The organism is Arthrobacter sp. R4-81 (assembly GCF_054792365.1).
The window spans coordinates 1,087,679-1,144,468 of record NZ_CP096445.1; the positions used below are offsets into that span (position 1 = coordinate 1,087,679).

52 protein-coding genes and 1 pseudogene (2 of these 53 only partly in view) are annotated in these 56,790 nt (G+C 62.1%); 32 read left to right on the forward strand and 21 right to left on the reverse strand.

What is annotated here, in order from left to right:
• Positions 1-95 carry the beginning of a LacI family DNA-binding transcriptional regulator gene (locus tag M1E05_RS05100; RefSeq protein ID WP_458111853.1) on the reverse strand. 919 nt of this gene lie to the left of the window's left edge, so 95 of the gene's 1,014 nt are visible here — the first part of the coding sequence; its start codon is at positions 93-95; the stop codon falls past the left edge of the window.
• A gap of 178 nt (positions 96-273) precedes the next feature.
• Between M1E05_RS05100 and M1E05_RS05105 the strand changes: the two genes are divergently transcribed.
• The 5 genes from M1E05_RS05105 to M1E05_RS05125 all read left to right on the forward strand — a co-directional run bounded on the left by M1E05_RS05105 (position 274) and on the right by M1E05_RS05125 (position 6,373).
• Positions 274-1,713: a Gfo/Idh/MocA family protein gene (locus tag M1E05_RS05105; protein ID WP_461164647.1), complete on the forward strand. Its 1,440-nt coding sequence runs from the start codon at positions 274-276 to the stop codon at positions 1,711-1,713.
• Positions 1,710-2,741, forward strand: a complete 1,032-nt coding sequence (locus M1E05_RS05110; protein ID WP_461164648.1) for an NAD-dependent epimerase/dehydratase family protein — start codon at positions 1,710-1,712, stop codon at positions 2,739-2,741. Before M1E05_RS05105 ends, M1E05_RS05110 begins: the two co-directional genes overlap by 4 nt.
• Positions 2,738-3,643 carry a 5-dehydro-4-deoxyglucarate dehydratase gene (locus M1E05_RS05115; RefSeq protein ID WP_458111850.1) on the forward strand — a complete coding sequence of 302 codons (906 nt, stop codon included), beginning with the start codon at positions 2,738-2,740 and terminating at the stop codon, positions 3,641-3,643. Before M1E05_RS05110 ends, M1E05_RS05115 begins: the two co-directional genes overlap by 4 nt.
• A 32-nt stretch (positions 3,644-3,675) precedes the next feature.
• On the forward strand, positions 3,676-4,854 hold the full coding sequence (locus M1E05_RS05120; RefSeq protein WP_461165190.1) for a mandelate racemase/muconate lactonizing enzyme family protein: 1,179 nt from the start codon (positions 3,676-3,678) through the stop codon (positions 4,852-4,854).
• A 67-nt stretch (positions 4,855-4,921) separates the two neighbouring features.
• Positions 4,922-6,373, forward strand: a complete 1,452-nt coding sequence (locus M1E05_RS05125; protein WP_461164649.1) for an aldehyde dehydrogenase (NADP(+)) — start codon at positions 4,922-4,924, stop codon at positions 6,371-6,373.
• Between the two features lie 72 nt (positions 6,374-6,445).
• Here M1E05_RS05125 and M1E05_RS05130 read toward each other — a convergent pair whose 3' ends face one another.
• Positions 6,446-6,637 carry a hypothetical protein gene (locus M1E05_RS05130; RefSeq protein WP_461164650.1) on the reverse strand — a complete coding sequence of 64 codons (192 nt, stop codon included), beginning with the start codon at positions 6,635-6,637 and terminating at the stop codon, positions 6,446-6,448.
• Between the two features lie 415 nt (positions 6,638-7,052).
• Between M1E05_RS05130 and M1E05_RS05135 the strand changes: the two genes are divergently transcribed.
• The gene (locus tag M1E05_RS05135) at positions 7,053-7,346 is read left to right on the forward strand and encodes a hypothetical protein (RefSeq protein ID WP_458111847.1); all 294 of its coding nucleotides are present in this window, start codon (positions 7,053-7,055) and stop codon (positions 7,344-7,346) included.
• 51 nt (positions 7,347-7,397) lie between these two features.
• Here M1E05_RS05135 and M1E05_RS05140 read toward each other — a convergent pair whose 3' ends face one another.
• From M1E05_RS05140 to M1E05_RS05155, 4 genes are all read right to left on the reverse strand, one after another.
• On the reverse strand, positions 7,398-8,405 hold the full coding sequence (locus M1E05_RS05140) for a M24 family metallopeptidase (protein WP_461165191.1): 1,008 nt from the start codon (positions 8,403-8,405) through the stop codon (positions 7,398-7,400).
• A gap of 155 nt (positions 8,406-8,560) precedes the next feature.
• Positions 8,561-10,606, reverse strand: a complete 2,046-nt coding sequence (locus M1E05_RS05145) for a DUF6807 family protein (RefSeq protein WP_461164651.1) — start codon at positions 10,604-10,606, stop codon at positions 8,561-8,563.
• Positions 10,607-10,726: 120 nt separating this feature from the next.
• On the reverse strand, positions 10,727-11,899 hold the full coding sequence (locus tag M1E05_RS05150) for a dienelactone hydrolase family protein (RefSeq protein ID WP_461164652.1): 1,173 nt from the start codon (positions 11,897-11,899) through the stop codon (positions 10,727-10,729).
• A 51-nt stretch (positions 11,900-11,950) separates the two neighbouring features.
• Positions 11,951-13,246 carry an ABC transporter substrate-binding protein gene (locus M1E05_RS05155; RefSeq protein WP_461164653.1) on the reverse strand — a complete coding sequence of 432 codons (1,296 nt, stop codon included), beginning with the start codon at positions 13,244-13,246 and terminating at the stop codon, positions 11,951-11,953.
• A 285-nt stretch (positions 13,247-13,531) separates the two neighbouring features.
• On the opposite strand from M1E05_RS05155, the gene M1E05_RS05160 reads away from it, so the two are divergent.
• From M1E05_RS05160 to M1E05_RS05170, 3 genes are all read left to right on the forward strand, one after another.
• Positions 13,532-14,476, forward strand: a complete 945-nt coding sequence (locus tag M1E05_RS05160) for a carbohydrate ABC transporter permease (protein ID WP_458111843.1) — start codon at positions 13,532-13,534, stop codon at positions 14,474-14,476.
• Positions 14,469-15,410, forward strand: coding sequence for a carbohydrate ABC transporter permease (locus tag M1E05_RS05165; RefSeq protein ID WP_461164654.1), 942 nt, complete (start codon positions 14,469-14,471; stop codon positions 15,408-15,410). The genes M1E05_RS05160 and M1E05_RS05165 overlap by 8 nt, the downstream gene beginning before the upstream one ends.
• Before the next feature lie 146 nt (positions 15,411-15,556).
• On the forward strand, positions 15,557-16,909 hold the full coding sequence (locus M1E05_RS05170; protein WP_458111841.1) for an ABC transporter substrate-binding protein: 1,353 nt from the start codon (positions 15,557-15,559) through the stop codon (positions 16,907-16,909).
• 199 nt (positions 16,910-17,108) lie between these two features.
• Here the strand turns inward: M1E05_RS05170 and M1E05_RS05175 are convergent, their stop codons facing one another.
• From M1E05_RS05175 to M1E05_RS05185, 3 genes are all read right to left on the reverse strand, one after another.
• Positions 17,109-17,792, reverse strand: coding sequence for an HNH endonuclease signature motif containing protein (locus M1E05_RS05175; RefSeq protein ID WP_461164655.1), 684 nt, complete (start codon positions 17,790-17,792; stop codon positions 17,109-17,111).
• Entirely contained in the window at positions 17,765-19,024 is a 1,260-nt protein-coding gene (locus M1E05_RS05180; RefSeq protein WP_461164656.1) for a DUF222 domain-containing protein, read from the reverse strand. The genes M1E05_RS05175 and M1E05_RS05180 overlap by 28 nt, the downstream gene beginning before the upstream one ends.
• A gap of 139 nt (positions 19,025-19,163) precedes the next feature.
• Positions 19,164-21,287, reverse strand: a complete 2,124-nt coding sequence (locus M1E05_RS05185) for a beta-galactosidase (RefSeq protein ID WP_461164657.1) — start codon at positions 21,285-21,287, stop codon at positions 19,164-19,166.
• Positions 21,288-21,469: 182 nt separating this feature from the next.
• Between M1E05_RS05185 and M1E05_RS05190 the strand changes: the two genes are divergently transcribed.
• The 5 genes from M1E05_RS05190 to M1E05_RS05210 all read left to right on the forward strand — a co-directional run bounded on the left by M1E05_RS05190 (position 21,470) and on the right by M1E05_RS05210 (position 26,635).
• Positions 21,470-22,753, forward strand: coding sequence for an ABC transporter substrate-binding protein (locus tag M1E05_RS05190; protein WP_461164658.1), 1,284 nt, complete (start codon positions 21,470-21,472; stop codon positions 22,751-22,753).
• Positions 22,754-22,800: 47 nt separating this feature from the next.
• Positions 22,801-23,754 (forward strand): carbohydrate ABC transporter permease, encoded by a 954-nt coding sequence (locus M1E05_RS05195; RefSeq protein ID WP_461164659.1) that lies wholly within the window; start codon positions 22,801-22,803, stop codon positions 23,752-23,754.
• On the forward strand, positions 23,751-24,668 hold the full coding sequence (locus M1E05_RS05200; RefSeq protein ID WP_461164660.1) for a carbohydrate ABC transporter permease: 918 nt from the start codon (positions 23,751-23,753) through the stop codon (positions 24,666-24,668). The genes M1E05_RS05195 and M1E05_RS05200 overlap by 4 nt, the downstream gene beginning before the upstream one ends.
• A 27-nt stretch (positions 24,669-24,695) precedes the next feature.
• Positions 24,696-25,316, forward strand: a complete 621-nt coding sequence (locus tag M1E05_RS05205) for a Poxvirus protein I5 (protein WP_461164661.1) — start codon at positions 24,696-24,698, stop codon at positions 25,314-25,316.
• Positions 25,317-25,384: 68 nt separating this feature from the next.
• A complete protein-coding gene (locus tag M1E05_RS05210; protein ID WP_461164662.1) occupies positions 25,385-26,635 on the forward strand; it encodes an MFS transporter in 1,251 nt (416 codons plus the stop codon).
• Positions 26,636-26,756: 121 nt separating this feature from the next.
• On the opposite strand, the gene M1E05_RS05215 is transcribed toward M1E05_RS05210, so the two are convergent.
• Positions 26,757-28,832, reverse strand: a complete 2,076-nt coding sequence (locus M1E05_RS05215) for a DUF6807 family protein (protein ID WP_461164663.1) — start codon at positions 28,830-28,832, stop codon at positions 26,757-26,759.
• Between the two features lie 373 nt (positions 28,833-29,205).
• Between M1E05_RS05215 and M1E05_RS05220 the strand changes: the two genes are divergently transcribed.
• Positions 29,206-29,907: a rhamnogalacturonan acetylesterase gene (locus M1E05_RS05220; RefSeq protein ID WP_461164664.1), complete on the forward strand. Its 702-nt coding sequence runs from the start codon at positions 29,206-29,208 to the stop codon at positions 29,905-29,907.
• Between the two features lie 187 nt (positions 29,908-30,094).
• Complete coding sequence (locus M1E05_RS05225; protein WP_461164665.1) at positions 30,095-30,982, forward strand: glycosyltransferase family 2 protein; 888 nt, start codon at positions 30,095-30,097, stop codon at positions 30,980-30,982.
• Here M1E05_RS05225 and M1E05_RS05230 read toward each other — a convergent pair.
• Positions 30,977-32,014 carry a LacI family DNA-binding transcriptional regulator gene (locus M1E05_RS05230; protein WP_461164666.1) on the reverse strand — a complete coding sequence of 346 codons (1,038 nt, stop codon included), beginning with the start codon at positions 32,012-32,014 and terminating at the stop codon, positions 30,977-30,979. The genes M1E05_RS05225 and M1E05_RS05230 overlap by 6 nt on opposite strands.
• Positions 32,015-32,289: 275 nt before the next feature.
• Here M1E05_RS05230 and M1E05_RS05235 point away from each other — a divergent pair, with 275 nt between their 5' ends.
• From M1E05_RS05235 to M1E05_RS05270, 8 genes are all read left to right on the forward strand, one after another.
• The gene (locus M1E05_RS05235; protein ID WP_461164667.1) at positions 32,290-32,631 is read left to right on the forward strand and encodes an L-rhamnose mutarotase; all 342 of its coding nucleotides are present in this window, start codon (positions 32,290-32,292) and stop codon (positions 32,629-32,631) included.
• A gap of 28 nt (positions 32,632-32,659) precedes the next feature.
• Positions 32,660-33,826 (forward strand): L-rhamnose isomerase, encoded by a 1,167-nt coding sequence (gene rhaI / locus M1E05_RS05240; RefSeq protein WP_461164668.1) that lies wholly within the window; start codon positions 32,660-32,662, stop codon positions 33,824-33,826.
• An 8-nt stretch (positions 33,827-33,834) separates the two neighbouring features.
• Positions 33,835-35,892 (forward strand): bifunctional aldolase/short-chain dehydrogenase, encoded by a 2,058-nt coding sequence (locus M1E05_RS05245; protein ID WP_461165192.1) that lies wholly within the window; start codon positions 33,835-33,837, stop codon positions 35,890-35,892.
• Complete coding sequence (locus M1E05_RS05250; RefSeq protein WP_461164669.1) at positions 35,889-37,397, forward strand: rhamnulokinase; 1,509 nt, start codon at positions 35,889-35,891, stop codon at positions 37,395-37,397. Before M1E05_RS05245 ends, M1E05_RS05250 begins: the two co-directional genes overlap by 4 nt.
• Positions 37,398-37,491: 94 nt before the next feature.
• On the forward strand, positions 37,492-40,044 hold the full coding sequence (locus M1E05_RS05255; protein WP_461164670.1) for a glycoside hydrolase family 95 protein: 2,553 nt from the start codon (positions 37,492-37,494) through the stop codon (positions 40,042-40,044).
• Between the two features lie 270 nt (positions 40,045-40,314).
• The gene (locus M1E05_RS05260) at positions 40,315-41,433 is read left to right on the forward strand and encodes a 3-deoxy-7-phosphoheptulonate synthase (protein ID WP_461164671.1); all 1,119 of its coding nucleotides are present in this window, start codon (positions 40,315-40,317) and stop codon (positions 41,431-41,433) included.
• A gap of 163 nt (positions 41,434-41,596) precedes the next feature.
• Entirely contained in the window at positions 41,597-41,809 is a 213-nt protein-coding gene (locus M1E05_RS05265; RefSeq protein ID WP_247042322.1) for a helix-turn-helix domain-containing protein, read from the forward strand.
• Positions 41,810-41,960: 151 nt separating this feature from the next.
• Complete coding sequence (locus tag M1E05_RS05270) at positions 41,961-42,059, forward strand: 30S ribosomal protein bS22 (protein WP_003792170.1); 99 nt, start codon at positions 41,961-41,963, stop codon at positions 42,057-42,059.
• A gap of 93 nt (positions 42,060-42,152) precedes the next feature.
• Here the strand turns inward: M1E05_RS05270 and M1E05_RS05275 are convergent, their stop codons facing one another.
• Complete coding sequence (locus M1E05_RS05275; RefSeq protein ID WP_458111824.1) at positions 42,153-42,971, reverse strand: HAD family hydrolase; 819 nt, start codon at positions 42,969-42,971, stop codon at positions 42,153-42,155.
• A 127-nt stretch (positions 42,972-43,098) separates the two neighbouring features.
• Between M1E05_RS05275 and M1E05_RS05280 the strand changes: the two genes are divergently transcribed.
• Positions 43,099-43,353, forward strand: a complete 255-nt coding sequence (locus M1E05_RS05280; protein ID WP_461165193.1) for a glutaredoxin family protein — start codon at positions 43,099-43,101, stop codon at positions 43,351-43,353.
• Between the two features lie 95 nt (positions 43,354-43,448).
• Positions 43,449-44,144 carry a redox-sensing transcriptional repressor Rex gene (locus tag M1E05_RS05285; RefSeq protein WP_247042317.1) on the forward strand — a complete coding sequence of 232 codons (696 nt, stop codon included), beginning with the start codon at positions 43,449-43,451 and terminating at the stop codon, positions 44,142-44,144.
• A gap of 90 nt (positions 44,145-44,234) precedes the next feature.
• Here M1E05_RS05285 and M1E05_RS05290 read toward each other — a convergent pair whose 3' ends face one another.
• The 4 genes and pseudogenes from M1E05_RS05290 to M1E05_RS05305 form a co-directional block, all read right to left on the reverse strand.
• Entirely contained in the window at positions 44,235-45,098 is an 864-nt protein-coding gene (locus tag M1E05_RS05290; protein WP_458111822.1) for an MFS transporter, read from the reverse strand.
• A gap of 229 nt (positions 45,099-45,327) precedes the next feature.
• Positions 45,328-45,984, reverse strand: a complete 657-nt coding sequence (locus M1E05_RS05295) for a hypothetical protein (protein ID WP_461164672.1) — start codon at positions 45,982-45,984, stop codon at positions 45,328-45,330.
• A 182-nt stretch (positions 45,985-46,166) separates the two neighbouring features.
• A pseudogene (locus M1E05_RS05300) lies at positions 46,167-47,136 on the reverse strand (IS481 family transposase).
• A gap of 203 nt (positions 47,137-47,339) precedes the next feature.
• A complete protein-coding gene (locus M1E05_RS05305; RefSeq protein ID WP_461164673.1) occupies positions 47,340-47,888 on the reverse strand; it encodes a YceI family protein in 549 nt (182 codons plus the stop codon).
• A 213-nt stretch (positions 47,889-48,101) separates the two neighbouring features.
• On the opposite strand from M1E05_RS05305, the gene M1E05_RS05310 reads away from it, so the two are divergent.
• From M1E05_RS05310 to ccsB, 5 genes are read left to right on the forward strand one after another with little or no spacing between them, the layout of a single operon-like run.
• Positions 48,102-48,767 carry a histidine phosphatase family protein gene (locus M1E05_RS05310; protein ID WP_461164674.1) on the forward strand — a complete coding sequence of 222 codons (666 nt, stop codon included), beginning with the start codon at positions 48,102-48,104 and terminating at the stop codon, positions 48,765-48,767.
• A gap of 2 nt (positions 48,768-48,769) precedes the next feature.
• Entirely contained in the window at positions 48,770-49,384 is a 615-nt protein-coding gene (locus M1E05_RS05315; protein ID WP_458111818.1) for a TlpA family protein disulfide reductase, read from the forward strand.
• Between the two features lie 13 nt (positions 49,385-49,397).
• Positions 49,398-50,153 (forward strand): cytochrome c biogenesis CcdA family protein, encoded by a 756-nt coding sequence (locus tag M1E05_RS05320; protein ID WP_458111817.1) that lies wholly within the window; start codon positions 49,398-49,400, stop codon positions 50,151-50,153.
• A complete protein-coding gene (resB, locus tag M1E05_RS05325) occupies positions 50,153-52,033 on the forward strand; it encodes a cytochrome c biogenesis protein ResB (RefSeq protein WP_461164675.1) in 1,881 nt (626 codons plus the stop codon). The genes M1E05_RS05320 and resB overlap by 1 nt, the downstream gene beginning before the upstream one ends.
• Positions 52,033-53,154, forward strand: coding sequence for a c-type cytochrome biogenesis protein CcsB (gene ccsB / locus M1E05_RS05330; protein WP_458111815.1), 1,122 nt, complete (start codon positions 52,033-52,035; stop codon positions 53,152-53,154). Before resB ends, ccsB begins: the two co-directional genes overlap by 1 nt.
• On the opposite strand, the gene M1E05_RS05335 is transcribed toward ccsB, so the two are convergent.
• On the reverse strand, positions 53,151-53,294 hold the full coding sequence (locus M1E05_RS05335) for a hypothetical protein (protein WP_461164676.1): 144 nt from the start codon (positions 53,292-53,294) through the stop codon (positions 53,151-53,153). The genes ccsB and M1E05_RS05335 overlap by 4 nt on opposite strands.
• Positions 53,295-53,492: 198 nt before the next feature.
• Entirely contained in the window at positions 53,493-53,885 is a 393-nt protein-coding gene (locus M1E05_RS05340; RefSeq protein ID WP_461164677.1) for a PLD nuclease N-terminal domain-containing protein, read from the reverse strand.
• Positions 53,886-53,993: 108 nt separating this feature from the next.
• On the opposite strand from M1E05_RS05340, the gene M1E05_RS05345 reads away from it, so the two are divergent.
• A complete protein-coding gene (locus M1E05_RS05345) occupies positions 53,994-54,302 on the forward strand; it encodes a DUF4229 domain-containing protein (RefSeq protein ID WP_458111812.1) in 309 nt (102 codons plus the stop codon).
• A 5-nt stretch (positions 54,303-54,307) separates the two neighbouring features.
• Here the strand turns inward: M1E05_RS05345 and M1E05_RS05350 are convergent, their stop codons facing one another.
• The 3 genes from M1E05_RS05350 to M1E05_RS05360 form a co-directional block, all read right to left on the reverse strand.
• Positions 54,308-55,189, reverse strand: a complete 882-nt coding sequence (locus tag M1E05_RS05350; RefSeq protein ID WP_458111811.1) for a 1,4-dihydroxy-2-naphthoate polyprenyltransferase — start codon at positions 55,187-55,189, stop codon at positions 54,308-54,310.
• A 59-nt stretch (positions 55,190-55,248) separates the two neighbouring features.
• Entirely contained in the window at positions 55,249-56,382 is a 1,134-nt protein-coding gene (locus M1E05_RS05355; RefSeq protein ID WP_461164678.1) for an AMP-binding protein, read from the reverse strand.
• 68 nt (positions 56,383-56,450) lie between these two features.
• Positions 56,451-56,790: the 3' portion of a 1,4-dihydroxy-2-naphthoyl-CoA synthase gene (locus tag M1E05_RS05360; RefSeq protein WP_458111809.1), read on the reverse strand. The gene runs 635 nt beyond the window's last position; the window shows 340 of its 975 coding nt (coding positions 636-975); its start codon lies off the right edge, out of view; its stop codon occupies positions 56,451-56,453.

The following is a 56,790-nucleotide window of genomic DNA, read 5'->3' on the forward strand; positions in this document are numbered from 1 at the left end:
CCGTTCATGACACGCGAAACTGTGGCATGTGAAACTCCAGCCAATAGTGCGACGTCGGCTATGCCGATTCGCCGTGTGGTGGATCTCCTGCCCATGGGGCCCCTTTCCGGGAATCTAAGATCCGGGCCGTTCTGGCTGATGGTTGACGTGACCACCGGAGTCTTGGTACAAAGTTTATAACGGACTGAGAAAACGCTTTCTCATAATTCTTCCCGCATCATCATCGGCCGTCAAGCGGCCAGGCTTCCTGCCTTTCGAAAGGGGCGCATCCCAATGGTCAACGTTGACACCGCCGATTTACCGCCGGCCTCACAGCCAGCCGGATCACCGGCGGCAGCCAAGGAGCACGGGCAGCTGAAAAGGGCCCGGATCGCCCTGATCGGCACCGGCGGGCGTTCGGAAATGTATATCCGGGCCATCCTCGGCACTCACTCCGATACAGCAGAACTCGTGGCACTATCCGACGTGAACCCGGGACGGGTGGACTACTACCAGAAGCTCATCGGCGAACTGGGAGGAACCGGCTCTGTCCGGTCCTTTGAGCCAGCACAGCTGACGGCGTTCATCAAGGAACACGGCATCGACCGTGTCATCGTCACCACCCCTGACTACACGCATGCCAACTACATCGTGGAGGCGCTCGAGGCGGGTGCCGACGTCGTCGTCGAAAAGCCCCTCACGATCGACGCCGATGGTTGCCGCCGTATCACCGCTGCGGTGGCTGCAACGGGACGGAATGTAGTGGTGACCTTCAATTACCGCTATTCCCCCCGCAACAGCGCCCTGAAGGAAATCATCCAGAGCGGCGTGATCGGAAAAGTGACGTCCGTCGACTTCAGCTGGGTGCTGGATACAGTCCATGGTGCTGACTACTTCCGCCGCTGGCACCGCGAGAAGAAGAACTCCGGCGGGCTGCTGATCCACAAGGCGTCGCACCACTTCGACCTCGTGAACTGGTGGATCGACGACGTCCCCGAGCGCGTATTCGCTTCGGGGGGGCTCAAATTCTACGGCGACAAGAACGCGGCCGAACGGGGGCTGGGCGCGCGACCGGAACGCGGCACGCTGGAGGCTTCGAATGCCGACGGCGGGACGAAGGATCCCTTTGTCCTGGATCTTCGCGACGACGACAAATTGCGCGAGCTGTACTACGAAAATGAGCACCACGACGGCTACCGCCGCGACCAGGACGTCTTTACGGCCGGGATCACCATCGAGGACAATCTCGCGCTGATCGTCGATTACCAGGGTGGCCCCACGCTCAGCTACTCCCTCAACGCGCACAGCCCCTGGGAGGGGTACCGCGTGGCGGTGAACGGTACCGAAGGCCGCGCGGAACTGGAAGTGGTGGAGCGTGCCGCCGTCGTCAGCAGCACCGACAAGAAGACCGTAGTCGATCCGAGCGCGACGCCGGTGGAGGAGGAGGACGCCGTTCGCCGCAACGGTGAGCGCCTGGTGGTCCAGCGCCACTGGGAAGCCGCCTACGAAGTTCCCATCGTCAACGGTGAGGGCGGCCATGGCGGGGGAGACATCCTGCTTCTGTCAGACCTGTTCAATGGACCGGGCGAAGATCCGCTGGGACGTCCGTCCGGTTACCTGGACGGCCTGCGTTCGGTCTCAGTGGGCATTGCGGGCAACCGGTCCCTTGAATCAACACTGCCGGTCCGCATTGAGGATCTGGACCTCGGCGTCGATCTGCGGCGTCAGCCATGAGGATACTTGTCACAGGTGGCTCGGGCAGGCTGGGCCGCAGCGTCGTCGCAGGCCTTGCCGCTGCCGGACACCGGATTATATCGGTGGACCGCGACGCCGTTCCCTCCGCCCAGCTGCCATCCGGCGTTGAGCAGGAAACTGCCGACCTCCTCGCTCCGGGGGAAGCGCGCCGGATCATCAGCGCAACCCTGCCCGACGCCGTCGTCCACCTTGCGGCTATTGCCGTACCGTTCAGCGCCCCTGAGGAGGTTATCTTCAGCACCAATACGCGGCTCGCTTTCGCCGTTGTAAGCGCCGCGACTGAGCTGGGCGTGGGCAAGATCGTCACAGCCAGCAGCCCCACGGTCCTAGGCTACGGCTCGCCGGCCGGCTGGGTGCCTGAGCGGTTCCCGATGGATGAGGAAACGGTGCCGCGGCCTTGGAATGCCTATGCATTGTCCAAGCTGATCGCTGAGCAGACCGTCCAGATGTTCGCCGCTGCACAGGGTGAAAACATCCGGTATGCGGCGTTCCGGCCCTGCTACGTCATTTCTCCGGAGGAATGGCAAGGAGCGCCAACACAGCAAGGCCACACGGTCCTTGAAAGGCTGGAGGATCCGGCCTTGTCCGCTCCCGCCTTGTTCAACTACGTGGATGCCCGGGACGTCGCCGACTTCCTCGATGCCCTCCTGCGCAAGATGGATTCCATCCCCAACGGCCAAACGTTCTTTGTGGGAGCCGCGGATGCGCTGGCCACGGAGTCCCTCGCCACACTGATGCCGGAGTTCCTGCCAGGGAGCGGCGAAGCAGCAAGCGCCCTGACGGGGACCAGCCCGGCGTTCTCCATTGCCAAGGCGCGCGAGATGCTCGGCTGGGAGCCTCGCCGCAGCTGGCGGACCGAGCTCAGCCCGGCGCTGGGAGACGGGCCGCCAGTTTCTGAACAAGTCAAGGCTGAACCACCCCGCAATCCTGAACCACCCGCTGCCACACAGACAGAAGGTACCGCCGACCTCATAACGGCAGGGACCGGATCCAAGGAGAACAAGTGAAATTCGACGGCGTTCTATTCTTCCCGGTCACACCCTTCACTCCCGAGGGTGATGTCGATGTGGCCATCCTCAAAGAGCACATCACCTCCCGGCTCCCGTTCGGACCGGGCGGTGTATTTCCTGCCTGCGGCACGGGGGAGTTCCATGCCCTCAGCATCGAAGAAGTCCGCACTGTAGTTACCGCCGCTGTGGAGGCGGTTGCCGGGCAGGTATCGGTAGTCGCCGGGACTGGGGGACCGCTGGGACATGCCCTGGCGGCTGCCCGCGCCGCGGAGGCAGCGGGAGCTGATGCCCTCCTGGTTCTTCCGCCATACCTCGTCACGGGCCCCAGCGCGGGATTGGTGGCCTACATCGAGGCTGTGGCCGACGCCAGCAGCCTGCCCGTCATCGTTTACCACCGGGGCAATGCGCAGTACACGGCGGCGTCCATGGCCCGCCTCGCAGCAAACCCCAAGGTGATCGGCTTCAAGGACGGGCTGGGGGATGTGGGGCTCGCCCAGGAGATCGTCTCCGCCATCAATGCCACCGGACGCAGCGATTTCGCTCTGTTCAACGGCCTGCTGACGGCCGAACTGAGCCAGGGCGCCTATCGTGGCCTCGGCATCCCGCTGTATTCCTCTGCAGCCTTTGCCATGGCTCCGGAGATCGCCAAGGCATACTACGACGCCTACATGTCCGGCGACGAGGTTAGGCGCAACGCCCTGCTGGAAGGTTTCTACGCACCGCTGGTCCGGCTTCGTGACCAGACGCCCGGCTTCGGCGTTTCGCTGATCAAGGCCGGGCTCCGCCTGGGCGGGCTGCCAGTGGGTTCCGTACGTCCACCGCTCGTGGACCCCAGCGAGGACCAGTTGCTGCAGCTGAAGTCCATCCTGGCCAAGGGCTACGAGCTGGCAGGGCAATGACCTCTGGACAGGCTCCGACCACTGGACATGCAATGGCCAGCGGCAGGGCGGGGACAAGCAGGATCACGGGGCTCTCCGCCCGGCTCCTGACTGTTCCGCTGCGGCGCAGCTGGGGTGCGGACGCCCCGGAAAACCATGTGATCGTTACGGAAATCAGGACGGACGACGGCGGTGTGGGGCACGGATTTTCGTGGACTCCCACCATCGGCCCCCAAGCGGTGAAGGCACTGCTTGAGTACGACATAGCACCGTTCGTCACCGGGCTCGAACCCAACCCGGAGCTGGTGTGGGACCAGCTCTGGAAGAGACTGCACGAAGCCGGCGGCGGAGGCCTGACCACCATCGCGATGGCTGGCGCGGACCTGGCCCTGTGGGACCTGCAGGCCAAACTGGCCGGATCTTCGGTGACAAGCCTGCTGGGCCAGCGCCAGGAATCAGTGGAGGTCTATGGCTCCGGAGTGAACCTGCACTACACGCTGGACGAGCTGGTGGACCAGGTCCAGCGCTGGGTGGCGGCAGGGCACAAGGCCGTCAAGATCAAGGTGGGGAAGCCGGACATCCAGGAGGATGCCGAGCGGGTGGCGGCGGTCCGGTCGGTGCTGGGGCCGGACAGGAAACTTATGATTGACGCCAATCAGCGATGGGATCTTCCCACAACCTTCCGGGCCCTTGATGTGCTGGCAGGCTACGGCCTGGAATGGCTGGAAGAGCCTATTCGGGCGGACGATCTGTGGGCCTACCGCCGGCTGCGGAAGCACTCACCCGTTCCCATCGCACTGGGGGAAAACCTCCACACGATCTACCGCTTCCGTGACTTCATCGAAGCGGAGGCCGTGGATATTATCCAGCCCAACATCGTCAGGGTTGGTGGCATCACGCCCTTCCGGCGGATCGTGGAACTGGCCAGAACCAACAGCATCAAGGTGATGCCGCACCTGCTTCCCGAATTGTCCGGGCAACTGGCGCTCACCATGACCGAGCCAACCCTCGTTGAGGACGTGGAGGACGCCTCCTTTGAACAGCTCGGAGTACTGGGCGGACCGTCACCCGTCCGCGTCAGCAACAGCCTCCTTACCGCCACGGACCAGCCCGGGCTCGGCCTCACCTTCACGGAACAGCCCAGCTTTACGGAACAGCCCAGCTTTACGGAACAGCCCAGCTTTACGGAACAGCCCAGCTTTACGGAACAGCCCAGCTTCGTTTCACGGTAAACCGGGCACATCGTTTTGCCTCTTATTTGCCGGCACCGTACTACCAACCGCAGAACAGGATCAAACAGTGACAACAGCAACTCTTGACCTAACGGAACTGACGGCGGCGGCCACGCGGGCCGCCAAAGAGTCCGCGAGAGCGAGTGATGCCGAGCGCGCGTCCTGGCTTGCCGCCGTCGCCGATGCCCTTGATGAAAATGCGGCTGAACTGGTTTCCATTGCGAACGAGGAGACAAACCTCGGCGAAACAAGGCTTACGGGAGAGGTCGCGCGTACCTCGGGCCAGCTGCGGCTCTTCGCCAAGGTGATCACGGAGGGCTCCTACCTTGAAGCCGTAATCGACCACGCCGATCCCACTGCGACTCCGCCCCGCCCTGATCTTCGAAGGGTGTTGCAGCCCATCGGCCCGGTGGCGGTGTTCTCAGCGTCCAACTTCCCGTTCGCTTTCTCCGTGGCGGGCGGCGACACTGCCTCAGCCTTGGCGGTGGGCAGCTCTGTGATCGTCAAGGCCCACTCCGGCCACCTCAAGTTATCGTTGCGGACGGCTGAAATCGTCGCAGATGCCTTGAAGGTTGCAGGCGCCCCCGAGGGCCTCTTTTCACTGGTCAGCGGACGCGAAGTAGGTACTGCGCTGGTTCAAGACCCTGCGATTAAGGCCGTGGGCTTCACGGGCTCCATTCCCGGGGGTCGCGCGTTGTTCGACCTCGCCACGTCAAGGCCGGACCCCATCCCGTTCTATGGAGAACTGGGAAGCTTGAATCCCGTTGTCATCACGGCCCCAGCACTTGAAGCCCGGTCGGCTCAGCTCGCCAGCGGTCTTGCCGCCTCCTTCACCATGGGCGCCGGGCAATTCTGCACTAAACCGGGGCTCGTGTTCATTCCGGCTGGTACAGACTTCGGCTCCGAACTTGCTCAGGCCGTTGCCGGCGCACCGGCTTCCCCCATGCTCACGGAACGCATTGCCGCTGCCTACCCTGAAGGCCTCCGCAGCGTTGCGAAACTACCCGACGTGTCGGTCATCAGCGGTGCTGTGGAACAGAATGCCGACGTCGACGGCGCCGCGCCGGTAGTCTTCTCGACGACGGCTGCGAACGTTATGGATCACCCCGTTGAATTACTCGAAGAATGCTTCGGACCCACCACCATGCTGATCGAGTACAGCAGCGACGAGGAGCTCGCAGCGGTCCTGGCTAAGGTGCCCGGCAGCCTCACAGCCACTCTGCATTCGCAGCCTGGGGAAGACGTTGCAGGACTCGTGGATCAGTTGTCCGCCCTTGCAGGAAGGGTGCTTTTCGCCGGTTGGCCCACCGGCGTGGCGGTCAACTGGGCCCAGCAGCACGGCGGCCCGTACCCAGCCACCACATCGCTTTTCACCTCTGTGGGGGCCACGGCGGTACGCCGCTTCCAGCGGCCGGTGGCCTATCAGGATGCCCCCGAGGCCGTGCTGCACCCGGCACTGCAGGAGGAGAACCCGCTGAACATTCCGCGGCGGGTGGATGGAAGGCTGGTTCTTCCGTAGGAAGTGTCCGGGAGAGCCTCCCCGGCACGAGTAATTGCGGAGCGGGAAGTTGCTGCTGACTTCTGGAGGGCCTTATTTCTGGTTCGCGCGGATCCAGGGACTTATGGTTTCTTCAAGCCAACCCGGCGATTGGCCCAGCCGGAAGTCCGGGCTGGGAAGTTTCCCTCGGTTCATCCAGACCCGGATCAGCCCGATGTCCTGGCCGGTGGCTGCTGCTATCTCTGCGTAGCCCAGCAGCGGGACCTCGGGATTGTCTTCCGGCATGTTCGCAGTCTACGCGCAGCAGTGGAGCGCGTCTGTGGCGAACTTGCGCGGTCAGTACGTAACCACAGGATCCGAGTCGTCATCGGCATCCACCCAGGCGGCGAAATCGGAATAGGACATAAAGGAGTAGTAGTCACAGAAACGCTGTGTCGCCTTTTCAGGCTTGCTCATGCTCCTTACCGATTCCTTCTACCCGGTGTGGTTTTTACACCAATATTGTAATGCCGCGTAACAGGTCCTTTGGTGACAAATAACAAGGTTGTTATGCGTTCGAGACCTCCCTTGGGTGTCAGACACCTGGCCGAAACTGCAGTCCTGGTGCGACACAGAAAAATCATGTTTCGGAAACGAAGCAGCAACGTCGGTACGCCATGCTGATGGAACCTAGTGATGCGGCTTCAGGGGAGGAATGACCATGGCAGGGCAAGGGAAGGTGCGTGTCCGGGACTGCGCGGAGCTCTCAGCAGGTGATGACATCGAGGCGTGGCACAAAGGCAGGTTGTTTCACCGCGGCCGGGTGACAAGAGTGCTTCCGTCCACCGGGCTTTTCTGGATGGAAGACCTCACATCGGGAACGCGGCGCCTCCTGGACGTTGAGGCGCTGGATGTGGTGCTGGCTGATCCGCCCAAGGCTCAGGCAGCAGCCGGCCCGCAGCGTGTGGAGCAGCCAAACATGGACCCGAACCATGTGTGGTTCTCGTCAGCGTAGAACAATTCTTACGTCCAAAACCGCGCCGGGTTCCTAAAGCTGCAGCCTCCTCTACAGTTCCAGCGTCAGGGGCCTTTGCAGTCCGTTGATTGACGTTGTGGGCCAACGCGGATCAACACTCAGGATGGCGATCCCTGATTCGATCAATTGCACTGTGTCCTCAATCTTGACGCCCGGCCCGGAGGGATTCCATGTAAACGTCTGATTCAGGACTACTTCGTCCTCCGTGGCTGCGGTAGCCCGGGGATCGCGCCCCGCATAGCCGGCCACACCTCCTTGGTGATGCAGTGTCCATTGATCCGGTCCAAAGCCATGCCGTGCATACGACCTTTGGATCTCCCGAAAAATGCTGTTCAGCCTGACCCCGGGAACCGTCGCATCAAAGATATCCGCTTCAACAGCCATAAGGCGGGACTCGGCGTCGAGCTCGGCGGGAGTGCCGCCGTGGAACCTGACCCAGCGGGTGACGTTGGCAACAAGGCCGTTCCGCCGGGCGCATACCACTGCCATCGCCCTGCGGCCCAAAGGGCTATGGGTGGGAAGAGGGTGCCGGAACTCGCTGCGGCTGGTCCCGTTACAGAGAAGCACCAGGGGTTCCGCGCCCATCGCCACAATCCGGCTGGCAAGCTGGGCGGCGATTTCGAATTCGGTTGTCCCGGGAGTGGCACGCGAGAGGACATCAGTCAGGATTGCAGCCGTGTCCGCGTTGAGCTGGGCGTAGCGGGCACTTTCGGCCGGGAGGAAGGCCTGGCGGGCGCCCCGCAACTGTGCTGCAACTTCGGACTCGGCCAAGGGGTTGCGGCCAGCCAATTCTCGCGCGACGGCTTCGAGGGAACCGTGCCAGGGAGCAGCATGCACAGATACCCCGCGGGGCACTTCCTCGGCGGCCATTCGCTCGGCCTCGTTATTGAACGTCACCAGATGATCGCCGCTGCGCGTCACGAGCACCGCTGCGATCGGGGCTCCCGCGAGGCTGATGTGCATGCGGCTGCCGTCCAGGTACCAGCAGAGCGAGGTGTTGCTCGTTAGCAGCAGGGAGTCCGTCCCTGCGCCGTCCATGATGTCCAGCACGCGCCGTCTTTTGACCTCTCGGTCTTCTGCGTTCCCCGGGGGAGTCGACGTGTTCTCCGTCGATCTGGCCGGTGCTGACGCTTCCGAGGCTGACGTTTCCACAGCCGAAGTATTCGGACCCGTGGAGTCAATGATTACCTTGTTCATGAGTTGTCCCCCAGGGAGTCGATGAGATGTTGGATCTCGGAGGTGTCCAGGCGTCCGTCGGCCACGAGCACTGTGACACTCCGTTCAACAGGGTCACCGGCACTTGCTATCACTGGTTGTTCCCAAGCCAGGGCCTGGCCGACCCCCGGATAACCCGAGACCCTGACGAACCAGGGGTCCGCAGAGCCCTGGGCTGATACGAAGACAAGAGTGGCCGCTTTGCCGCCTACATCGGCGCTCCATGCCAACCATGGTGAGACACTCCCGTGCACCGTTGCTTCGCCGGAGCCGCTGGCCGTGCGCACCTCGACGTTTTCGCCAGAGGGCAAGCGCCAGAAAAACCCGCCGTAACCACCCTCGTGCCGTCCGTTTGACCCGGGACTCCCCAGACGGACTGGCCGGTCGCCGGCAGGAGAGAGGGTGAAGCTAAGGCTCAAAAGCCACGTTTGGGGGTCGACGGCGGCCCAGTTCCACTCGCGTCGTTCGCGGAGGACAGCCTGCCCGTCCGGTGCAAGCCACTCGAGATTCTCAGTCAGCGATCCTTCAGCCTGTTCCGTAGAGGTGATGACGATCCGGCCATGATCGGGCCGCCAAACGTATGCGCCGGCCTGCCGGGTATAGGTCCGCCCGCCCCAGAAATTGACGCCGTCTACATCCTGGATTGCCACCCCTGCGCCGAGGTGCCACACATGGTCCTCCGGAAGGTGATCTGTCACCACCGTCCCCGAGCGTGTGGCCACCGGATGAAGATAGGGACGTGGGGAGGAGGTGGGCATAATGTTGCCGCCATCATTTTCGACAGCCAGGGTGCTCCCGTCCAGGATGAGCTTTACGCCGGCCTTTTCAGCAGGCCTGGCCCAGGCGGCGCCGAGCTCACTGAAGGTCGACTGCGAAAGGACTGCGCGGCGGATAAGTGCCCGGATGTTATGGATCACCGGATGGGCGGCGTCGCCGTCGCCCTCCCACGTCACATGGGCGGCGCCGATTGGCAACGGTGGCTCTGCTGTACGGATAGCCTCCAGCACAGTCATAAACGCTCCGGTTCCTTTCAACGGGCTTAGCAGGGCAGCGCCGGTTCGACGTGCTTCAAGCAGGTTCTCCAGCAGGTCTGTTCGCGGGAAAGTTTCGCTGCGCTCGCCGTCGGGAGTGGTGATCGCCAAACGGTCCTCCGTGTAAAAGAGCTCAGCCTTGCCCTGTGTCCCGAAGACGGTGATGGAAGGAGCGGTTTGCTCGTCCGCACACAATGTCAACGCGCAGAGCACGAGCGTCCCGGCAGACGTGCGCACCCGGATGACGGAGGTGTCATCGCTTTCGGTGTTGTGAGCGTGGTAGAGGTCCGTCTCAACAGAAGCGACGTCGGCTGTCGTATGAGCGGCGGCGATGCTCAGTGCCGTGGCCACTGCGTGAGCGAGGGCATTCGTGGCCACGCCGTCCACAACATCGGTGCCCTCCAGGCTGCGCTTTCCGGCCCAGCGGGAGCGTTTGAAGTAAGCGAGGTTCCGCACCCACGTTCCCTCTGCGCCCACGCTCCGGACTTCGCCTATCTCTCCCGATGCAATGAGGCGCTCTATGGCAGGAAGTGCATGGGAGCCCAGGCTCTGGAATCCCACCTGTACCAGGCTGCCGGCTTGTTCCGCTGCTGCCAGGACGGCATCGAATTGGGCCATCGACCCCACAGGAGGCTTCTCCATGTACACGTCGGCACCGGCAGCAATCGCTGCGAGGGCAAGTGGGGCGTGGGTCTGGATAGGGGTCGCGAGGATAACCACATCGGGAACGGGGCCAGTGCTGAGCAGTTCGTCCAACGAGCTGTAAACACCCACAGCCTTGCCCAGAGTTCCTGCCGCGGGGGGATTTGGATCGGCTACTGCCACGAGCTCCACCAAGCCTCCGGCCCGAAGCCGTTGCAGGTTATCCAGATGGTGCAGCCCGTAACCGTGGGCGCCTACGAGGGCGATTCGAGCGGGGGATACGTTCCGGGAGGGGGCGGTTTCGGAGAGGGCAGTTTCCGGACGGCTTGTCCCCGTGGTCGTTTCAGTCATGACCTGGTCCTTGATGTTGAAGCTGAAGCATTCTCTGTCTGTAAGAGTAGCTCAGAAAACGGTTTCTCGTTTGGTGGGTGCAGCTTTCGTCCCTTGATTGGACGGGGCTCCCGAGGCAGGCTATCCCTCGATCGCGGGCGGACAATTCAGCGTGTCCTGCAGGAATTGAATTGCTTCCTCCTGCATCGAAACCGTGAACTCATGCCCGCCCGGCCAAAAGCTTCCTCTGTAATGGCTGGCCATCTCCAGCGCTAGCAGCTGCGCGTGGGAATCGCGCATTCCCTCCTCTGGAAACAGCTCGTCAGCCAAGGCGTACTGAACCAGCAAGCTATCCGCAGAGGAACGCGCAGCCAGCTCAGGCCAGTCACCGAGGCGCCGAAGGCCCGGTGTCTGCAACAGCCAGGAGTGGGCATCAAGGTAGGCAGGAACCAGGGAATCGAAGGTAGTCATCATGCACGTGACAACGTACGTCCGAACCCGTGGACTCAATGCGGCAAGGGTGAGAGAGCGGCCTCCGCCGCCAGAGAAACCGATACATCCCAGCCTGTCGGACGCCACACCGGGCAGCCCTGCCAGAATCTCCAACGCTGCCAGGTCGTCGTGGGCCACCATACCGGCGAAGCTCGTCCCTAACAGCCCGGCAGCCTTGGCCACAGTGTCTTCATGAATGGCGGCCGCTGCGTTGTACAGGTCCGCTTCGGAAGGCACGACGCCGGCCTCCCGCCACTGAGCAAGCCTCGCCTCCAGGGCCGTCTCTGTCCGCCACGGTGGCGTGGCCAGGTCGAACCGGCGGCTGCCCCAAGCGAAGGTGTCGTGGGCGAGAACCGCGAAGCCGCTTTTGGCCAGTTCTCTTGCCAGGCCTCGACCGTCATAGTGGGCCATCCGGGACGCTGCTGCCAATGGATGACCAGCCGGAAGCTCCACCAGCCGCTCCGCCCCGATGAACTTGTTGCCGCCGTGGCAGTGCATGGCCAGAATCCCGGGCAGTGGCTCAGTGACTCCGCTGGGGCGCAGGTACCAGGCGCGGGTGGTGGGCCCAAAGCCCAACTGCCAGCTGAGCTGAGAGGTGATGACGCCGTCGTACTCTTCTTCCCACTCCGTCACTGGAACCGGGATGCCGGAAGACTCAGGAACCCCGAGTGCACTCGCGAGCTCTTGGGCGGCCGCGGAATGGGCGCGGTGCAGCCCGGTTCCACGGAGGATTCCCCGGACATATTCCGGCCAGTCCTCATAACCGGGAATTGCACTGGGCCTTGGGTGGGCCTTGGCCTGGTGGGATTTGTGCTCTGACAAGAGGATTCCGAATGGTTGGATGGACGCCCTTAGACAGGGCTGCAGTCACGGCTAGCCGAGGTTCTGGTTTACCTCGGAGATCAGGGCCTTTGCGGCGTCTCGCGGGCTGATCTTGCCGAAAAGCACGTCAGTATTCTGGCGTGTCAACACTTCCATGGTGGCGGAAGATCCGGCGGGGAAGGGCAGCGGAGCTTCAAGGTTCATCTCCGCGACCCGGTCCAGGTAGCCTGCCTCCTTTTTCTGCCCTTCCTTCAGCAATGGCTCTATGGCTGCCTTGGTGTCAGTGTTGGCGGGCATTCCACGGTCGGTCTTGATCAGCTTGCCGGCTTCCGGGCTGTTGACCAGGAAGTTCAGGAACCTGGCGGTTTCCTTGGGGTGCTTCGACTTTGAGGAGATGGCGTATTCCATGGAGCTGCGCAGCCACGTTCCGCCCCTTGCCGACTCTCCGGGAAGCTTGAGCATCTCCAGCGGGGCGTCCGAGTAGGAGATCATTTGGTTGCTCCAAGAGAGCTTCATGCCCTGCTTGCCCTGCCCGAGAAGCGTTTGCTCCGGCTGCGAAGATGCATCCTCAACAGTCTGTGAAGCGCTGGGTGCACCACCGGTTTCCATGAGCTTCTTGTTCAGCTCGAACCACTTGGTGGCAGTGTCCTCGCTGATGGCTAGCTTCTTGCCGTCGTCTGCGTATAGCTTTTCACCATGTTGGCGGGCCCAGACGGCGAGGAAGGAATCGTTGGCCATGGAGGTGGTGCCAAAGGTGCCTTGCGGGGAGTTCTTGGAGATTTTTTCAGCGATGCCCGCGTAATCGTCCCAAGTCCACTTTTCGTCGTCGGGAAGCTCGACGCCGGCCGCCTTGAAGACGTTGGGGTCGATGACCATGGACATCGCGTTGACGCCGGCGGTGACGGTGTACTGCTTTCCTTCTATCTGCCCCAGTTCGAGGGTGCCCTCGGCAAACCTGGAGGTGTCGATCTCCTCCTTGACATTTTCAAGGTCCAAGAGGACACCCCGGGTGGCATATTCGCTCGGGTACGAGCCACTCATCGTGAAAATGTCAGGAGTGGTTCCGCCTGCGATCTGGGTAGCCATTTTGTCCCAATAAGAGCTGAATTCTGTGGTCTCGCCTTCGACCTTGATGGTGGGGTTTGCTGCCTCGAAAGCCTTGATGACTTCCTGGGTTGCTTTAGCCCGGGCGTCGTTACCCCACCAGGAAAAGCGGATGGTCACCGGCTTCTCAACCGTCCCTTCCTGGCCAGCAGATAAGCCGGAGCCGCAGCCGGTGAAGAGAAGTGCCGAGGCGGCCCCCGCCGCAACAGTGCACAGGAAAGTTCTCGCGAGACCAAACTTCATTGTCCTACCCCTCGTTTGTGGATTTCCCGTTCATGGCTCTACAGTGATCCAGACCACAGAAAACGCTTTCTCGAAAGCTAACAAAAGGCTATACAGGAGTCAAGAAAGCGTTTACTTTGGTACGAGAACGCTTCGGCCGGTTGAGGAAGTCCCGACTGACTTTCCCACGGTGAACCAGCGGGGCCGCGATGACAAAGGAGACAAAATGGCCGTGACAACACATGGCATGCAGGGGGCGGCGTTGCCGGGCCTCACCTGTTCCGCAATGATGGCGCAGGGGGCGCCATGAGTGCGATCAGTGAACTTTCCTCACTGAGCCGGCGCAAAGGGCCAGTCTCGGCTGCCGAAAGAAAAGCGAATGGGCGGGATAACAAGGCGGCCTACATATTTCTGCTCCCGTGGCTGGTGGGACTGCTTGCCATCACTATCGGCCCGATGCTGATGTCGCTGTACCTTTCCTTTACTGACTACAACCTGCTGCAGCCCCCTGAATGGACGGGCCTGGATAACTTCACCAGGATGCTCAGCGACGCCCGCCTCCATAATTCACTCGGTGTCACGTTCACCTACGTGCTGGTGGGCGTGCCCATGCAGTTGGCGGTCGCCCTGCTGATCGCGTTGGTGCTCGACAAAGGGCTTCGTGGACTGCCGTTCTACCGGTCTGTGTTCTATCTTCCGTCCCTCCTGGGAGGTTCGGTGGCAGTGGCTATCCTGTGGAAGCAGATCTTCGGGACCACGGGGCTGGTCAATCAGGCCCTCGCGATGGTCGGCATCCAGGGGCCCGGATGGATCTCTGACCCCAGCACTGCCCTCGGTTCCATCATCCTGCTGCATGTGTGGACTTTCGGTGCCCCCATGATCATCTTCCTCGCCGGCCTCCGCCAGATTCCCAATATGTACTACGAAGCCGCGGAAGTGGATGGGGCCAGTACTCTGCAAAAATTCTGGCGCATCACGCTTCCGATGCTCAGCCCAATCATCTTCTTCAACCTCGTGCTGCAGATCATTGGGTCATTCCAGTCCTTTACGCAGGCGTTCATCGTCTCCGGGGGCAATGGAGGGCCGTCCGATTCCACGATGTTCTTCACGCTGTACCTCTACCAGAAGGGCTTTGGCCAGTTCGACATGGGCTATGCGTCAGCCATGGCCTGGTTCCTGCTGGTAATCATCGGCGCATTTACTGCCGTCAACTTCATCGCTGCTAAGTATTGGGTGTTCTACGATGACTAAAATTCAGACCCTTCCCGTGGCGGACAGCAAGGCCGTCGACTCCAGAAGCAAGCCGTTGCCTCCGCAGCGCCCACGCGAATCCAGGGGAAATCTGGCATTCAGCCGCAGTGCCCGCACCAAGGGATTGGTCAAGCACGCCATTCTGATCCTGGCCGGCGGACTCATGATCTATCCGCTGGTGTGGATGGTGGTTTCCTCGCTACGGCCCAACGATCTGATCTTCCGGGAACCGGGGTTGTGGCTCAACAGCCTGGAAATGAGCAACTACACGGATGGCTGGTCAGCCCTGACCCACCCTTTCGGTCACTACATGATCAACTCGGCAATCGTGGTGGTCGGCTCCATCCTGGGCAACCTGATCTCCTGTTCGATGGCCGCCTATGCCTTTGCGCGGCTGCAGTTCAACGGCAAGAAACTGTTCTTCGGCATCATGCTGCTGACTATCATGCTCCCCTTCCATGTGGTGATCGTGCCGCAGTACATCCTGTTCTCGCAGATCGGCTGGGTGAACACCTTCTGGCCTCTGATTGTGCCGAAACTGCTGGCCACGGACGCCTTCTTTATCTTCCTCATGGTTCAGTTCATCCGCGGCATTCCAAAGGAACTGGACGAGGCTGCAAGGATCGACGGCGCCGGGCACCCCCGCATCTTCCTTCGGGTCATCCTGCCGCTCATGGTGCCGGCCTTGGCCACCACCACGATCTTTACGTTCATCTGGACGTGGAATGACTTCTTCGGCGCCCTGATCTACCTGACGGATCCTGACATGTTTACGGTGCCTGTTGCCCTGCGAGCTTTCGTCGATTCGCAATCCAGCACCAGTTGGGGATCCCTGTTCGCGATGTCGATTGTTTCCCTGCTCCCCGTCTTCCTGGTGTTCCTCTTCGGGCAGCGATTCCTCATCAAGGGAATCGCCACTACAGGCATCAAGTAGCCCAGAAGTTGCCGCCAGCTGCGTCTGTCGCAGCTACAGGCGGAGTCAAGACCAGTACTTGTAATACAAGTACTCACCTTGTACTCTCAGTGAGAAAGCGTTTTCCCATTTATTCGTTCCAGGTCAAAGAAGATCGGAGTTTCAAAGTGCCGCTATTTTCCATTCGTGCCTCTCGTCAGGCAGCCACACCAACTCATACCAAGGGGAGCGGCAGATTCAGGCGCGTAAGCGCAACCGCCGCAGCTGCCGCCGTCGTACTTGCCCTCACTGCTTGTGGCGGAGGAGGTTCCCCGCAGGGTGCTGACGGAACAGTGGAGCTGCGCTTCTCCTGGTGGGGAAGCGACAAGCGGGCCCAGGTCACTCAGGCAGCAATTGAGGCGTTTGAGGCTCAGAATCCGGGCATCAAGATCAAAGCCGAGTATGGCGACTGGAGCGGCTACTGGGACAAGTTGGCCACTCAGGTGGCAGCAAATGACGCCCCGGACATCATCCAGATGGACGAAAAGTACATTACGGAATACTCCAGTCGTGGAGCTCTCCTGGACCTTTCCAAGTACGACGTCGATACCAGCAAGTTTGACGAAGCTGCCCTGGACGCGGGTAAGAGTGAAGACGGACTGACAGGGATCGCGGCTGGCATTAATGCTGCCACGATCCTTGCCAATCCGGCAGTTTTCAAGGCTGCAGGAGTTGAACTTCCGGACGACAGCAAGTGGACCTGGGAGGACTTCGAGCGGATCGCGGCCGAGGTGACCGAAAAATCGCCGAAGGGGACTTACGGGGCTGCGGCCTATGGAACCGATGAGGCTTCCTTGGGCGTCTGGCTGCGGCAGAATGGCAAGTCCCTGTATACCTCGGACGGAAAGTTGGGCTTTGAGCCCAGCGACATCGCCGATTGGTGGGCCTTCCTCAAGCAGATGAGCGAAAAGAAGGCTGTGCCGTCAGCGGCAGAAGTGGTCGAAGCCGAAGCGGCGCCATTGGATCAGAGTGGTCTGGCTACAGGTAAGAACGGCCTCGCTTTCTGGTGGTCCAATCAGCTGCCAGCACTGGAAAAGGCTGCGGGAGGTGAGCTGAAGGTCCTGCGTTTCCCGTCAAAGACCGGTTCAGCATCCGACGCCCAGCTCTGGTACAAGGCCTCTCAGTTCTGGTCCGCTTCATCCAGGACCAAACATCCGGAGGAAGTGGCCAAGTTCATCAACTTCCTGGCAAACGATGTGAAAGCGGGCGAAGCGCTGCTTGCCGACAGGGGCGTTTACCCCAACTCAGAGGTTCGCGAAGCGATCGCCCCCAAGCTGACGCCCGCCGATGTGAAGGTGGTGGAGTTCATCGATCAGATCAAGGGTGAGCTAGGTGAAGCACCGGCCCCGCCGCCGAAGGGAGCCGGAGCCATTCAGGAAATCGTCAAACGCTACACCTCGGAGGTGCTTTTCGACCGGCTGTCCACCGATGAAGCCGGAAAGAAGGCCGTCGACGAGATGGCGGCAGCTATCAGCAAGTAGCCAAACCATGACGGCTCGCTTTGGCGTCGGACGTAGCTGCTGACGCAACAGCGCAGCGAAGCAGGTTTGCCCCAACCGGATTATTGAGGGATCCGCTTGGGGCATTCTTGTGTCCCCGTAAACCCTCCCTCATCGGTCACCGGGAGGACGGCTGCACCCGCGTTTGATCCACTTCCGGTTGTTGGCTCGGCTTCCGTGGTTATTGGTGGAAGTAGTGGTTTTGTCGGGGTTGTTGGGTGGGGTCGATGTGTGGTGGTGGGATGAACCAGGGGATGCCGTGTGGCATGTGGATGGTCCATTGTTCTTTGTGGATGAGGTGGTGGTGGTGGGTGCAGAGGAGGGTGCCGTTTTCGGTGCTGGTGGGTCCGTTGTGTGACCAGTAGGTGGTGTGGTGGGCTTCGCACCAGGGGGCGGGGATGGTGCAGCCGGGGAAGGTGCAGCCTTGGTCGCGGGCGGTGATGGCTTTGCGGATGTGGGGCGGGAAGATGCGGGTGGTGCGGCCGATGTCCAGGATGCGGCCCTCGCTGCCGAGGAGGATGGGGATGATGTCGGCGTCGCAGGCGATTTTGCGGATGGTGGAGGCGGTCACGGGCCCGGTGAACGCGAACGTGCCTGTGCCCGAACCGGAACCGGTTCCGGGGCCTGTCTCATCGTCGGCGCTGGTGCGGGCGCTTGTGCTGGCGCTTGTCTGCGTGGGGTTGGGGAGGCGGGTGAGGAGGTCGCGGTAGTCGATGGTGACCATGATCTGGGGTCTGAGGCCGCCGGCTGCGGGGAGGCTGGTGGTGGTGAGGGCTGTTTTGCAGGCTCCGATGAGGCCGTCGAGGAGTTGCTGGGGCCGGGTCCGGCGGTCCAGGGCTACCGGCTCTCGGGTTGCGCCGTCCACTGACGTTGTGGTTCCCCGCTCACCTGTCTCCGCCGCGGTTGCAGCTGCAGGTGTTCCTGTCGCTCCGCCAACGGTGGCTCCTGGTGTCCCGGGTTCTGGTGGTGTGTGGAGGCGGGGTTGGTGGCGGTGTTCATGGCGGTGAGGAGGTTTTCGAATTGGTCGGTGGTGGCGAAGATTTCGAGGTGGTGGAGTCCGCGGCGGGTGGGGCGGATGAAGGCTCCTTGGCGGTGGCGGAGTTCTTCTTCGGAGGGTTCGGCGCCGTCCTGGTCGATCGCGTCGGCCCAGCGGCGGGTGATGCGGGTCAGGAAGTCCTGGTCTTCGGTGGCGGCGGTGCGGGTCAGGGCGTGTTCCATCCGTGCCAGGGTGTGGGGGTCTGCGATGTGTTGGGCGCGTTCGAGGGCCAGGGTGATGATGGTCGCGGCGCGGGAGGGGATGGTTCCGGCGGCGAGGGCGGTGGCGAGTTCTTCTCTGGCGGGCGGGATGGGTTGGCCGGTGATTCCGGTGGTGGGTACGAGCGCTGCGGCCAGGGCCAGGCGGCGTCGTGCTTCGACGGCGCTGATCCTCAGCCTGGCGCGGAGGAATTCGGCGGTGTTCCGGCACCCGTCCCCGGCAGGCACAGCAGACCCGGAAGACCCGACAGGGCTGGCAGACCCGGGAGATGCCGTCCCGACTGGTTCCGGGCTCCACCCGGTAGTCCAGCCGTTCGTGGAAGCGGCTCCCGTGGCAGTTTGAGCGCCGGCAGTTACAGGGCGGGCTGCTGCCTGGCGGGTGCGGTCCACGGCTGCGGCGGCGAGGACCTGGAGGTATTCGACGGTGCGGGAGAGTTCCTCGACCTGGCCGGCGAAGTCCGCCGCGTCGGTGAAGCCGGACAGCGCGAGCTCACCGGCGGCCGTCGTCTGCGCCGTTCCTAACAGCTCAAGACTGGCCGCCACCGCACCGGAGACGCCGCCGTCCAAAGCCGGCGTCGCGGGGACGGCTCGCTCCTCCGGAACCACGCCTGGCTGGGATGCGGCGGCGGACGGCACTGCCCGCAGCGCCGCCCGCCCCGGAAGCCTGGACCCTGGAAGGCTGGACCCGGGAAGGCTGGACCCCGGAAGCCTGGACCCGGGAAGGCTGGACCCGGGAAGGCTGGAGGCTGCAACGGCAAAAGCTGATTCCTGGTGGAAGCGGGCGTTGGAGAACAGCCCAAGGCGCGTGGCCTGGTTCGGGGCGTGTTCTCCAACGGCTTCCATGGAATAACTCTGCCAGCAGGGCCCGACAAAATAAGCCCAGGCTTCAAGCCCGAAATGCGAAAGGTCAAACCCCAAAACGCGAACTAGTTAGCCCCGAAAATTCGAACTTTCTGCAAGGCTCCTTCCCTGCAGCAGTGGCCTAGTCTTCGGCGACCACTGCCACGGCGCCGGCTGCTACGGTTCCGCCGAAACGCGTACCCGAAATCAGCTCCATTCCCGAAACTGAAACAGTGGCGTCTGACCTCGAATGGTTGATGGCGAACACGAAACTCTGGCCATCCTCATTGCGGCGACGGGTCAGTTCGACGCCGTGGTCTGACGCAGCAACTGGGGAAACCCCAGACTCGGACAACAACCTGTCCACGAGAGCGCCGAGGTTATCCGGATCCGGGAACGTGGCGAGATACCAGGCGGTTCCGTTGCCAACTTCACGCCGGGTAAGGGCTGGAACACCGTCCAAGGGATACTCCGTAAACGTCGCCAGCACCTCCGCGGCACCGCTGCCGTCAGAACCGGCACCGTTGCCGTCAGAACCGGCAGCGTTGCCGTCAGAACCGTCACCGTCGCCGTCAGAACCAGCACCCGCCCCAGCACCGCCCGCTCCAACAACATGGACGTGCTCGCTCCAGGTCGAAGCTGTCCCGCCGTCGCTGAGCTTCAGTTGTTCGCCGCCCAGCAGCGGATGGAATTCTTCAACTCTTATTCCCAAGAGGTCACGGAACGCGCCGGGGTAGCCACCCAACCGGACGTGGTCGTGCTCGTCGACTATCCCGCTGAAGTAGCTGACGAGTACCGTTGCGCCACGACCGGCAGCGGCCGCTATATTGGCGGCGGACTCATCCGAAACGTTGTAGAGCGTGCAGACGAGGACAAGGTCGTAGCCGTCTAGGGATGCAGACGGATGCACGAAGTCGACCGCCACGCCGCGAAGGAACAGGGCCCTGTGGAAGCTGCGCAGGAGGTCCAGATACTTCACGTCCTGGCTCGGGTGGGAGTCCAACTCGGAGGCCCACCACGCCTCGTAGTCGAAGACGATGGCCGCACGGGACTCCACTCGTGAACCGCGGACCGGGGCCAAATGCTTGAGGGCAGAGCCCAGTTCCACCACCTCCCGCCAGATCCGCGTGTCGCGACCGCTGTGGGGGACCATGGCGGAGTGGAACTTCTCGGAGCCCGCATAGCTTTGCCGCCACTGGAAGAACATCACGGCGTCGGCACCCCGGGCCACATGAGCCAACGAGTTGCGCAGCATTTCGCCGGGAAGCTTTGGCCGGTTGCGTGGTTGCCAGTTGACCGCCGACGTCGAGTGTTCCATGAGGATCCAAGGGGCACCGCCGGCGATCCCGCGCGTGAGGTCTGCGCTGAAGGCGAGCTCCACCTCGGATTCCGGATCCGCCGCTACGAGGTAGTGGTCGTTCGCAATCACGTCCAGGTCCTGAGCCCAATCGAAGTAATCAAGGGACTTCGTGGCGCTGGAGGCCATGAGATTAGTGGTGGCCGGGATATTTGGGGTGACCTCGCGGAGCACAGCAACCAGGGCACGGTAAAAGTCCATTAATGCCCAGGAACTGAAGCGCTTGAAGTCCAGTTGCTGCCCGGGATTGAGAGTGAAGGGAGCCGCGCGGGGAGGCAGAATCTCCTCAAATGAAGCATAATTTTGTGACCAGAAAGCTGTGCCCCACGCATGGTTCAAAGCCTCGATAGTTCCGTAGCGCCGTTCAAGCCAACGGCGGAATGCGGCAGCATCCTCGTCACCATAGAACTCTGAAACATGGCAGCCAAGTTCGTTATCAACGTGCCACAAGGCCAACGCGGGGTGGTCCTTGTATCGGTCCGCGAGCACTCGCGTGATTCCAGTCGCGTAGCGCCTGTAAACGGCCGACGACGGCGAGTAGTGCCGTCTGGAACCGGGACCCAGCACCGTGCCGTCGGCGGTCACGGGAAGAATTTCGGGATGTTTGCGCACCAGCCAGGGAGGGGGAGCGGCGGTGGACGTAGCCAGGGCCACTTTGATTCCGGCAGCCGAAAGATTGTCCAGCACCTCGTCCAGCCACGTGAAGTCGTACTCGCCCTCGCGAGGTTCCAGCAAGGCCCACGAGAATATCCCGACGCTCAGGAAAGTAACTCCCGCTTCTTTCATCAGGTCCAGGTCCTCAAGCCGAACGTCCGCCGGCCACTGCTCCGGGTTGTAGTCGCCACCGTAGGCGATGCCGTCCAAGTGGCTCCAGAGAGCTGCGGGCGGGATGGTTTCCTCCGGGGACATGGGACTCCTTTATCTGTAGTGCCAGAAGCGGAACTACCAAAATTGGATCTTTCGGAAAACGCTTGCCCAACGGGGCGATAACCGATATTGTATCGTTTCAGAAGGCATGTTAGCCAGCTCACTACTTCCGTTGTAGGGACCACCCGAACACATGCTGACCCAAACCGAGCAAGGAGGCTCTCATGATCAACAGAAGGAATTTCCTCACCACGGTAGCGCTGGGCACAGCGTCTGCCGCTGTCCTGGCGGCCTGTGGCCAGCCGTCCCCCGCGCAGACAGGCTCTGCCGACAACCCCGTCACCATTAACTACACCTGGTGGGGCAACGATGACCGCGCCGAGCGCACCCGCAAGGCAATCGCGCTCTTCGAATCCAAAAACCCGGACATCAAGGTCAACGGCAACTTCACGGACTTCCCCGCCTACTGGCAGAAGCGGGCGACCGAAGCTGCTGGCGGCGGCCTCCCGGATGTTATGCAGTGGGACCTCTCCTACCTGCGTGACTACGGCCAGCGCAACCAGCTCCTGGACCTCAGCACCGTAAAGATCGACACCTCGGCCTTCGACAAGTCACTGCTTCCCTCGGGCCAGATCAGGGGCAAGACTTACGGCATCCCCACCAGCACCAACGCCTTCGCGGTCTACTACGATCCCGCCAAGCTCGCCTCCCTTGGCATTGCCGAGCCGGACGGCTCGTGGACGTACGACGAATACAACGCCTTCCTCACCGAGGTTGGCACCAAGAGCGGCGGTGCTCTCTTCGGCTCCAGCGACTACACGTCGGTCTGGTGGATGTTCAACATCTGGCTTCGCCAGCAGAACATCGAAGCCTTTACCGAGGACGGCAAGCTCGGCTTCAGCAAGGACGATCTGAAGGAATGGTGGAACAAGGTTGCGGACCTGCGCGGCACTCCCGCCATCATCTCGGAGGAACGGATCACACAGCTCCTTCCCAAGTCCGCGTTTGGCTCCAACGCCACCGCATCCGAGGTCACGTGGGACAACTTCATGGCCGGTTACCTTGGGGACAGCGGCGCCAAGGAGCTCAAGCTTGTGCCGGTTCCCTCCGACGACCCCGACAACCTGGGGCTGTTCCTCAAGCCTTCCATGCTGATGGTGGCAAGCGCCAAGACCAAGAACAAGGATGCTGCCGCCCGATTCATTGACTTCATGGTCAACGATCCCGAGGTTGGCGAGATCTTCAAGACCTCCCGCGGTGTTCCTGCCTCAAAGACCCAGCGCGACGGCACCACCTTCGAGGGCACCGACAAGCTGGTTGTTGACTACGAGAAGTCCATCGAGAAGTACCTCAAGGACGCTCCCGAGCCCCCCATCGTTGGCTTCGGCACCCTCGAGGCTTCCTTCAAGCGCATCAGCGCAGACCTCAATTTCGGCAAGGTGGACGTGAATGGTGCAGCCGACGCGTGGTTCAAGGAAGCCGAAGACCTCATTAAGCAGAACGCCTGAGCAGGCAGAATGTCTCAATCAGGCTTCACAACTGACGGAATGAATTCGTGACTCAAAGCCCAACCCTGAGCAGGCGTTCGACGTCGTCCGATCTCCCGCAGCCGCGCAAGTCGCGGCAGCGGGGGGCGGACACCCGCGCCGGCTACACTTTCCTGCTGCCCTGGCTGCTGGGATTCATCGCCCTCACCATAGGCCCGATGATCTCATCGCTGTACCTGTCCTTCACCAACTACAACCTGTTTGAACCGCCCAAGTGGATCGGGCTGGACAACTACATCTCATTGTTCCAGGACGAACGGTTCCTGCAGTCGGTGGGCGTTACCGTCAGCTACGTGGTCTTCGGTACGCCGATCAAGTTGGCGGCCGCACTGGCCGTCGCCATGCTCCTCAACAGCAAGCGAAAAGGGCAGGGGTTCTACCGTTCAGCTTTCTACGCTCCGTCCCTGATCGGCGCCAGTGTCTCGATCGCCATTGTCTGGAAGGCAATGTTCGGCGATTCCGGGCCGGTTGACCAGGGCTTGTCCTTCTTCGGGATCAACTTAGGCGGCTGGGTAGGCAATCCGTCCATGACAATGCCGATGTTCATCCTGCTGACGGTTTGGCAGTTTGGCGCACCGATGGTGATCTTCCTGGCCGGCCTGAAGCAGATTCCGGGCGAACTCTACGAGGCTGCATCCATGGACGGGGCCGGTCCTATCCGGAAGTTCTTCAACATCACCTGGCCCATGCTCTCCCCCGTGATCTTCTTCAACCTGCTCATGGAAACCATCCATGCTTTCCAGATCTTCAACGCCGCGTACATCATCTCGAACGGCGAAGGCGGCCCAGCAGGCTCCACTCTTTTCTACACTCTTTACCTGTACTTGCGGGGTTTCAGCGACTTCCGGATGGGCTATGCGTCAGCAATGGCGTGGCTCCTGGTGATCGTTGTAGGCGTCATCACCCTGATCTTCTTCCGCACGTCCAAGTCCTGGGTCCACTACAGCGGTGATTCGAAATGACGACCACAGCAACCCCAACAGCGTCTGCAGCGGACACACAGGCGCCGCACTACAACCCCAAGTCGGAAACAGCAGGTGCCAAGCGGCTCAAGAGCGCCATTTTCCACGTCGTGGCACTTGCCCTGACGGCAGTGGTGCTCTATCCGGCACTGTGGATGATCGCCTCGTCGTTCAAGCCGAATGCAGAGATCGGTGGTTCGAATACATCCCTGTGGTCAAGCAACTTCAGCTTCGACAACTTTGTGACGGCAATGGATGGCATCGGCGGCGTTTCCACCATGACGTTCTTCACCAATTCACTGATTCTGGCTCTCGGAGCCGTGGTGGGGACCATCCTGTCCGCCAGCGTCTCGGCCTATGCGTTCGCCAGAATCAAGTTCCCAGGACGCAGCATGTTCTTCGGGATGATGATCGCGACCCTTCTCCTGCCGTTCCACGTGGTGATCATTCCGCAGTACATCATCTTCAATCAGCTTGGCCTGGTAGACACCTACATCCCGTTGCTGGTTGGCAAGTTCCTTGCCGCTGACGCCTTCTTCGTCTTCCTGATGGTCCAGTTCATGCGGAACCTGCCGACGGAACTCGACGAAGCAGCAAGGATCGACGGCGCCGGCCACGTCAGGATCTTCGGTTCGATCATGCTTCCGCTCATGAAACCCGCCTTGATTTCGACGTCGATCTTCTCCTTCATCTGGAGCTGGAACGACTTCCTCGGCCCCCTGCTGTACCTCAACACTCCGGAGAAATACCCGTTGCCGCTGGCACTGCGCCTCTTCGTGGACCAGACCCAGAGCTCGGACTACGGCGCCATGATTGCCATGTCCGTCCTGGCCCTGCTCCCGGTGCTGGTGTTCTTCCTGGTGTTCCAGCGGTACATCGTTGAGGGCGTCTCCACCCAGGGCCTGAAGGGCTGACGGAAACTGAAGGGTGGGAGATCTAGGATGAACACCATGGAAAGCACGGGATCAGGGCAGGGGAAACACCTCTTCGGCGACGATCGCATCCCGGTCAATCGCTTTGCACTCTTCGCCGAAGCGCTCCTCACAGGCGCCCTGGTGCTGGTCCTTTCCCTTCCGCTGGTGACTATTCCTGCCGCCTATGCCGCCGGAATCTCCCACTTGGAAAGTCACCTTTCCGGCCGGGATGATTCCATCCGCGCCTTTTGGGGGAGCTTCCGGTCAGCATTGCCGGGAAGCTGGAAATTGGGGGCGACGACGGCGGTGGGGGCCGCCGTCGTCGTCCTCAACCTGCTGCTGGCAACCGTTGGGCAGCTGCCGGGCAGGGCAGTCGTGCTGCCCGCCACGGTGGTACTCGCCACCGCCGCTGCCGTGTTCCTGCTCAGGACGGCGGCAGCCTGGTCAACCCATCACAACTGGCGGCTGTCTTTGGCGGAGGCAAAGGTTGTTTCGCTCCGTGATTTCAGCGGATCGTTGCTCCTGGTGGCGGCCTTGTTCATGTGCGTCGTGTTCGTCTGGATGCTCGTGGCGCTGTTCGTGGTGATCCCCGGGGCACTGATCCTGGCTGCGGCTGCGGTAAAGATCCGCGCAGGGCGCAATAACTAAAGCCAAGCGTCAATAACCAAGAGGCGCCTCTTCCAGGGGCCCTCTGTTCTCACCCCTCAGCGAGCAAAGTGCCTTCTGAACGCCCAAAATACGCCCAAGCTGACTCCTCCACGAATGTGCGCTGGTACACGTCTCTCCGGTTGCGCAACTACCGTCTGTTCATCTCGCTTCAATTCCTTGGAAGTACGGGCGTGTGGATGCAGCGGCTGGCCCAGGATTGGCTGGTGCTTCAGCTCACCGGAAGCCCCGCCGCCGTCGGGCTGGCTGTAGCGCTGCAGTTCTTGCCCATGCTTCTGGTGGGGCCACTCAGCGGGATCCTGGTGGACCTCTTTCCCAAGCGGCGCATCCTTCTGGTGTGCCAGTCCGTTGCCGCAGTCCTGGCGATGACGCTCGCAGTCCTGAACGCCAACGGCTCCATCACTGTCTGGGCCGTTTATGCGTGCTGTGTGGCCTTGGGGATGATGTCAGCAGTTGAGGGCCCCGCACGCCAGGTTTTCGTCAGCGAAGTGGTGGGTGATGATGCAGTCCGTCCTGCTATCGGACTCAACAGCGCCATCCACCAATTGGGTGGGATGGTGGGGCCAGCTTTAGCGGGGGTGGTGATAGCCAAAGCCGGTGTGGCCGCTGCTTTCGCCGCCAACTCCCTGATTTGCCTGGCAGTTCTAGCCTTGGTCGCTGCGATCCGGACCTCCCAACTGCACGTCACCCCCGCCCCAACACGCGGCCGGGGAGAGGTCCTGGCAGGCTTCCGGTTCGTGAAGCAGCGCCCCGCCCTGTTGCTCGTGATCCTTCTGAGCAGTCTCATGGGGGTCTTCGGGATGAACGGGCCTGTGGTACTCGCGGCCTTTGCCGACGCCATCTGGCATAGCGGAGCCGAGGGCTTCGGCCTGTTCAATACGTTCAGCGCGGTGGGTGCCTTGGCCGGAGCACTTCTGGCCGGGCGGTTAGGTTCCCTGGGGCGGCCGGGGCTTGTTGCGGCGGCTGCGCTGTTCGGGCTCTCCCAGCTCATTGCTGCGCTGATGCCGAGCCAGGAGTGGTTCGTCGCCCTGTTGGTGCTTGTGGGGCTCATGACCTTGCTCTTCCTCACATGTGCAGCAACAACTGTGCAGCTTGAGGCCGGTCCGGAGGTGCGGGGGAGGGTGATGGCCTTGTACCTGCCCTTGTTGCTCGGCGGCCATGCTTTTGGCGGCCTCCTGGCAGGCTGGCTGACCGAGCAGTTCGGGGTCCGCGAAGGGCTTGTGGTCACAGGTGCCCTCGGGATGTTGTCTGCCGCCGCCGTCGGGCTGCTGATGTGGAGGAACTCCGGACGCCCCGGGTGACTGAGAACTCGCCCGGCCCCTTCCCGCCCAGTTACTTCTTCCCGGAGGCAGAAATGCCCGGCGTGTTCTGGGAACACGCCGGGCAAGCGGTCGGCAACTGGGCTGGAGCGTCAGAGCCGCGTCAGAGTTGGGCCCTCAAGGCGGCGGCCCCAGCAAAATCCAGTCTGCCATCGCTGACCCAGACGGTGAAGTTCCGGGTCAGAGTCTCGCCCGCTGCCAGTTCCACGGGACGTTCCCAGGCGAGGGCTGAGCCGACGCCGGGATAGTCGGTGGCGCGAACGAACCAGGGATCCTGGGACTGAGGCGGAGCAGCGAAAACAAGGCTGGCTGGTCCTTCTGCAAAATCCGCCGTCCACGCTAGCCAGGGCGATACCGAACCGTGGACCAGGGACTCCCCGGATTGCTCCGCGGTGAAGACATTGACGTCGGTGCACAGCGGAAGCCGCCAGAAAAATCCTCCGTAGCCACTGCCTGAGGCTCCATTGGAACCGGGGCCACCCAGGGATGCGCGCACGACGGCGGTGAGTTCCGTTTCGAGGTCGAATCGCCACGTGCGCTGATCGACTTGCGAGGCTTTGGTGATTCGCCGCTCCCGCAGGAGTTCTGAACCGTCCCGTGCCCGCCAGCTCAGCTCCTGTTCCAAGCGGCCGGGGGCCACGGTGCACCCGGTTTGGAGGATGGTCCCGTGGTCATCGCGTTCCTCATAGCGTCGGCCACTGCGGGTATAGGTCTTGCCACCCCAGAAGTTGGTGCCGTTGACGTCCTGGAGTGCGAGGCCCACTCCCAGATGCCATGGGTGGTCAAACGGAAGGTGGTCGCTCACAACCACTCCAGCCAGTGTCCGCACCGGATGCAAGTAGGGCCTGGGGGAGAGTCGCCCGGCAAGGGTGGTGCCGGTGCGCAGGGAAGCCAGCGCGTCGCCGTCGTACTGTTCGTGGCCTTCCAAGGTCAATACCCCGGCCGGTTCCAAGGGCAGGGGCTTGGCCCAGGGAAGAGCGAGCTCACTGAACGTCGCGTGGGCTGCGGTCGCACGGTCGAGGGCATCTTCGATGCCTGTCACCACCGCGTGAGCGGCCTCGCCTTCGCCCTCCCAGACGATGAATTCATCCGCAATCCGGGTCGGAGCTTCCGCGGTCCGGATTGCCTCAAGGACGCGCATGAAGGCGCCGCTGTCAGCCAAGGGACTGATCAGCGGACCACCCTCGGTCAGGTGTTCCAGAAGGTTCTCGGTGAGGTCATCCCTGCCAAAGATTTCCCTGCGCTCTCCGTGGGAGGTGAGGACGCTTAGCCTGTCCTCGGTGTAGTGGAAAACAGCCGAACCTTCGGACCCTTGCAGGGTGATGTACGGCTCCACTGATTCCGCAGCGCACAGCGTCAGTGCGCACGTGATGGGGATCCCGGCAACAGTGCGGAGGCGGATCACTGATGTGTCATCGGACTCGATGTCGTTTGCCCGGTAAAGGTCAGTTTCGACAGAGACCAGGTCGTCCAACCGGCGGGCATCGGCAATCCGGAGGGCAGTGGCGATCGCGTGCGCCAGTGGGTTGGTGGCCACGCCATCCACAACATCAATGCCGTCGATGCTGCGCTTTCCTGCCCAGCGGGAACGCTTGTAATAGGCGCGATCGCGGACCCAGCGCCCCGTTGCGGTAATCCCCAGCAGATCACCGATCTCGCCCAGAGCCACAAGGTCGCGGATCGCTTCGAGGGCGTGTGAACCCAGGCTCTGGAACCCGATCTGGACGCTGCGCCCGGCCGACTCGGCGGCGCTCTGCAGACGCTGGAAATCAGCCAAAGATGCAACCGGAGGCTTCTCCAGATAAAGATCTGCAGCAGTAAGGGCGGCCAGGGCAAGCGCAGCGTGGGTCTGGATGGGGGTCGCCACGATCACCACGTCCAAGGAAGGGGTGCGCTCCAGCAGGTCGTCCAGGTTGGCGAACACGGCAGTCTCAGCGGGCAGCGCGCCTTCGGCCGGCGGGTTTGGATCCGCGACAGCTACCAGACTTACCAGACCCTTTTCCTGCAGCCTCTTGAGATTCCTGAGATGGTGAGTGCCAAAGCCATGGACTCCGACGAGCGCCACGCGGAGGGCGCCGGCGTGAGCTTCCTTCCGTCTCCGGAAGGCTTCGACATCCGGAGCGCCCTGGCGACGGGCAAGGGGCTGGGGAATGGCGGGGTCGGGAGCGGACGGGGCCATGGCTCTCCTCGTTGTCTGCTGTCTTTATCTGCTGTCGCCAGCGTTCGTTAACGCTTGTGGCGCTGGACGCTTGGTTTTGCAGGGTCTGTAAATATGGCTTTCATTGATGCCGCATGGCGACTTACTTTATTCCACCCTAGCGCGGCAAGCGCTTTCCAAGGCGCTATATCAGCAGCTTACTTCAATCATGGCGGCGATTTAGCGATTCGAGGTCCGCCCTTGACCAAGGAAAGCCAAAAGGTCTAAGTTTTTGAGAAACCGCTTACTGACGAGGACGTCCAGAGACTGAGCCACACTTTCTGCAACGTTGGAGAGGGTGGCGGCTGCAGGGTCTCGACAGGAAGCCACATGCAAATATAGAGAAAGCTGCAAGATGAAGATTCTGTTGGCCGGCGATTCCACAGTTGCCAATTGCCCCACGAATGAATATCCGATGAGCGGCTGGGGAGCACATCTGGCGGCGGAGGTTTATTCCTGGGCTGCCGTCTACAACTATGCCAAGGGCGGAGCCAGCACCGAGTCTTTCCGTGCGGAGGGACTTTGGGCCGCTTTGCTGCAGGAAGCCGGGCAGGACGACTTGGTCCTGATCCAGTTCGGGCACAACGATCAGAAACGTCCCCATCTGGCCGCCCGCACCGGTTATGCCGCAAACCTTCGTACCATGCTCACCGAGGTACGCTCGCTGGACGCCAAGCCAGTCCTCTGCACCTCGGTTGAGCGGCGGCACTTCCTTGGCGGAAGCGGAAACGTCCTTGAACTTGAAGAGAGCCTCGAGGACTATCCGGAAGTGGTGCGGGAGGTGGCGGCGGAACTCCACGTGCCCTTGATCGATCTCAACAGTTGGACGCGGGAACTTTATCTACGGCTGGGTGTGGAGAGTTCAAGGGAGCTCTTCTGTCATTTTGAACCGGGGGAGCACGCCTACTGGCCTGACGGATTGGCCGACAACACCCACTTTCGTGAGGACGGAGCCCGGTTGATCGCCGGGCATGTCGCAGGCCAGCTGGTATATGCAGGCTTCGGCTCCAATGAACGCACGTCTTCCAGCGAACGCACGACGGCGGGGATTGCGTAACTGCGGACACGCCGAGGAAGACACGCCGAGCCACTTAATTCGACTGTGTGAGACCCGGGTCTGCTGGGTAGGGGGCCTTTAGCGGAAGGCGTCGCCGCTCCGGCTGAGGCGGCCCAACCCCGCGAAATCCGTTTGTCCGTAGCCTGTGGTCTGCAATCTGTGGTCCGCAATCCGTGGGAGGTCGGGTATGAGCCGACGATCGTCAGCACAATGGGCGGGCGCCGCCCGATCCACTGAGGATGTTGATCTGGACGTACTGGTTCCCACCTGTGACCGGCCCGCCGAGCTTGCCGTCACCTTGGCTGGTTTGGCTGGCCAGGCTGACCCGCCCTTTCGTGTCATCGTCAGCGACCAATCATCGGTTGAGCCTGGGTGGGGACATCCCGCAGCGGCAGCCATGGTCCGGTTGCTCGAGGCGCAGGGAAGGCCCACTTCCCTGGTCCGCCATTTGCCCCGGTTGGGGCTGGCGGAGCATAGGCAGTTCCTGCTGGAGCAATCCACTGCGGACAAGGTGCTGTTCCTCGACGACGATGTCTGGCTGGAACCCGGCGCGCTGGAGAGAATGAGCGACGCCTTGGACCGCTTGGAATGCGGCTTCGTTGGCATGGCGCCCCAGGGGTTGTCTTTCCTCGACGACAAGCGGCCCGAACAGATGGCGTCCTTCGCCGCCTGGGACGGTCCCGTTACCCCGGAGAAAATCAGGCCGGACGCTCCAGGCTTCGAGCGGTGGCCGCTCCACAGCGCGGCCAATCTGAGCCATTTGAGCGCCCAACTCGGCCTGGAGCCCGGGCAATGGGTTCCCTACCGTGTTGCATGGGTTGGCGGGTGCACCATGTATCGACGTGATGCCCTGAATGAGGCCGGAGGGTTCAGCTTCTGGCGCCAACTGCCCCGTGAACACTGCGGCGAAGATGTCCTGGCGCAGTGGCAAGTAATGGAAACCCATGGCGGTGCCGGCATTCTTCCGTCAGGAGCCGTGCACCTGGAGTCGCCCACCACAGTCGGCGACCGGAGCGTCGAAGCCTACCAGGCCGTTCTCGGGGCAGTCAGTGGAAACTCCCGGCAGGACCTATAAGGATGCCTCTACGCCCGCCGCCACGCCTTCTGTGCTCTGCCGGACAACAAGTTCGGGAGTGAAGACAACAGCCCTGTGCCGGACCTGCTGTGATTCCAGCTCCTCGGTCAGAAGCTCGATGGCAGTCCGTCCAATGGCCTCAGTGGGCTGGCGGATGGAGGACAAGGGAACCACGGCCGAGACAGAAAAGTCGATATCGTCGTAGCCGATCAAAGCAATATCCTCAGGAATGCGAAGCGTGTGCATCATCGTCAGGGACTGCATGACGCCGAGGGCCAGGAGATCGTTGGCGCAAAAAATCCCGTCCGGGAGGTTCTTAGCAGGGCGCTCCACCAGGCGGTTCCCGATCCCCCTGCCCGCCAGAACTGACTGTCCCTCGGAATCGAGGACCTCCAGGGTGGCATCGGACTCTTCCTTAACCGCCCGCTGGGCGCCCCGGAGGCGGTCCGCCACCTGATGAATGGATAGTGGGCCTCCCACGAAGGCGAGCCGACGGCGGCCTATGTCCAGCAAGTGCCGCGCTGCCAGGTAACCACCCTCGTCGTCGTCGACTGAGACAGAGCTGAACATGGCGTCATCGGCCAGCCGGTCCACCAGAACGGTGGGCACTCCGCGTTCCCTGAGGACATTCAGCCGGGCGGTCACGTCTCCTACCGGCGAGATGAGCAGTCCCTGCACGCGCTGTTCCTGGAAGAGGTCAATGTAGTTGGACTCGCGGCTCTCATTGTGGCCGCTGTCGCCGAGGAGGACGGCACTGCCCTGGAGCGCGGCAGCGTCCTCGGCCGCACGGACCACGGAAGTGAAGAAGGGGTTTCCCACGTCAAGCACGATGAGTCCGATGGTTCTGCTGTGGCCGGCCCGGAGCTGGCGGGCCGCATCATTGCGCACGAAACCAAGATCATCGATGGCCTTCAGGACCCTTTCCTTGGTTCGCTCGGAAACACGGTCCGGGTAGTTCAAGACGTTGGAAACCGTGCCCACGGCGACACCCGCCTGATTCGCAACATCCTTAATGCTGGCTGTCCGATTCATTTTCTCCCAGTCCTTCTGCTTACTGCCTTCAGGAAGGACGCACCTTAGTCCTCGTCTGCAGCCACGCTGTGCTTCGCGTTAGCTGGAGTTCGCCCCTGTGAATCTTTCCCGGGCCCTTCGGCCCAAGAGAACTGCTCCACGGCGGAGGATGCGTTTGCCTGTCGGTAATTGCTTGACACCTGCTCGAGTTCAAGAGTACTTTGAATCGTAACAATGAAACGATTCAACTTCAGTGTTTTTCACATTGATTCAGTAATCTTCAAGGAGAGGTCCAAATGCGAGTGTGCTTCCGCTCTTCAGTGCAGCCAGGACTCAGCGATGAATACCGCCGCCGGCACGCCGCCGTGTGGCCGGAGATGCTGCGGGCACTTAAGGATGCAGGATGGCGCAACTATTCCCTCTTCCTGGGCGCCGACGGACTCCTGATCGGCTATCTGGAATGCGATGACTTTGACGAAGTGAAAGCCAGGATGGCTGTGACCGAGGTCAATAGCCGTTGGCAGGCCGAGATGGCCCTGCTCTTCCAGGACTCTGAGAGGCGGCCCGACGAAGGGTTCCAGGTTCTCGAGGAAGTCTTCAACCTGGACGGCCAGCTGGCTGCCCTTGATATCCAGTAAACACACTTCACCACCGGAAAGAACAACTATGAACGACGTAGCAACGGCGCTGGGCAGGCTCGAGGAGCTTGCTATTGAGGTTCCCTCTTGGGCGTATGGGAATTCGGGGACCCGTTTCCGGGTGTTTGGGACGCCGGGGACTCCGAGGACGATTCAGGAGAAGTTGGCTGATGCGGCCATGGTCCATGAGGTGACGGGTCTGGCGCCGACGGTGGCGTTGCATATTCCGTGGGACAGGGTTGCTGATTACGCGGGGTTGAAGGAGTATGCGGCGGGTCTGGGGGTGGGCCTGGGGACGATTAATTCGAACACGTTCCAGGATGATGAGTACAGGTTTGGTTCGCTGACGTCCTCGGATGCGTCGGTGCGGCGGCGGGCGATTGAGCATCATTTTGAGTGCATTGAGATTATGGATGCCACGGGTTCGCGGGATCTGAAGATCTGGCTTGCTGACGGGACGAATTATCCGGGCCAGGATGATCTGCGGGGCCGGCAGGACCGGCTGGCGGAGTCCCTGGCGGAGATTTACGCACGTCTTGGTGAGGACCACAGGCTGGTGCTGGAGTACAAGTTTTTTGAACCGGCGTTTTATCACACGGATGTTCCGGACTGGGGGACCTCGTATGCGCAGGTGCTGGCGTTGGGGGAGAAGGCGTTGGTGTGCCTGGATACCGGGCATCACGCGCCGGGGACGAACATTGAGTTCATTGTGATGCAGTTGCTGCGGCTGGGGAAGCTGGGGTCCTTTGATTTCAATTCCCGTTTTTATGCCGATGATGATCTGATCGTGGGCGCGGCTGATCCGTTCCAGCTGTTCCGGATCATGGTTGAGGTTATCCGCGGGGGAGGGTACGGGAAGGATTCTGGGGTGGCTTTGATGCTGGATCAGTGCCATAACCTGGAGGAGAAGATCCCGGGGCAGATCCGCTCGGTTTTGAACGTGCAGGAAATGACTGCCCGGGCGCTGCTGGTGGACCGTGAAGCCCTTGCCGAGGCGCAGCGGGCCGGGGATGTGCTGGCCGCTAACGGTATTTTCAACGATGCTTTTTACACCGACGTCAGGCCTCTTTTGGCCCAGTGGCGTGAATCCCGCGGGCTGCCCGCGGACCCGCTGGCTGCGTTCAAGGCCAGCGGTTACCAGAAGAAGATCAACGAGGACCGCGTCGGCGGCCACCAAGCCGGATGGGGCGCGTGAAAACCACTATGCAAAACGCCAGCAACTCTGCCAGCAACAAGACTGTCGAAGACCTGATTTCGCGCTCCAACCGTCTCGGGGCGGACAAGCGCAACACCAACTTTGCCGGCGGTAACACCTCCGCAAAAGGAACTGAAAAGGATCCTGTCACAGGCGAAGACGTCCAGCTCCTCTGGGTCAAAGGATCCGGTGGAGACCTTGGCACCCTGAGGGCCGAAAACCTTGCTGTACTCCGTCTTGATCGCCTCAACGCGCTGAAGAGTGTCTATCCGGGCGTCGAGCGCGAAGACGAGATGGTGTTGGCGTTCGACTACTGCCTCCATGGCAAGGGCGGCGCCGCTCCGTCGATCGATACGGCAATGCACGGTTTGGTGGACGCAGCCCACGTGGACCACCTGCACCCGGATTCAGGGATTGCCGTTGCTACTGCAGCAGATGGTGAGGCACTGACGGCCAAGATCTTCGACAACAAGGTTGTCTGGGTCCCTTGGCGCCGCCCCGGTTTCCAGCTTGGCCTCGACATCGCCGCCATCAAGGAGGCAAATCCGCAGGCCGTGGGCACCATCCTGGGCGGCCACGGCATCACGGCCTGGGGCGCCACCAGCGAGGAGGCGGAACAGAACTCGCTGTGGATCATTGACCAGGCCGAGAAGTACATCATCGATAACGGCAAGGCCGAGCCCTTCGGCGCCAAACTGCCGGGCTACGGCCCCCTGCCGGACGCGGAGCGGAAGGCCAAGGCGGCTGCCCTCGCACCGGTGATCCGCGGATTGGCCTCCACGGACAAACCGCAACTGGGGCACTTCAGCGATGACGCCGTCGTTCTGGAGTTCCTGGAAAGCGCCGAACATCCGAGGCTCGGAGCGCTGGGTACCTCCTGCCCGGACCATTTCCTGCGCACCAAGGTGAAGCCCCTGATCCTGGACCTGCCTGCTGATGCGTCCATCGAGGATGCCGTGGCGCGGCTCAAGGAGCTGCACACCGGGTACCGCGAGGACTACCAGGCCTACTACGACCGCCACGCGGATGCCGATTCACCAGCCCTGCGCGGTGCTGATCCGGCCATCGTGCTGGTCCCGGGCGTGGGCATGTTCTCCTTCGGGGCCAACAAACAGACCGCACGCGTTGCCGGTGAGTTCTACATCAACGCCATCAACGTGATGCGTGGCGCGGAAGCCATCTCCACCTACGCCCCGATCGAGGAATCCGAGAAGTTCCGGATCGAATACTGGGCGCTTGAGGAAGCCAAGCTGGCCCGCATGCCCAAGCCCAAGTCACACGCCACCCGCATCGCGCTGGTAACAGGGGCGGCGTCGGGCATCGGTAAAGCAATCGCCACCCGGCTTGCCGCCGACGGGGCCTGCGTCGTTATCGCGGACCTGAACCTGGAAAACGCCCAAGCCGTCGCTGCCGAACTTGGCGGGTCCGACGTCGCCATTGGAGTGCAGGCAGACGTCACCGACGAGGGCCAGGTTGCCGCAGCCATCGACGCCGCCGTGCTGGCCTTCGGCGGAGTTGATCTGGTGGTCAACAACGCCGGGCTCTCCATCTCCAAGCCGCTGCTGGAAACCACGGAAATGGACTGGGACCTACAGCACAACGTGATGGCAAAGGGCTCCTTCCTGGTGGCGAAGGCCGCGGCGAAGGTCATGATCGAGCAGGACATGGGCGGGGACATCATCTACATCTCCTCCAAGAACTCGGTCTTCGCCGGCCCCAATAACATCGCCTACTCAGCTACCAAAGCGGACCAGGCCCACCAGGTCCGGCTGCTCGCAGCTGAACTCGGCGAGTACGGCATCCGCGTCAACGGCATCAATCCCGACGGCGTGGTCCGCGGCTCCGGAATCTTCGCCGGAGGCTGGGGTGCCAAGCGCGCCGCTGTCTATGGCGTGGACGAACAGGAACTGGGCAAATACTACGCACAACGGACCCTGCTCAAACGAGAAGTCCTCCCCGAGCACGTGGCCAACGCTGCCGCCGTGCTCACCAGCTCCGAACTGTCCCACACCACCGGACTCCATATCCCCGTGGACGCCGGTGTAGCTGCGGCGTTCCTGCGATGAGTACCAGTCCCGCCAACGGCACAGGGTCCAATGGCCCGGTCGGCACCGGATCCAACGGCGCAGCCTCGGGCGACAACTTGTTTGCCGCCGTCGACATCGGAGCCTCCTCCGGCCGGGTGATCCTGGGAAGCATCACCGGGGGTACGTCCCGGCTGGAGGTGGTGCACCGCTTTCCAAACGGTGTTATCGAGTCCGACGGCGGCCTGCGCTGGAACTTCGACGCGCTGTTCGCGGAGGTCCTTAGGGGACTCGCGGCGGCCGGCAAGGCGGCTGCCCAGCGGGGCGCCCGGATAGCCAGCATCGGGATCGACACCTGGGCGGTGGACTACGGACTGGTCGACGCCGCAGGGGAGTTGGTTGCCCAGCCCTACAGCTACCGTGATCCCCGCGGGCAGGGAGCCGTCAACGGCGTCCATAAAGTGCTGGATCCGGCCAGGCTCTACGCCACCACCGGGCTGCAGTTCCTGCCCTTCAACACGATCTACCAGCTGGCCGCCGAGCCCTCGCTGGGGGGATTGCAGGCATTGCTGATCCCGGACCTGATCGCCTTCAAGCTCACGGGCCAGCGGCGCACCGAAGTCACGAATGCTTCCACTACCGGGCTGTTCGATGCTGTGGCAGGGGAGTGGGCTACCGAGTTCCTCGCCGCATTGCAATTGCCTCCCACACTCTTCCCTCCGCTCATCCAACCGGGCGATACTGTTGGCACGCTGCATCCGCAGATCGCCGAAGCCACAGGTTTGCCCGAGGCGACCCGGGTGGTTGCGGTCGGTTCTCACGACACTGCCTCCGCCGTGGCAGCCGTGCCGGCCAGCGGGGTGGACTTTGCCTATATTTCTTCGGGCACTTGGTCGCTGGTAGGCGTTGAACTGCGCCACCCGGTGCTCACCGAAGCCAGCCGGCAGGCTAACTTCACGAATGAACGCGGTGTGGACAACACCATCCGCTACCTCCGGAACGTAGGGGGTCTCTGGCTGCTGAGCGAGTGCCAGCGTACCTGGGCCAAGGAGGGCTATGAGCCCTCCATGGAGGAACTCTTGGACGCCGCGGCGGCGCTGCCCTCGGGTGGCCCGGTGGTCAACGCCGACGATTCGTATTTCATCGCCCCGGATGACATGCCTGACCGCATCCGATCCGCTGCCCGGGTTACCGGTACCGTGCTTTCGGAGCAGCCGGCCGCGATCGTGCGCTGCATCCTGGACAGCCTCGCCGCGGGCTATGCTCGGACCATTGCTGACGCCGAGCGGCTCTCGGGAACACCGGTGGACGTGGTGCACATTGTGGGCGGCGGGTCCCAGAACCGGTTGCTCTGCCAGCTGACAGCCGACTCCACCGGGAAACCTGTGGTTGCAGGGCCCGTTGAGGCGACTGCCTTGGGAAACATCCTCGTTCAGGCGCGTGCTGCGGGAGCGTTGGGCGGAACCCTGACGGAGCTTCGGCAACAGGTTCTGAGGTCGTCGAGGCTGGAAACTTATGAGCCTGCGTTAGCATCGCCCCACGTATAGATCGGATCATTCTTCCCGCAGGGTACGAATACTCGGTAACCGTGTTGGCCAATTACCTTGGGACATCGGACCTCTTCCTCCTAGAATTGCAGCCATGCATCCCGATGACGGCTTGGTGTACGACAGTCCTGCCCATGATTGGCTTGAAGCGCTCCCCTTGGGAAACGGCTTCCTCGGAGCGATGGTTTTTGGTGGACCACGCCATCATCGCTTCCAAATCAATCACGGGACAGCTTGGTCCGGTTCGCCGCACAGCCAGGAACTGGAACCGCACTTCAGCCCTCAGGAGGCGGACGGCATCCTGGCACGTGTGCGTGAACTCATCGCCAGGGAAAACTACCCCGCCGGCCACGAGGCCCTGAAGGCACTGCAGCACCGGCATTCGCAGACTTTCCTTCCGTTTTCGGACCTGGTGGTGTCCCTCAACCCTGTGCACCTCGGCGACGCAGATGGCGGCGATGTGCCTGAGAATTATTCCCGCAGCCTGGATTTGACGCGTGGGGTGAACAGCACGCGGTACAGGCTTTCGGGCCATGAAGTCAGGGTTGAAGCCTTCATCAGCCACAGCCCATCAGTGTTGGCAATAACGGTGGACACCGAGCTCCCTGGCGGTGTGGAAATTTCGCTGTCACTGGACTCCCCGCTGCTGGTCACCAAGCGCACAGGGAGGGTCCGCGACAACGCGGGAACCCAGTTACTGACAGGCCTTGAGCTCAAGCTGCCAGCCGATGTGGCACCAAGTCACGGCACCGGGGAAATCAAGTATTCGGATGATGATTCGCTCAGTTTGCAAGGGGCAGTCACCGCGCTTTTGGAGCACGACGGCGTTACCGGCGCCGCTTTCGGCCCCGGTTCTGCTAAAGGTGCGGAAGGCGTTGAAGGTTCGAAAGGTCCGTGGGCAACTGGTGTAAAGCACGCGGTGATTTATGTGAGTGGTGCCACCACCTTCGAGGGGATGGGCCGCCAACCCCAAGGCTCATCTGCACAGGCGGCTGATGCTGTGAGAGCAACTTTGGAGGCCGCCAGGAAGATGGGGCCGGAGTCCCTCCTGCGCCGGCATGAGGAGAGCCATGGCGCGCTGTACAGCTCAACCAGTCTCCGCCTTGGGCCGGGAGACAGGCGCACCGGAGAAGCGGCCGGCACCAACACCGCTCAACGACTGGCCTTGGCGAATTCCCACCCGAAGGGTCCTTTAGCTGCCGATCCAGGGTTGGGAGCGTTGCTCTTCAACTATGGCCGGTATCTGCTGATCTCGAGTTCCAGGCCCGGCGGTACTCCTGCCAACCTGCAGGGAATCTGGAATGACAGGATGCTGCCGCCGTGGAGCTCAAACTTCACCACCAACGTCAACCTCGAGATGAACTATTGGGGAGCGGAGGTGGCTGGCCTGGGCGAGTGTGTGGAGCCGCTCTTTGGATTAGTCGAGGCCCTCCAGGTAACTGGAGCCGCAACCGCGAAGGAGTACTACGGAGCCCGGGGCTGGACCGTCCATCACAATTCGGATATCTGGGGCTACAGCAAACCCGTTGGCCACGGCACCCACTCACCCGAATGGTCTTTCTGGCCCATGGGCGGAGCATGGCTTGTCCGGCATCTGTGGGAGCATCTGCAGTTCGGAGCTGACCGTGACTTCGCCCTCGACCGGGCGTGGCCGGCCATCCGCGGACAGGCTGAGTTCCTGTTGGATCTCTTGATCGAGTTTCCCGACGGTTCCCTCGGGACAAGTCCTTCCACCTCTCCGGAGAACAGTTTCAAGGCGTCCGGAGACGGGCCGGGGGTACATCGGGCCGGCACAGACAGTGCCGTGACAAACCAGCCGGTGAAGGCTGCTGTGGCCGCTTCCTCCTCCATGGACCTGACCCTGTGCCGGGACGTGCTCGGCATGGTCGAGTCCCTGGCGGTGATGCTCGGGTTGGAGGATGATGTTGTGGTGAAGGAAGCAAGGGCCGCGCTGCCGAGGATTCCGCGGCCGGCGCCCGGAGCCAACGGCAGGCTGCGGGAGTGGCTGGCTGACCCGCCCGAGTGGGAAGAGGAGCACAGGCACATAAGCCATCTCTATCTGGCGTATCCCGGCGACGAACCGCTGGATGCAGAGCTCGAGGCGGCTGTTCGGGCCAGCCTGGACGGCCGCGGTGACGATTCGACGGGGTGGTCCCTGGCCTGGAAAATGGTTATGAGGGCGCGCCTAAGGGAGCCCGAAAAAGTCACCGCCCTGATGCGCCTGTTCTACCGTGGAATGCCGGCGGGCAGGGACGGGTATTCCGGCTTCGGCGGCGGCCTCTATCCCAACCTCTTTGCCGCCCATCCACCGTTCCAGATCGACGGGAACCTTGGATACATCGCGGCTGTCGCGGAGTGCCTTGTTCAGAGCCATCGCGGCGAAATCGAGCTCCTGCCCGCCCTGCCTGTCGAGTTGGCCGATGGTGAGGTATCCGGACTCCGGGCCCGTCCCGGCGTCGCGGTTTCCTTGGCCTGGAAAAGCGGGAAGCTGGAGAGGGCGTCCTTTACATTGCAGCCGGGCTCCCAGCTGCGGACAATAACGGTCAGGTACGGCGGGCGGACCCAGGAAGTTGTACTCGACGCACAACGGGAGACGAAGCTGGACCTGGCCGGCTGGGTACAGGAACCGCAGGATGCCGCTGGATAAGTCCAGCGGCCGACATTTCATGAGCACATGCGACGGGAGATGACGGGCACAATTTAGTGGAATTTTGCCCTGACGGACCCGGCCCGGTTATGGTGTGGCTATGACTAACCGTTGGTATGCGTATTTTTCGTTGGCTCTGGAGGAGCCCGCGTCTAACTGACACGCACCCAACTTTCCTTCAGAGCCAACAGGGCAGAGATCATTCTCTGCCCTTCGCCATTTCTCCGGCGGGTTCTGACCAGGGCCCGCTCCTATCTGGAACAGGACCCCATGAGCACCACAGCAGCCGCCGCCAATCCCCAACATTCCACCTCGAACTTGAGGATCAGCAAGTTCACTGCGCTCCCCACTCCCCACGAGATGATCGCTGAGCTTCCGCTCGACGCGAGGGTGACCGACGTCGTCGGGCGGGGCCGTGATGAAGTCCGCGCCGTCATGGACGGCCTGGACGACCGCCTGCTGGTGATCGTGGGTCCCTGCTCCATTCACGATCCGAAGGCCGGGCTGGAATACGCCCGCAGGCTCGTGAGCCAGGCCGAGAAGCACAAGGAAGACCTGCTTATCGTGATGCGGGCGTACTTTGAAAAGCCGCGGACCACCGTGGGCTGGAAGGGGCTCATCAACGACCCCCACCTGGATGGCAGCCACGACATTGCCACAGGCCTCCGTGCAGCCCGAAGCTTCCTCCAGCAAGTAACAGCCTTGGGGCTCCCAACCGCCACGGAATTCCTCGAGCCCATCAGCCCCCAGTACACGGCAGACCTGGTCTCCTGGGGTGCCATTGGTGCACGCACCACGGAAAGCCAGATCCACCGGCAGTTGGCGTCCGGGCTCTCCATGCCCATCGGCTTCAAGAATGGTACCGACGGCGACCTCCAGGTTGCCGTTGACGCGTGCAGCGCCGCCGGCGCGGCCCAGGCTTTCCTGGGAATTGACGACGACGGCAAAGCTGCTCTCGTGGCGACGGCCGGCAACCCGGACACGCACGTCATTCTCCGTGGCGGCCGCAAGGGCCCCAATTACTCAGCAGCCGACGTCGAAGCCGCTTCTTCCCGTCTTGCAGCGAAGAACCTGAACCCGCGCCTGATTGTGGATGCGAGCCACGCGAACAGCGGGAAAAGCCACCACCGCCAGGCGGAAGTCGCCTTCGAAATCGGTGCCCAGCTGGAGGAGGGCGGCGCCTCCGCAAAGGCCATCGCCGGCGTGATGCTGGAAAGCTTCCTCGTAGGCGGCGCCCAGAACCTGGACGTCACGGATTCCAACGGAACTGCCGAATTGCTCTACGGCCAAAGTGTGACCGACGCCTGCATGGAGTGGGACGTGACGGTGTCCGTGCTCGGGCAGCTTGCCGCTTCGGCCCGGAAACGCAGGATTTCCTTGGCCGAGTAATGGCTACTTGCTAGAGGCGAACGCGTAGTTTCGCCACTACGCCTTTCACATTGGCCCCAACTGCCTCTAGAGTAACTAGCACACGGTTGTTCGATGGCTCAGCATCGCCGCACCCGCAGAATACAGGTTGCCGCAGAATGCTGAGAGCAAAGGAATATGGGAAATGTCCGCAGAGTCGAACTTCTCCAACGCGAAGTTCTTGACCGTGGCCGAAGTGGCTGAGGTCATGCGCGTCTCTAAGATGACCGTTTATCGCCTGGTTCATTCGGGGGATATGCCCGCCGTCCGCTTTGGCCGCTCGTTCCGGGTACCGGAGTCCGCTGTCGAACAGTACCTGAAGCGCGCCGTCGTGGAGGGCCAATCCGAGACGGCGTGAGTCGTCGCCGTCAGTTTGCGCTCCGGATAAGCGGTAGGCTGTTAAGGAACGTTTTACGTCATTGTAAGAATCTGTCAGTTGTACAGTCTGTTGCTTAGTCCACGGACCTTTTCCATCAGACAGGTACGCATCTAGTTTGTAAGGAACTTTCGTGGGTTCAGTTATCAAGAAGCGTCGCAAGCGTATGGCCAAGAAGAAGCACCGCAAGTTGCTTCGTAAGACGCGCCACCAGCGTCGCAATAAGAAGTAGTAATACTTCCAAAGCGTCAATGCCCGTTGCCTTTCGAGGTAGCGGGCATTTTTGCGTCCTTGCTCCTTGGTGCTGCAACGGTGTGCGGCTCTGCTAGATAGTGGGGCCGCGGAAGCGCGAGAAGCCCTTCCAGAGGCCGTAGACGGCGCCGCAGACCGTGGCTGCCTTCAGGCCGAGCGTTGCTGCGCGGCGTCCGGAGCGGAAATCGTAGACCGGCCAGTTGTTCTCCCGGGCATGCCGGCGGAGGCGTGCATCGGGGTTGATGGCCACGGGATGCCCCACCATGCTGAGCAACGGGATGTCATTGTGGGAGTCGCTGTAGGCCCAGCACCTCTTGAGCTCCAGGCCTTCCTCGTCGGCGATGGCCTGCACTGCCACGGCCTTGGCTGCCCCGTGGAGGATCTCGCCCACCAGTTTGCCCGTATAGACGCCGTCCTTGATTTCTCCGACCGTGCCAAGGGCCCCGGTCAGTCCGAGGCGGGTCGATATGACGGTGGCTACTTCGATGGGAGTTGCGGTTACCAGCCAGACTTTCCTGCCAACCCGAAGGTGCTGCTGGGCCAGGGCCTTGGCTCCGGGCCAGATCCTGGACGCGATCATCTCGTCAAAGACCTCTTCGCCCAGGACTTTGATGTCCTCGACCGTGATGCCGGCTGCAAGCAGAAGGGCTGAATCGCGGACGGCGTGGACGTCGTCGAGGTTCTCCCCGCGAATCACAAACTTGAACTGCTTCCACGCGAAACCAGCAGCCTGGGTCAGTGTGAACGTCCCCCGCTGATGCATTTTCCGTGCCACGTGGAACAGGCTGGCACCCTTCATCAGGGTGTTATCGACGTCGAAGAAGGCGGCCTCGCCGTGTTGCTGGGTGGCAACCGGGCGGCGGGCCACAGCAACGTACTTCTCCTCGGGCATGCCACGAGTCTAGTCAATGCTCGGCATCGCCGCCGCCTGTGGCGTTCTGTTGCTGTGCGCGGGATACCTGAGGGCGGTTCAGGCCAGTGGCGTCGACGACGGCGGACAGCCCGGCTACCGTGGAACCATGGCAAAACCAGACGTCCTCCTGCTCACCAAAGCAAACTGCCATCTCTGCAGTGCCGCGCGCGACGCCGTCGACCGCGTCACTGCCGGACTGGGACTGGAGTGGCGGGAACAGTTGGTGGACAATGACGCGGAGCTCCGTGAGCGCTACGCCGAAGAGATTCCGGTGGTGGTGGTCGACGGGATCCAGCGGGACTTCTGGAAGATCGACGAGGCCCGGCTGACGAGGGTTCTACAGCAAGCCATGGCGAAGTAGGCCTCGGCCCGAGCCCGGATGACGTCGTTCCGCTTTTGTTGACACAAGTCGTGGGGCCCTAGAGTGGACTCACAACGCGACGCAATGGAGCAGATGTGACTTCGCTCGATTCATCCCCGGAAGCAGTCCGCGGGGATTCCGGAACCGCTGCAAAGCAGATTCCGCCCGCAGCCGTGGCACGGCTCACCCTCTATTTGCGCGCCCTGACCACCATGCTTGCCGAAGGCGTGGACAGGGTATCCTCGGAATCACTTGCCGAAGCCTCGGGCGTGAGCTCAGCTACCCTGCGCAAAGACCTCTCGCATGTGGGTTCCTACGGGACCCGCGGCGTGGGCTACGAGGTTCAGTACCTGAGCCGGCACATTTCTGCGGCCCTCGGTCTCACCAAGGACTGGAAAGTCGCTATCGTCGGTGCCGGTAACCTCGGGAAAGCCCTGGCAAGGTATGGCGGATTCGAATCGCGGGGCTTTGATGTCGTGGCCATTTTCGACGCCGACCAGATGATCGTAGGCAACGAAGTGGGATGGCTGCGTGTGAGTGACGCTGCCGACATGGAAGCGGTGCTCCAGCGGACGGGAGCGAACATGGTGGTCCTGGCGCTGCCTGCCGCCGTAGCCCAAAGCGTGTGTGACAGGGTGGTGGCGGCCGGCGTGAGGAGCATTCTGAGCTTCGCCCCCGTGATGCTGCAGGTTCCGCCCGGAGTAAACCTGCGCAAGGTAGACATGGCCACGGAACTGCAGATTCTGGCCTACCACGCACAAAGGACGCAGGCCCCGGAAGAGCTGGAGTAAGTTACTCTGCTCCGCCGGGCCTGCGCCCTCAACATGGATCTATGTGGCCCTGGCTCCTAGCCGCCGTATGACTTTATGTGGCCCTGAGTTCTAGCGGCCGTACGGCTGGGAGTAAGGATTGGCGAACGGCTGCTGCTTCTGGAAGTACGGCGAATTGGCCGGCAAGTACAGGAGTACGATGCCCGCGACTCCCATCAGAATGACGAGGATCTGCAGCACGCCGTACGTAGGACCCATGCTGAAGACGCTGAAGAGTCCAAACACCGAGATGCCCGCGAAGACAGTACCCAGGATGCGTGCCCAGTTCTTTCCGTTGCGTACAGGAAAGGCCACGAGGGCGTAGAGTCCCAGGGAGATGAGACCGCCCACGATGCTGGCACCTACCATCATTCCCTGCATTCCCTCAATGGTGCCGGGGGGCAGTTCCGTGCCCTGCAGCTGGGCCTGTTCCTGCATCATTTGGGTGAAGAAATCTCCACCCGAGAATGCCAACACCATGGCACTGATGAACGACAGCACACCGGCGCCGATGATCAGCCAAAAGGCGAGGTCCACCTGCGGGGGCCGGTTGCTGTTTCCGGCAGATGGAAGCTCGGAAGGGTACTGCGAGTACGGTGACTGACCGTAAGGCGACTGGCCATAGGGAGACTGGCCTTGCTGGGGCTGGCCGAACTGCTGCTGCGGCGGGTTCTGGCCGTATTGTGGCGCCCCGTACTGCGGCTGTTGGGGAGCGTTCTGGCCATACTGGGGTGCCCCATACTGTGGGTGCTGAGGAGCATTCTGGCCGTACTGGGGCGCCCCGTACTGCGGCTGCTGGGGAGCGTTCTGGCCGTACTGCGGAGCGTTTTGCCCGTACTGGGGCTGCTGCGGATTGTTCTGATCGTACTGCGGCGCGTTCTTGCCGCCAGACTCAGGCTCGTCCTGGTTGGCGGGAGGGACTGGGGGAGTGCTCATGTTCGATCCTTCATGTGTCGACTTCGAAAATCGGCTACCGGGATCAGTGTGATGCCCCTGCCCCCAGCATGGTCTTGCTTCCACCGTACAACGCTTGGTGCGGCATGTGGATCATTCGCAAGAGGTATTCCTGTTGGATTTGGAAGGCCGCGGCAGGGAGTTTCCCAGCCGCGGCCTTCAATGCTTAACTAACCCGATGGGATGTGGTTACGTCCCTAGTTTTGCTGTATCAGCCCTTGAAGTGTTGCTGGGACTGGGGCAGCCACATCATGACGGCTGCCGCGATAGTTACTGCCGTCCCGATCAAGCTCAGGCCTCCGGTGAACAACGTGAAGGGGAGCGCCAAAACCGACAAGCCACCCAAAATCGTCAGGACCAGCCTGGCCCAACGGGCACCTTCCTTGAGCCGGATGGCAATGAAGATGTAGACGGCGGCCCAAATCAGGCTGAAGATCAGTCCGACGCCAGCAAAGCCACCTGCGGCACCGACCGTGGCAACGAGGCTAGCCACAACACCGAGCACAGCTGCGCCAATCCAGAGCCAATAGGAAATAACCAGTTGCTGGGGTACACCCTGGGTGTTAGTCACGCGCTCTTTGATGTTGTTGAAATCCAATGCAAGCGTGTTGCGGGCGGGGGCGGCGTAGCCGAGGCCTGCTGGTGGTGCGTTGTTGGCAGCTCCGGCGGGGGCGCCATAACCAGGCTGCCCGGGCGCCTGGTAGCCGTCTGGCGTCTGGTAGTTGCCGGCCGGATATCCCTGGGGCGGCTGCTGGCCCTGCGGTGTCTGATAGGACGGGGGCTGTTGGTAAGGGGTGGGCGGAACATTGCCGTCAGACGGCTGGCTGCCGGGTTGTTCCGGCTGAGGGGCATCACTTGGGTTGGTCATGGCTTTCACTGTAGACGGCGGGTCCCCTGTTATCTAGGCAACTTTGGGCTAACTCGCCGTAAATAGCCAAGAATTTACAATCGTTGTACGAAGAGCCTGCCGAGCTACAGCTGTCCGGCCGGAAACGCCATCAGGACGCTTGGTCTTTGGTGGACCCTTAAACTCCGCGCCCCTGTCCCAGACTAGCTGTATTGACCGGAGAGGTTAGTGACGCGGCTGGCCGGTGTCTGACCTTTGAGGGCAGTGTGGGCTCGGTGGTGATTGTAGGCATGGAGCCAGTCCGGGAATCCGGCAACACGCTCAGTTTCTGATCGGTAGGGGCGGGCGTAGGCCCATTCCTCGAGCATGGTGCGGTTGAACCGTTCGACTTTACCGTTGGTTTGGGGCCGGTAGGGGCGCGTGCGTTTGTGCTTGACATCCGGGCCCAAGGCCTCGGCGAAGAGGCGGGACCGGTAGCAGTTTCCGTTATCGGTCAGAACCCGTTGGACCGTGATGCCACGGGACTGGAACCACGCGTTGACTCGCTGCCAGAACGCTGCTGCGGTTTCCTTTGTCTCGTCGGTGAGGATTTCGGTGTAGGCCAGGCGAGAATGGTCATCGACGGCGTTGTGGAGGTAGTGGTAGCCGGGCCTTCGGTTGGACGGGGTCCTGGTCCTGTTCTGTATTCCGGTGGCCCTGCCGAGGGCCCTGTGCCCGCCGCCGTCGGGGATCCTGCCGAGTTTCTTGATGTCAACGTGGACCAGGTCTCCGGGTTGGGCGTGTTCGTAGCGGCGGATCACTCGTCCTGTGCCTCGGTCCAGCCAGGTCAGCTTCGCCAGCCGGTAGCGGGAGAGGACGCGGTGCACGGTGGAGGGGTGGATGCCCAGCAGATACCCGATTCTTGCCGGACCCCACCCGGCGGTTCACGCGCACGGCAATGATCCGCCGCTCCGTACGCCTTGCGGTCCGTTGCGGCGAGGAGTGCGGCCGGCTGGAACGGTCGGTCATCGCGGCCGGACCGTGCTCGCGGTAACGCTGTGCCCAGCGCGCAACCGTGGGTACCGAGACCTGAAACCGCTCAGCTGCGCGGCGCAGGCTCCAGCCCTGCTCAACAACACATTGCGCGAGGTGCAGCCTGCCACGTGGGGTCAGGAAAGCGTTAGGGTGGGACATGAAGACCTCCGTGCGTGGAATTGGACTCTAGACAAGCCCCACTCCACCGGGAGGTCTTCTTCATGTCACCAAACCACGCCGAGCGTCACTAATGTCCGTGGTCAATACAACTAGCTGGAACAGGGGTGCAGGTCATGAAATATGCCCGCCGAAGCGGAGGCGTGGAATCAGCGGAGCGATGTCCGCTGAGCAGCTTCGGCCTGCTAGGCAGCCGGAGCGATGAAGGCCAGCTCAAGGTTGATGGCAACCTTGTCGCTGACCAGGACACCGCCGGCTTCGAGGACTGCGTTCCAGGTGAGGCCGAAGTCCTTGCGGCTGATGGTGGTTTCAGCAGAGACGCCTGCCCGGGTGTTGCCGAACGGGTCAACGGCTGCTCCGTTGAATTCGGTCTCGAGGGCAACCGAACGGGTGACTCCCTTGATGGTGAGATCGCCCTGCAGCTCATAGCCGTCACCCTTAGGCACAATGCCGTTGGAGACGAAGGAGATCTCCGGGAACTTCTCGACGTCGAAAAAGTCTTCGCCGCGGACGTGGCCGTCGCGGTTGACGTCGCCGGAGTCGAAGCTGGCGGTCTGGATAGTCGCATTGACCTTGGAATCTGCGACATTGTCTGCCAGATCGAGGGTGGCCGTAGCTTCCTTGAACTGGCCGCGGACCTTGCTGATGCCTGCGTGGCGTACGGTAAACTCGATTTCGCTGTGCGAGGAGTCGAGGGTCCAGGTGCCGGTGGTGAGGTTGGTGGGAAGTGACATTTTAGTTCTCCTTGTTATGCGAAGTTCGGGTTGAAGGCCATCTCGTCATTAGTTGAAGCATCATCTGTTGAAGCCTCAACTAATCGCTTCACCCAGTATAAACATGCATTTGCATCTTTTATTCCGATTGGGCGGAACTTTTTTTCGGGGCCCCTAGTTCTACTTCTTGTAGAAGATTTCAGATCGCCCGTCATCTTTGAGAAACTTGTATACATGCCCCAAACCACCGTTCATTTGCTTCGCCATGGCGAAGTCCACAATCCCGCCGGAGTCCTGTATGGACGCCTGCCCGAGTTTCATCTCTCGGAGCTTGGACGGGAGATGGCGCGCACCCTGGCGGAGCACTTCAGTGAGCGGGCTTCGCATGGGGCAAATATCGTCTACCTTGCTGCGTCACCGCTGACCCGGGCCCAGGAAACGGCGCTCCCGATTTCCGAGGCGCTCAGGCTGGACATCGCCGTCGAAGAACGCATCGTCGAAGCCGAAAACTACTTTGAAGGCATGAAGGTCACTAAGGCCGAGCTCCGCAGGCCGAGGCACTGGCCGCGCCTTGTCAATCCTTTCCGCCCTTCCTGGGGTGAGCCGTACAAAGAGCAGGCCAACCGCGTGATGGCTGCAGTCCAGGATGCCCGGCTCAAGGCACTGGAACTGGGCGGCGACGGCGCGGAGGCCATTTTGGTGGCACACCAGCTTCCCATCTGGGCCACCAGGCTCAGCGCAGAAGGCAAGCCGCTCTGGCATGATCCGCGGAAGCGTGAGTGCACCCTGACCTCCCTGACCTCCCTGGTTTTTGACCACGACGGCGCACTGGTGCGCGTCGACTACACCGAGCCCGCCGCAGCACTCCTTCCGGGTGCCTCCAACACCCCTGGAGCCTGAGCATGCAAGGCACCAATCCCAACACCTCACGCCGCAGCGTCCTGGCTGCCGGCGGTGCTGCACTGGCCGCGCTCACGCTGGGCCTGTCTTCTTGTGCCCAAGAGGACGCCCTGGCCAAGCAGGCCAAGGCAGGGGACAACAAGAACTACGTTGCGGGGGATGGCTCCGTCACAGAGTTCGCGGCCACTGATCGCAAAGCAGCGGTGGGTATCAAGGGGGCCTTGTTCGATGGCACCACCATTGAACCGGCGGATTTCCAGGGCAAGGTCACTGTGCTCAACTTCTGGTTCGCAGCGTGCGCCCCATGCCGCGTGGAAGCGCCGTTGCTGGAAGAACTGCACCAGGAGTTCAAAGATCAGGCTGTCCAGTTCTACGGCGTCAACCTGAGGGACGAAAAAGCGACGGCCGAGGCGTTCGATAAAACATTCGGCCTGACCTACCCCAGCTTCAACGATAAGGATGGCGGAGTCCTGCTGGCCGTTTCCGGCCTGGTTCCGCCTGGGGCTGTTCCCACCACGCTCGTCCTGGACAAGGCTGGCAGGGTGGCTTCCCGCGTCCTCGGGGAAATCGAAAAAGGCACCCTGAAGGCCCTCATCGCCGCGGCCGTGGCTGAGTAGCGGCGGTTTCCCAGTGAACAGTCCCTTTGCCGAGGCCATCCTGAATGGATCGCTCCTGCTTGCCATCCCGGTGGCTCTGCTGGCGGGACTGGTCTCCTTCCTTTCACCGTGCGTGCTGCCGCTGGTCCCGGGCTATCTGGGCTACGTCACAGGGCTCACGGGCGTGGACCTGCAGAAGCAGAAGCGCGGCCGGATGCTGGCGGGCATCGGCTTGTTCGTGTTGGGTTTCTCGGCCATCTTTGTCCTCTTGGGTGGCGCCTTCGGCCAACTCGGAACCCTGATCACTGGGCCGGAGAACGCGTGGATCACCCAGATTCTTGGCCTCCTGGTCATTGCGATGGGCGTGGTGTTCATGGGTGGATTCGGGTGGTTCCAGCGGGATGCCAAGATTCATGCCAAGCCGCCGGCAGGGCTGTGGGGCGCACCCTTACTGGGAATTACCTTCGGGCTGGGCTGGGCTCCGTGCATCGGTCCCACCTACTCGGCAGTGCAGCTCCTCAGCCTCTCCGGCGGATCCTCGGCGGCCAAGGGGGCGTTCCTGGCTTTCGTCTACAGCCTCGGCCTGGGAATTCCATTCCTCCTGATCGCGCTGGCGGTCCGCAGGGGAATCGGTGTGATGTCCTTCTTCCGTACGCACCGCCTCGCCATTCAGCGGATTGGCGGAGGAATTCTAATCGTGCTCGGTCTCCTGATGGCCACCGGCCTGTGGGGAGCCTGGGTTACCGGGTTGCAGTACTGGTTCCAAACCGATGTGAAGTTGCCAATCTGATGAGCGAGCGTGTGAAAGAACAGAAGAACTCTCCGGAGACGGCCGCCAGCCAACAGGCACCCAAGGACGCCGCCCCCGGGGCCAATCCTGTTGCTGCGGCCAAAGCTGAAGCTGCCCTCCCGGCTCTTGGCGTCAAGGGAACGCTTCGCTGGGCATGGACGCAGCTCACCAGCATGCGTACCGCCTTGTTTCTGCTCCTCCTCCTGGCGGTGGCTGCCGTGCCCGGTTCGCTTTTTCCGCAACGGCCCGCCAACCCTTCAATCGTCACCCAGTACATCAAGGACAACGGTGATTACGGCAAGGTGCTGGATGCCCTCCAGCTCTACGACGTCTACTCCTCCGCATGGTTCTCCGCCATTTACATCCTGCTGTTCATTTCGCTGATCGGCTGCGTTGTGCCGCGGGCAATAGCGCACTACAAGGCCATGCGGTCGCAGCCTCCCCGGACACCCAAACGCCTTTCCCGCCTCCCCGAATACGGCACCCTGGTGGTTCCGGCGGACGCCGGGATCACGGCGTCGCGCGCTGTTAACGACGCCGCCGGCATGCTGAAGAAGCGCGGTTACCGTGTTGAGGTGAGGGACGACGACGGTGAGCAGCCGTCTTTGGGGGCCGAGCGCGGGTTCCTGAAAGAAGTGGGAAACCTCGTTTTCCATACATCCCTGATCGGGGTGCTCGTCTCCGTGGCGGCCGGCGGACTGTTCGGCTACAGCGGGCAGCGCATCCTGGTTGAAGGCGATACGTTCGTGAACACCCTCGTCGGGTACGACCAGTTCACGCCCGGAACCAATTTCCAGAGCAGTCAGCTCCAGCCTTACTCTGTTCGACTGGATAAGTTCCGGGCCACCTTCGACAGGGAATCGGAAGGCAAGAAGGGTCAACCCATCGACTTCAGGGCCGACGTCACCACCAAGGAATCACCGGACGCCCCGGAACAGCAGGAAGTTCTCAAGGTTAACGATCCTTTGACCCTGGGCGGCACCAGCCTCTACCTCACAGGCAATGGCTACGCTCCACTGGTCACCATCCGGGACGGGCAGGGCAATGTAGCCTTCCAAGGCCCAGTGATAGCACGGTTGCAGGGGGATCACTATTACTCGTCTGTGGTGATCAAGGTCCCCGACGCCAAGCCCGACCAACTGGGCTTTGCCGGGTTCTTCCTTCCCACGGCGATGGTCAGCAATGAAGGCGTTTCCTTCAGCGGCGATCCTGAACTCTTCAATCCAAGGCTGTCGTTGAACTCGTACTTTGGAGACCTTGGGCTGGACACCGGCGCTCCGCAGAACGTCTTCGAGCTCGACGTCGAGAAACTGACGCCGCTCAACGCCCGGAATCTCGACGCCGGGGGCATCACGCTTGAGCCGGGAACCAGCTACACACTCCCGGACGGCAAGGGATCCGTCAGCTTTGACGGCGTGAAGCGCTACATCGGCGTGGACATCCACCACAACCCTGGGCAGCTTTACGCCCTGATCTTTGCTTTGCTGGCCGTGGCGGGACTGGTCACTTCCCTCTATGTGAACCGGCGCCGGGTCTGGGTCCGGGCCGGCATCCATGAGGATGGCCGCACCATGGTGGAGTACGCACTCCTGGCTCGAGGCGAGGACCACCGCCTGGCGGCGGAAGCGAAGGCCATCCGTGAGTTGCTGGAGGAGGAGTGGGGCCTGAAATCCCGGGACGCCGAAGCCAAGGATTCCCAGAGTGCTCCCAGCGGGCAGGCGGATAATGGTGGGGCTGAACGCGACGCCGGTTCAGAGGCTACCGAAGCAGCAGATGCCACGGCGGCCACAGCAGCAGAAGCCTCCGCAGTCACAGAAGCCCCCCCAGCAGACATTATCCAGTCAACAGCAGGCTCGACAGAGTCTAAGAAGGACCAGTAATGCTTGGCATCAACGAAACCATGGGCGCGTACAGCGAGCTCTTTATGCTCCTTGCAGCAGGTACCTACACGGTGGCCTTCATCGCCTTTGCCTGGGACCTGGCCAGGAGCAGTTCAGCCCTCCGAGCCGTGGACCTCAAGGCAGCTGCAGCAGCCGAAGCCCTGGAAGCTGTTTCGTCCCCTGCCGCAGCAAAGATTCCTGTTTCAGCGGGCTCCGTGAGGGAAGCAAGTACTGACCGGACAGACTCCGACGTCAGCGGGCCTGTTGGGCGGGCCGAACGGCCGTCATCGGCAGTCTCCCCGGCAGGTGAGGGCTCAGGGCTGGGACAAACCGCTGACGCCGGAATGCGCTATGGAGCCGAGCGCCGCGTTCCGGCCCGTGTGGCAGTCGCTCTGACCGTCCTCGGAGCCTCGATCCATGCCGCCGGAGTGCTTACCCGTGCCTTGGGCGCCGGGCGGGTTCCCTGGGGAAACATGTACGAGTTCCTCACCACCGGCGCTTTTGTGGCCGTTGCAGTCTTCCTGCTGGTGCTGATCCGCCGTGACCTGCGGTTCCTTGGCACGTTTGTGGTCGGGCTGGTGGTCGTCATGTTGGTTGCGGCCAGCATTTCCTACTGGACCCCTGTGGGCCATCTCGTCCCCGCGCTCCAGAGCTACTGGCTGATCATCCACGTCTCCATCGCCGTGCTGTCATCGGCGCTTTTCACGCTCACGTTCGCGATGTCCGCGCTGCAACTGGTCCAGGCACACCGGCAAAAAACCATTGCTTCCGGTGGGGGAGACAAACTTGGCTTTATGCGCCTGGTGCCGTCCGCCCTGAGCCTGGAAAACCTGTCCTACCGGATCAACGCCATCGCTTTTGTCGGATGGACCTTCACCCTGATGTTCGGCGCCATCTGGGCCGAAAAGGCGTGGGGCCGCTTCTGGGGTTGGGACACCAAGGAAGTCTGGACGTTTGTGATCTGGGTTGTCTATGCGGGATACCTGCATGCCCGGGCCACGAGAGGCTGGACCGGAACCAGGGCGGCATGGCTGTCAATCGTGGGCTACCTGTGCGTGGTCTTCAACTTCACCATTGTGAACCAGTTCTTCAACGGCCTTCACTCGTACTCCGGCCTCTAGTATTCGGGGCTCTGGTAGTTCGGCCTCTCGTCCCCCGTCACCCGGCGAGGTTTCCGTCGTGGCCCCAGGGCCTGGTCGGCTGCTTCCAGGACGTCCCAAGTCAGTGCCAGTGCTGTCTCGGCGTCAGGGTTTCCGTCCATTGCCTGCCGGTAGTGAGCATACAGATCTCCAACATCAACCGCTGCTTCCACTGTCTGTCCCCCGGACCGCTGATTCGATAGACGAGGGTGAAGATTCCCCCTGCCTTCTATACAGGCACGGCTGGCTTTTTATGACGCGAAAACTTAGCAGATTTAGCGCCGGTTACCAGTTCACCTAACCGGGGTGACTAAAGCAGGTCACTTGACTTCGTCGTTGCCCTGGGCGTCGTCGCGGCTTTCATCGGATCCGTCGCCGCGCTTCTGTTCCCGCGCGTCGAGCTGGTCCTTGAGCTTCTTAAGCCTGTCGGCCTCGGCCTGGTTACGGCGCCTGAGCTCCAGGGCGCGGAGGAACTCGGGATCGTCGTCGGGAGCCGTGGGGTGGCGGAAGGTTTGCTTCGTCGGCCTGCTGGTGCCACGGGGGCGGCCAAAAATGAACCAGAGCGCGGCTCCGATCACCGGCAGAACCACCATCACCACAATCCATGCTGGCTTGGAAATTCCACGCGTGAGCCGACGATCAGTCCGGATCACGTCAACCAGACCATAGACAACGATGGTTAGTACGGCGACGGCGAGCAGAACGCGGGGCATACATCCAGTCTAGCCTCCGGGGGCCGCTCACATGGCTACGGTTGGATCACAGGGACCGGCTCGGTCCTGCCGATAACAGGCGTCTTCCGGGGCGGCTAAACTTGAAGAGTGGCTTTCCTGAAATACTCCCTGATTCGTCTGGCATTGTTTGTGCCGTTGTTCGTGCTTTTCCAACTGCTGGAGCTGGGCGCAATTCTGTCCGTGATCTGCGCCGGCCTCATCGCGTTTGGCATCAGCTACCTGTTCTTCCAGAAGCAACGCGACGCCGCCGCGGGGGCAGTTCAGGAGCGGCTCTCCGGCCGCGCCAAGCCGATCCGGACCGCGGGCGAAGTGGATGACGCGAACGCCGAGGACAGCTTGGTGGATGCCCACCCTGACGTCACGGTCAAAATGGAAAAGCGCCCCAAAGACGCCTGAGAGGTTTAAACGCCCCGGGTCAGTATCAGGCCTGCAGAGAACAGCACGCTGTAACCCAGGTTGATCAGGCCAGTCTGTTTGAGGACGGGGATGAGGCTCTTGCGCTTCCTGCCGTTGATCATGAGCCAGGACGGCATCAGGCTCGCTGGGATAAGCAGGAGTACCAGGAGCATCCATGGCCGTCCCGGCGCGAGAACCACCACAAGAAGGATGGCGACGGCCAGCATCAGGACGTAGCTCTCCCGCGCGTGCTTGTCTCCCAGCCGTACTGCCAGCGTCTTTTTGCCTGCCTTGGTATCGGTGGGAATGTCCCTGACGTTGTTGGCCATCAGCAGGGCGCAGGCAATAAGTCCGGTGCCTATGGCGCCGATGATGGCTGCGAGGTTTATGTGGCCAGCCTGCGTATACGTTGTGCCGAGGGTGGCTACGAGTCCAAAGAAGACGAACACGAAGACATCTCCCAGGCCCAGGTAGCCGTACGGGTTCTTCCCTCCGGTGTAGCCCCACGCAGCCAGTACGCAGCCCAGGCCCACCAGGATAAGCCACCATGCCTGCGTGATGATTACCAGGGCCAGTCCGCACAGCATGGCCAGGGCAAAGGCTGCAAAAGCGGCCTGCTTGACCTGGTGGGGGCGGGCAGCGCCGGAACCCACAAGGCGCAGCGGCCCCACACGGTCCTCATCAGTGCCGCGGATGCCGTCGGAGTAGTCGTTGGCGTAGTTGACGCCAATCTGCAGCAGCAGCGCCACCACACCGGCAAGAACGGCGTTGACCGGCCGGAAGGCACCCATCTCGAAAGCGGCGGCCGTGCCGATCAGTACCGGAGCGATCGCTGCCGGCAGCGTGCGCGGACGGGCGCCTTGGATCCATTGGGCGGCTGTTGCCACAGTGAGTACCTCTTGTTGGTTCAGGAAGCTGCGGACGTGCAGCGGGTTGCAGGTCTACTTTACTTTCCCTGATGGAGCTCGTTGAGCAACTCCGTCATAGCCAGGCGGTCAGGTTTTCCGTTAGGCAACATGATCAGTTCCGGCGCGGCCAGCACTGTCTTGGGCGCCAGTTGTCCCAGCAGGTGGTGGCGCCTGGCGGTGAAGCCGCTGATCCCCTCCGGAGTGCTGTCAGCAACGGCAACATAGGCGGCCACAGCCTGCCCCCACTCCTCTGACGGGACGCCCGTCACAAAAGCTGCCGTGACGCCGTCGAGCTTTTCAAGTTCTGCCTGCACGTGTGCTGCGGAAACCTTGACGCCTCCGGTGATGACGACGTCGTCTGCCCGACCCAGCACGGTCAGGATGCCTTCTGCATTGATGGACCCGAGATCATTGGTGCGGAACCAGCGGAGCCCGTCCTCCTCGATGAACGTTTCGGCGGTGAGGTCGGGATCATCCAGGTACCCTGCGGCAACAATGTCCCCGCCAAGGAGGATCCGTCCGTCCTCGGAAACCTTCACCTCCACGCCTTCGATGGGAACGCCGTCGTACACACATCCGCCGCAGGTCTCGGCGGAACCGTAGGTGGTCACCACCCGAAGCCCGGCGTCACGCGCAGCCTGCAGCAGGTCTGCTGACGCCGGGGCACCCCCAAGGAGAATGCCGTTGAAACGCCGGAGAACGGCAAGGGTTTCGGGCGCAGGGGAGTCCAGCAGCCGCTGCAGTTGTGTAGGCACCAGGGAGGTGAACCGGATCCTGTCAGTGAGTTCAAGGGCAGCCGCGGTGAAAGCCTCCGGGGTGAAGCCGGTGGAGAGATCCATGGCCCAGGGGCGCGTTCCGGCGAACAATGAACGAACCAGCACCTGAAGCCCGGCGACATATTGCACGGGGAGCGCGAGCAGCCATTGGCCTTCGCCCTTGAACGCCAGCGCCGTCGCCATGGAAGAAGCGGCGAGTGCCTCCACCGTCAGCACGGTCGCCTTGGGCGTCCCGGTGGAGCCGGAGGTCCGCACCACCACCACGGCGTCGTCGAACCCCGGGGTCTGGACGGGAGAGACAACGGGGCTCCCGTCCGGGCCCGTGGAAAGTTCGACGGCGGGACCCTCGCCATGGAGGGCGGCTGCGAGAGCCTTGAGCGCGGGTTCAATGTTCACAAGTGTCTGCCTTCGACTATGGCTGGAGCATGCGGGCTGGAAGCGGATGCGTGAGCATCAGAAGCGCATCAGAAGTAATACGGGAACCGTGACCAGTCCGGTTCGCGCTTCTCGAGGAAGGCCTCCTTGCCCTCCACGGCCTCGTCCGTCATGTAAGCCATCCGGGTAGCTTCGCCCGCGAACACCTGCTGGCCGGCGAGTCCGTCGTCGGCCAGATTGAAAGCGAACTTGAGCATGCGGATGGCCTGCGGGGACTGCCGGGCGATGTCGGCCGCGTACTCCAGGGCCACGTCCTCGAGCAGTTCGTGGTCCACAGCCTCGTTGACAGCGCCCATGCGGACCATGTCCTCAGCCGAATATTCACGCGCCAGGAAGAAAATTTCCCGGGCGGCCTTCTGCCCGATTTGC

What these genes read in the sequence shown, in the direction of transcription:
- M1E05_RS05160 (WP_458111843.1), top strand. Translation starts at nt 13,532, where the DNA reads ATGAGTGCGATCAGTGAACTTTCCTCACTGAGCCGGCGCAAAGGGCCA.
- resB (WP_461164675.1), top strand. Translation starts at nt 50,153, where the DNA reads ATGAGCGAGCGTGTGAAAGAACAGAAGAACTCTCCGGAGACGGCCGCC.
- M1E05_RS05340 (WP_461164677.1), bottom strand. Translation starts at nt 53,885, where the DNA reads ATGCCCCGCGTTCTGCTCGCCGTCGCCGTACTAACCATCGTTGTCTAT.
- M1E05_RS05155 (WP_461164653.1), bottom strand. Translation starts at nt 13,246, where the DNA reads ATGAAGTTTGGTCTCGCGAGAACTTTCCTGTGCACTGTTGCGGCGGGG.
- M1E05_RS05310 (WP_461164674.1), top strand. Translation starts at nt 48,102, where the DNA reads ATGCCCCAAACCACCGTTCATTTGCTTCGCCATGGCGAAGTCCACAAT.
- M1E05_RS05280 (WP_461165193.1), top strand. Translation starts at nt 43,099, where the DNA reads ATGGCAAAACCAGACGTCCTCCTGCTCACCAAAGCAAACTGCCATCTC.
- M1E05_RS05275 (WP_458111824.1), bottom strand. Translation starts at nt 42,971, where the DNA reads ATGCCCGAGGAGAAGTACGTTGCTGTGGCCCGCCGCCCGGTTGCCACC.
- rhaI (WP_461164668.1), top strand. Translation starts at nt 32,660, where the DNA reads ATGAACGACGTAGCAACGGCGCTGGGCAGGCTCGAGGAGCTTGCTATT.
- M1E05_RS05140 (WP_461165191.1), bottom strand. Translation starts at nt 8,405, where the DNA reads ATGGACGGCGCAGGGACGGACTCCCTGCTGCTAACGAGCAACACCTCG.
- M1E05_RS05295 (WP_461164672.1), bottom strand. Translation starts at nt 45,984, where the DNA reads ATGACCAACCCAAGTGATGCCCCTCAGCCGGAACAACCCGGCAGCCAG.
- M1E05_RS05205 (WP_461164661.1), top strand. Translation starts at nt 24,696, where the DNA reads ATGAACACCATGGAAAGCACGGGATCAGGGCAGGGGAAACACCTCTTC.
- M1E05_RS05200 (WP_461164660.1), top strand. Translation starts at nt 23,751, where the DNA reads ATGACGACCACAGCAACCCCAACAGCGTCTGCAGCGGACACACAGGCG.
- M1E05_RS05185 (WP_461164657.1), bottom strand. Translation starts at nt 21,287, where the DNA reads ATGTCCCCGGAGGAAACCATCCCGCCCGCAGCTCTCTGGAGCCACTTG.
- M1E05_RS05235 (WP_461164667.1), top strand. Translation starts at nt 32,290, where the DNA reads ATGCGAGTGTGCTTCCGCTCTTCAGTGCAGCCAGGACTCAGCGATGAA.
- M1E05_RS05250 (WP_461164669.1), top strand. Translation starts at nt 35,889, where the DNA reads ATGAGTACCAGTCCCGCCAACGGCACAGGGTCCAATGGCCCGGTCGGC.
- M1E05_RS05135 (WP_458111847.1), top strand. Translation starts at nt 7,053, where the DNA reads ATGGCAGGGCAAGGGAAGGTGCGTGTCCGGGACTGCGCGGAGCTCTCA.
- M1E05_RS05260 (WP_461164671.1), top strand. Translation starts at nt 40,315, where the DNA reads ATGAGCACCACAGCAGCCGCCGCCAATCCCCAACATTCCACCTCGAAC.
- M1E05_RS05180 (WP_461164656.1), bottom strand. Translation starts at nt 19,024, where the DNA reads ATGGAAGCCGTTGGAGAACACGCCCCGAACCAGGCCACGCGCCTTGGG.
- M1E05_RS05145 (WP_461164651.1), bottom strand. Translation starts at nt 10,606, where the DNA reads ATGACTGAAACGACCACGGGGACAAGCCGTCCGGAAACTGCCCTCTCC.
- M1E05_RS05305 (WP_461164673.1), bottom strand. Translation starts at nt 47,888, where the DNA reads ATGTCACTTCCCACCAACCTCACCACCGGCACCTGGACCCTCGACTCC.
- M1E05_RS05130 (WP_461164650.1), bottom strand. Translation starts at nt 6,637, where the DNA reads ATGCCGGAAGACAATCCCGAGGTCCCGCTGCTGGGCTACGCAGAGATA.
- M1E05_RS05245 (WP_461165192.1), top strand. Translation starts at nt 33,835, where the DNA reads ATGCAAAACGCCAGCAACTCTGCCAGCAACAAGACTGTCGAAGACCTG.
- M1E05_RS05255 (WP_461164670.1), top strand. Translation starts at nt 37,492, where the DNA reads ATGCATCCCGATGACGGCTTGGTGTACGACAGTCCTGCCCATGATTGG.
- M1E05_RS05190 (WP_461164658.1), top strand. Translation starts at nt 21,470, where the DNA reads ATGATCAACAGAAGGAATTTCCTCACCACGGTAGCGCTGGGCACAGCG.
- M1E05_RS05110 (WP_461164648.1), top strand. Translation starts at nt 1,710, where the DNA reads ATGAGGATACTTGTCACAGGTGGCTCGGGCAGGCTGGGCCGCAGCGTC.
- M1E05_RS05165 (WP_461164654.1), top strand. Translation starts at nt 14,469, where the DNA reads ATGACTAAAATTCAGACCCTTCCCGTGGCGGACAGCAAGGCCGTCGAC.
- M1E05_RS05290 (WP_458111822.1), bottom strand. Translation starts at nt 45,098, where the DNA reads ATGAGCACTCCCCCAGTCCCTCCCGCCAACCAGGACGAGCCTGAGTCT.
- M1E05_RS05230 (WP_461164666.1), bottom strand. Translation starts at nt 32,014, where the DNA reads ATGAATCGGACAGCCAGCATTAAGGATGTTGCGAATCAGGCGGGTGTC.
- M1E05_RS05225 (WP_461164665.1), top strand. Translation starts at nt 30,095, where the DNA reads ATGAGCCGACGATCGTCAGCACAATGGGCGGGCGCCGCCCGATCCACT.
- M1E05_RS05315 (WP_458111818.1), top strand. Translation starts at nt 48,770, where the DNA reads ATGCAAGGCACCAATCCCAACACCTCACGCCGCAGCGTCCTGGCTGCC.
- M1E05_RS05265 (WP_247042322.1), top strand. Translation starts at nt 41,597, where the DNA reads ATGTCCGCAGAGTCGAACTTCTCCAACGCGAAGTTCTTGACCGTGGCC.
- M1E05_RS05105 (WP_461164647.1), top strand. Translation starts at nt 274, where the DNA reads ATGGTCAACGTTGACACCGCCGATTTACCGCCGGCCTCACAGCCAGCC.
- M1E05_RS05335 (WP_461164676.1), bottom strand. Translation starts at nt 53,294, where the DNA reads ATGGACGGAAACCCTGACGCCGAGACAGCACTGGCACTGACTTGGGAC.
- M1E05_RS05120 (WP_461165190.1), top strand. Translation starts at nt 3,676, where the DNA reads ATGGCCAGCGGCAGGGCGGGGACAAGCAGGATCACGGGGCTCTCCGCC.
- M1E05_RS05220 (WP_461164664.1), top strand. Translation starts at nt 29,206, where the DNA reads ATGAAGATTCTGTTGGCCGGCGATTCCACAGTTGCCAATTGCCCCACG.
- M1E05_RS05215 (WP_461164663.1), bottom strand. Translation starts at nt 28,832, where the DNA reads ATGGCCCCGTCCGCTCCCGACCCCGCCATTCCCCAGCCCCTTGCCCGT.
- ccsB (WP_458111815.1), top strand. Translation starts at nt 52,033, where the DNA reads ATGCTTGGCATCAACGAAACCATGGGCGCGTACAGCGAGCTCTTTATG.